Raw genomic sequence first — 57671 nt, 5'->3', positions numbered from 1 at the left:
ATACCTCAAACAAGCTTGAAAGTTTACGCTATATACATCATAACACAAAATGGGCTATTGGACTAGAAAAAATTCCCCCACCCAAGGGATGAGGGAATCTGAAACGATTGAATAATTAGATAGCACCTAACTTGAAGTCTTCTGCAAGTTTAGTTCTCTTAATACGGTTGGCAGGATTATCGCCTTCGTAATCGGTTGCTGCAAGAGACATAACGTAAATTGGATTGTTACGCATTTCAGCTTCAAGTTTGTAGTAAATGATGGTGTAATCTGGATCGAACATAATGTCGATAGTTGCATCATCTAATGTCGATACTGTCGATGAATCTAATGAGGTTAAATCAGCAACTGTCTTGGTTGGTCCCATTGCAGTTAATGCTGCAGCTAAACCTTCCATTTCAACCACTTTGACTTCGCCATTTCTTGGACCAACAGCTTGTTCAATCGCATCGGTATTACCATTGGTTAATCCAGCCCCGATGATTGCGGACGAGATTTGACGGTTAACAATTACTGAACCGGCATCTAGTAAGTTTGTAATCATCGAACCGGTGATGGTTGATGCGGTTAAGTTTGTGATACCATCGATACCGCCAGGGATATAGTTGAGTGCATCCGATAACGCTTCAAGTTCTCCCTTCGTGATATCTTCATGAGTAACATCAACATAGGCATCTGTTGGAATTGATAAACCTGTACCAATAATAACAGTTGAAATTTGTCTATTTACGATGATTGAATCGATTGTGATTAACGCACTGAGCTTAGCACTTGTTAAATCACCAGAATCGATAGACGTTACTTCGGTTACTGAACCTGTCATGCCAAGTTCGTTCATAGCAAGGACAAGTTTTTCAAGTTCTGTTACATAAATATCTTCTGGTGTTTCCTTAGCTGCTGCTGGTACTTCAATTGTAGAAGCTAGGATAGCCTTCGAGATTTGTCGGTTGACGATGAGTGAACCGGTATCTAATAATTGATCCAATGTAGTAGCAGTTATGCTATTAGCAGATAAACTGCTGATGGCATCTACAGATCCACCTAAAACGTTTAGAGCAATGACTAATTTACGAAGTTCTGTTTCATAAATATCCGTTGTTGTTTCTAATGCACCATCTGGAATATCTAAGGATGAACCAATGAGTGTTGTCGAAATTTGACGGTTAACAATGAGCGATTCAGCATCGAGTAAGTCTTCGAGTTTAGCTGCTGTGAAATCTGCTGTTGACATCGAACTGACGGAATCAACTGAACTACCTAGAACGGTTAATGCATCGATGAGGTTACGTAATTCAGTTTCCTTAATATCGGTTGGTGTTTCTAGTGCCGCACTTGGAATGTCTAAGGTTGAACCAATCAATGCTGTTGAGATTTGTCTGTTAACAATGAGCGATCCAGCATCAAGCAATTGGCCAAGTTTAGTAGCGGTAATATCACCAGTTGATAAACTGCTAACTGCATCTACAGACCCGCCTAAAACAGTAAGTGCTGCAACCAATGCACGTAACTCAGTTTCTTTAATGTCATCTTCACCATCTTTTGCTGTCGCTGGAACTGCAATTGATGAACCTAAGATGGCTTTCGAAATTTGACGGTTAACGATAATTGAACCTGCATCGAGGAGTGCTTCTAGTTTCGTAGCGTTGAAGTCTGTTGTATCAAGTGAATTGACTGAGTCTACAGAACCACCTAGAGCATCCAATGCTTCTACTAATGCATAAAGCTCGGTTTCTTTAATTTCAGTTGGGCTAGCTTTAGCTGCTTCAGGAATTTCAATTGTAGTACCTAAAATAGCTGTAGAAATTTGCATTCTGACAATTTCAGAATCGGTTTCTAGCAAGTCAAATAATAAGGTTGATGTAATCGAGTTTGCATCGACTGTACCCGAACCAATGACTTTAACAGCTCTTAATAATTTAATAAGTTCACCATCAACTGTTTCGGTACCTTCCCAATAATTTGGTTTGCTGCTGTTATCCAATGAAACATCGAATCCTGCTGAACTATTTAAAATGAATGTGAACATCTTATCCAACGAATTGACTAAGATACGGGAGGAAACCATGATGTTGTTTACATCTGTAACATCCTGTTCAGTTGCTAAAGCAGTATTGAACGCAGTGTAATCAAATGTCGTCAATGAGATGCCTTTCGCGTCCAAATCTTGAATGGCTTGTAATAACGGTTTGAGGTCACCATCTGGGTAGTTTACATCGGTATTTTGATACCAAACATACTCTACATCACCAGGTAACTTCGGTTCAATATAATCTTTGAGATCGCCAGTTTCAATCATTGGTTTGAGGGTTTCAACAGCTGTATGTTCAATGACTTTGGATGCAAGCAAGACATCTAAATCTGCACTGATGATCGCGTCAAAGCTGAAATCAGCACCGGTTAAAGATCCACCCGGAATCAATACTTTAAGGGCTAACAATAGGCTTTCTAGTTCGCCTTGTATGGTTTCTGTAGAATACCATACCAAGCCTGTAGGAATATAGATTTGACCTTCTAGATCCCCACCTGTATCAATCATCGATTGGAACACATTTCTAAATGTATTCGCTAAGACTTTTGATTTCGCAATCGTCTTCACTTGTTCTACTGTGAATGATAATAAAGCGTCTGGGTCACTGCCTGCACTTTGAAGAATAATGGCTGCTTTCAACAACGAATTGATTTCTGTTTCGGTCCATTCTTCATAGGTTTCAGGTAACGCAATTTCGAAATCGCTTAAACCTTCTTGGCTAGAAAGAACCTTTTCAAACACAGTATTTAAATTATAACGAATGACTAAGGAGTCTGCGATATAACCCGCAAGATTATCCGCCATTTCTTCAGTTAGTAAGGATAAATCACCAGAAATAATGTTGGATGCGAGAATTTCACGTGCCCCTTTAAGTAACGCAGTGAGTTCAATTTGTCCAGATTCTGCAGCCCAATTGATCGAAGGTGGAATTACAAGTGTAACCCCTAAGTTAAGCATCGATAATAATTGAGTAATGACATCATTCATCTTCGAAGTAATTAAGTTAGATGAACTGACGCGATTGACAATACTTTCGATATTTTCATCCGAAAGTGCAGTCGCGTAATCTGGATTTTCATCGTCCATTATCGTTAAGACGCCAGAACTTACGACTACTTTAGCTAATAATATCAAGTTTGTAAGTTCAGTTGCGTTAAAGTTTGATGAAATATCAGCTTGCGTAAGTAAACCTTGGAACTCAGCTGGTAAACTCTCAGAAATTAAATTATAAATGAGTTGAGAAGCAATATTGGTATTACTTGAGATGACCGTAAACCCAAAGATGGCATCAAACAAGTCTGCAATCGCTTGGTCAGGAATGGCTGCCATGACTTCAGGGTCTGTTAAGGTATCAAAATCATCCATCGAATCAAAACCCATATCTTGGATGGCGATATAGACATTTGCGATATTCGCAAAGTCCGCTTTGAGGTCATCAGTATTCGGATAGGTCACATCGTCAGAGGTAATTCCCAAATCGGTATATACTTGTTGAACCGCTTCGGATTGAATGAGATAGTTTAATCCAATTGGCAAACCAAACTCGAGGATATCCAATTCACCTAATGAGGTAAAAATGTCGGTAACTGTTTCCCCATCAAATTGGAAATAGTTTAATTGGTCGAGTGGTACTGCTTGATCCTGTACAAGTGTTAAAGCGTTGACAAAAACATCGCCTAAGATGCCCAAGTCGGCCATATAGTCAATCGCTTTTAAATCTTCTAATGTAAGTAAATCTTCATATCCTGTTAACATTTCAGTGAAATCACCAGAATTGATTAGGTATTCTAAACCAATCGGGATAACCACTTCAAGGATGTCGAGTTCTGTGACTAAATCAAACACTTCCCCCGCAACTTCTGGGGTTAGTTTGTAAATGAAGTCATCTCCAAAATTCGTGGACCCATCATTGGCTTCAACCAATAAATTTACAATGGTGAGTGCCTTTTCAATTTCGGATCTAAGTTTGACTTGTGTGTCTAAGTCTTCTGATTTAACACGAATGCTTAAAATGGAGTCAAACACATAGGTATCAAGTTCAATACCATCAATTTTTACATATCCGGCAATTTGACCCATGTATGTGTTTCGATATTCACCCAAGATCGTACGCGCCATGTCTAAATATTCATTATTAGTCGCAGTAGGTTGTTGAACTTCAACTAAAACCAGTTCATCATTGATGACCATTAGTTGATATGAAGGGGGTTCTTGATCGAGTGAATCGACGAGGTCTAGTCCACTACTTAAGGATACCAACGCTGCAAATGGTAAAGCAATTAATAGGACTGAGAAAGCCCCACGTAAGCCACCAACGCCCGCACCGAGTAATCTCGACACGAATGTTTTTTTACGTTTTTTGCCATCTTTACCACGTTTAGGTTTGATGATTAACCAAATAATCCAACCCACAAATTTGAAAATAGTTAAATTCAAAATGAATAATACGATGAATAAAACTAAACTGATTGCGAGTTGTGCTACACCTAATACAAGTGCCATCGCATCAGAACCTTCGACCAGTACATTGGCTAGGTTAGGTTGAAAGGACACAATATAATTAACCATCGTTTCCTTTACGGTTGTAAATGTAACACCTTCAAGCGTTACATATTGAGCTGCCATGCTGATATCTAAATCCATCATTAATGAAGCTGCGATTGGAATTAGAAAAAAACCAGCAACCAATATACCCACAGTCCAAATGAAAAAGAACGTTGATTTATAAAACCCTTGGATGAACCCCCAAAACATTGCGAGTCCGATAATACCTAAAGCTCCATAATTGAGATACTGTAACATCTCTGCCGCAGTAAAAGCCATAATATCACCCCATATCTTTAAACTTTATTACATTCTATCACCTTTTAAAAGAAAGATTTAGATTAATGACTTTGAAAATCAAACTTTTTTATGATATGGCTAATTATTGACCTCTATCGAGCCTAAAAGTGCAAAAAATCCCTCTAAAAGGGACTTTTGGTTTCAAACTTATTCTCATACTTGTTACGTTTTTAATGATTTAGTCCTATTCGAGTTCCACTACAAAGGATTCATACGGTCTTAAGTGAAGGTGTTTTAAGTCGTAATGTTGTTCATTATAATTCGACAATAAGACCTTTCTAACATGATAATCCAGTTTCACATCGACGCTACAATCGAAGAAATTTGTAATGACTAATACATGCTTATCTTGTTTACGAATATAACCATAAACGGTCGTATCTTTTCTTAAAACTTGTTCATAGGTTCCGTAGACAAAGGTATCCATATAATCAGGGTGTTTTCTAAGTGCTAGTACCTTCTTGTAATAATTCAATAAGGATTGTGGATCTTTTTGTTCGTCTTCAACGTTTATTGATACATAGTTTGGATTGACTTGGAACCAAGGTTTTACAGTGGAAAACCCGCCACATGGGGCATTTTTCCATTGAACCGGGGTTCTCGCATTATCTCTAGAACGATGTGCCGTAAATCCGATAAAACGGTCTTTATCCTGTCCTTCTGAAATCGCGATTTGATAACTGTTCTTGACCGATACATCATTAAAGTCATCAATGGTTTTGAATGGGTAGTTTGTCATCCCAATTTCTTCACCTTGATAAATAAATGGGGTTCCCCACATGAAATAGAGGGCTGTCGCGAGCATGGATCCAGATAAGACACGTTTGTTTACATTACCATATTGGCTCATCACACGGGGTTGGTCGTGGTTTAACCAGTAGAGTGGGTTCCAAGCTTTACCATAAAGATTGGTTTGCCACTTTTCGAACATATCTTTCATATGGGCTAAGTTGGTAATCACAGGATCCTCTGGATTCTTCAAGTCCCAAACGTTGTTGCACCAGTTGTGGTCAAAATTAAACACCATGTTGAGTTCATTTGAATTTAAACCAGCATATTCGATTGCTTCGGTTGGTAGTGCACCACCGCCAACTTCACCAACTGTCATGACATCGTATTTTGATAAGACTTCTTGATTGAATTCTTTTAAATAATCATGTAACCTGGGTAAATTAGAGAACTTACGCCAGTCCGGTTTATATTTTGAAGTCGATTCCATCGTGGAATCTTCAAATTCAGTACTTCTTGCGATGTGTGCGACTGCATCCACACGGAACCCATCAATTCCTAAATCCAACCAAAATTTTGCCATGTCAAACATCCCTTTACGAACGTTTGGGTTAGCCCAGTTGAGATCAGGCATCTTCTTTGAGAATATCTTCATGTAGTATTCGCCAGTAAGTTCGTCTTTTTGCCAACAAGACCCGCCAAAGAACGATGCCCAGTTGGTCGGTTCGACTTCTTTGCCATCCACGATTTTCCCTTTTTGCCAAATATAGTAATCACGGTAAGGGTTATCTTTTGATTTTCTTGATTCTATAAACCATGGGTGCTCATCTGAAGTTTGGTTCATAACAAGGTCCGCAATAATACGAATCCCTCTTAGTTTAGCTTCATGAATCAGTTTTTTCGCATCTTCTAAAGTACCATAATCTTCAGAAATATCATAAAAATCTGAGACGTCATACCCATTATCATCCATTGGGGATTTATAAAATGGGCAAATCCAAAGGAGATTTACACCTAAATCCTTAAGATAATCGAGTTTTTCGATGATGCCAGGGATATCCCCAATACCATCGTCGTTTGAATCTTTAAAGCTTCTTAAATAAATTTGATAGCCAATGGCTTCTTTCCACCATTTTTTCTCGTAAAATGACATGTCATCACTCCTCATTATCATAGGTATCATAACATAATAACCCTTCTTTATTAACCAAAAAGAGGTTGTAATGCGTTACATCTAACTAATCCATGAAAGCGTTTCAAAATCCGGTATAATAGAACTATCTGATAAAGTGAGGTTACTTATGAATAAACACGCCCTTTTACATAAAAGTAAATCTGAGATGGCTTATGCTTATGACTCTGACACATTACATATTTGGTTGAGAACTGCGAAAGACGATTTCAATTCCATTAAATTGGTCTATGGTGATCCATTCCGTTATGAACCAATCGATGAAGCCCAAACTAAATGGGTATGGAAACACGAAAATGCAAACGATTTAATGATGGACAAACGCTTCTCTGATAGCGAATACGACTACTATTTTTCGGCGATTAAACCTGAACATAAACGCATCAAATACGCCTTTATTTTGGATGATGCCTATTTATATGGTGTTAGAGAAATCTATGATTTGACCCATGATATTGACCAAAAGAAACGCTATAACTTATTCAACTATTTCAATTTTCCGTATTTAAATGAAGCCGATATTATCCGTATCCCTAAATGGGTTAAAGATACGATTTGGTATGAGATTTTCCCTGAACGTTTTAAACGTAGCGGAAATGCGAATAACAAGCCAACCCATCCTTGGGGTATTCCGGCTGAAAAAGTCACCAATCATATGTTTTTTGGTGGTAATTTAGAAGGGATTATCGAATCCTTGGATTATTTGGTTGATCTAGGGATTACAGGTATTTATTTCACTCCAATATTTAAAGCTCCGAGTTCGCATAAATACGATACGACAGATTATAAAATGATTGACCCTGCCTTTGGTACGAATGCCGATTTTAAACGTTTGGTCGATGAATCTCATAAACGTGGGATTAAAGTGGTGTTAGACGCTGTATTTAATCACTGTGGTTATGACCACCCTTTCTTCCAAGATGTCATCAAGCATGGCAAAAACTCAAAATACTACAACAGTTTCTTTATCAAATCAGAGCCGATGCTCAACTTTGATCTAACCTCTGATGGAAAACCCGTTTACCACCGAGGTTTAATATCAAATTACCACACATTCGCATTTACACCCTATATGCCTAAATGGAATACCGAAGACCCATTAGCACGCGCTCATTTACTCGATGTCGCGCGCTACTGGATTGAAGAATATGATATTGATGGTTGGCGATTAGATGTTTCGAATGAGGTTTCTCATGATTTTTGGAGAGCGTTCAAACAAACAGTCAAACAAGCAAAACCCGATGCATTCATCTTTGGCGAAAACTGGGACTACTCCTTCCCTTGGTTAGGTGGGGATCAAATCGATACGGTCATGAACTATGAACTTATTTATTTGATTTGGCAATTCTTTGGATTTGATGTGAATATCCCTAGAATTACTGCTGGAGAACTTGTAAGAATGACCAATAAGTTATTGGTTTCCTACCCACAACAAATCACAGAAAACATGTTTAATTTAGTCGATTCACACGATACGGCTCGAATTTTACATCGCTGTAAAGAAAACACCCGACTTGCATTCTTGACTTATCTTTTCATGTTCTCATTCCCTGGTACACCTACGATTTATTATGGAGGTGAAATCGGGATGACTGGCGACCACGACCCTGACAACCGTCGCTGTATGATATGGGATGAAAATCACCAAAACCATAAATTTAAAGCCCAAATTAAGCAATTGATTCGTTGGCGTAAGTCAATGGATGCATTTGGTTCTAGTGACTTTAGATGGATTCACCACGACGATTCAAAAAATGTAATTGTCTATGAGAAACGTGGATCAAAGAATCTTATGTTTATGATCAATAACGCCCCAGAAACCAATACGATACATCTACCGCAAGCGGTTTACGGTTATGATATCGAAAGTCAAAAACGAGTCCAAAACAACATTTTTACATTGATTCCTTATAGTTATCTGATTATTCAACTAGACTAACTGAAAACGCGTACCGAGCTGGTATGCGTTTTTTTTGCGCAATTCTAAGTTAAAAAGATGGTTGTTCAAAGTTCTGAACTACCATCTTTTTGTAATAGTATAAGGTTTATTTTTTGTTTTTACTTTGACTTTCAACGAGAGCTTGTTTATGTGTGAGCACTTTTTCTTCTAAACTCTTCTTATGGCGGAGTTTGGAATCTTCGAGTTTGACCGTTAGATTGCGTTTCGCGTTATGTAGACGCAATTTTTCTTTTTGTTTTAAAGCACGCTCATTAAACAAAAGCTGATCATCCGCTCTTTTCTTATTGGTAGAAAGCTGTTTTCGTATCGCGTCCAGTTCACTCTTATAACGTAAATCCAGCGCTTTAAGTGCATCTTTTTTACTGTCTTGATACATTTTTTCAAGCGTTTTTAGTTTTTCTTTTAAAGTTACTTTTGCTTCCACTTTGGCTTGATCAATGAGTTTTTGAGTGGCTTCTTTGTAGGCTTCAAGTGCTTTTACTTCTAAAGTGATTGCCTGTTCATAAATCATACCGATTTGACTGGCTTTATGAGCTAAATCAATCAGTTGATCGTTTAACGCCTCTAAATTCAGTTCGATAGCACTTGAGTCTTCCATGTCCTTCAATGCGTCGAGGCTTCTTTGGTTTAAGTTATCAAGATCTGCTTTGAACGTTTCGTCTAAAACTGCAGTCTCAATCGATGATGCCATCGCACCCAAATCCATTTCGATTGGTGCATCGTCAATCGGAAAGTTAGGATTAATCGTCTCATAAAGCGTAGTTTCTTCTACGACATTCTCATTTAAGATAACATCATGTTCGCTGCGTTCTAATTCTGTGAGCTGTTCGAGATACCGAATAATTTCAGATTCTGTATCGGCTGTAAATTCGGAATCGCTATGCAAATAGCTGGATAAATTCTTTGGAGTTACATCGTCTAGATTCACTGGATTCTCTAAGTATTCCGTAGGTTCATTCGCCAAATGCATCGTAAATAATAACAATAATTGTTGTTCAATCTCCATACGGTATCTTGATTTGAATGTGGTTTCTGTTGGATTCGTCGTTGAATCTAATTCAAAGTGGTTGTTCTTGTCTAAGAATAGCCAAAGTAAATACCCATTTCGATAATCAGGGTTTTTTAGGATAATTTGGGTTTTCATGATGGGTGGCGTTACCAAGCGATAACGCTTCATGATTTGAACAAACTGTGTATTCAATAAAGCACTGACATGTTTGTCGAGTTCCTCTGCGCGTTCAATGATACCTAAGTTATACTTTAATGTTTCTTCATCGAACGTATCACATTCTTCTACAATTTGAAGCTTAACGGTATATTTCGTCTCCCCAAATAGAAATTTTGAGGTCGCATTGAATTCACCTTGTGAAACCGAATCCAAATGATTCCTCATCGCTTGAATGCGGTGTTCAACGAAACGCTTTAAGCGTTGGATTAAGGAAGCAATCAATCTATTTTCATAAATCCCATATTCAATTTCAGATAAATTCGAGAGTAGTTTTTGAGGCAACACTTCATCCTGATCATTGATTTCTTGAATGTATTGCGTATTCGCTAGTAAATGTTTAATCGAATCGACATCGACCCGTTTGGTTTTTTCAATCGGGATGATATCGGCATCATATCTTAAGGTGGATTTAAGATTCTTTGTAATTCGGATTAAACTCGGAATGTAGTTTTCAATAACTTTAATCCATAAGTCATCAAACTTGACGGTTTTGGTTAAGCGTTTTAATGAAAATTCAGTTTCACCGTCAGCCATCGAGGCCAATACATGGTGCGGAAACTCGGTATCATCGACCGCCTCGTCAATGTGAGACCTTGTAATTTCATTAAATAACTCAATATCGTATTTTCTTTTCATCATGATCCATTAGTACTGACGCATGTAGGTCTGAATCATCGCGACGCTTTCAGGGAATGTTTCTTTACCAAAGAGCGTGTAAATATAGTCGATGAGTTCAACGAGTTCATTCTTTAAGAATGGCAAGTTGAGGGATTCAAACTTACGGATGATTTTACGGCTTACAATATAATCTAAACCATCGATTTCATTCATCCCGCAGGCGACATAAACTGGGATAAATGCATGAATCTGTTTGATGATACGGTTACCAAAAGCAATATTGAACTTACTAACGATGTAGTCATCCAATTGTTTCAACTTAGAAACTGTATCGTTCGAAATTGGTTTTTGAATAAACGCCTCTTGAATGAGTTTATGGAAATCTTCAAACGTACAGTGTACACCTTCTGTCAATGGTGCGTTCACAACAACGGCTTTATGGTTCATTTCAATGGATGCGACACGGTCATAAACCTTATCGGTTATGGTATAGGTCGAGTCATCCTTGTTCGCGGTTCCGATAAACCAGACATTTTGAGGAATGATGAGTTTACCCTCAATTAGATTTTTTGGGTCGTCTGGGTACTGAACTGGAACAATGTTGATGCGCCATTCATTTGGATTTGGCATTTCGAGTAAGGATAAGAAATCAGCGAAATAATATTCTACTCTCGCTAAGTTCATTTCATCTAGTACGATGAAATTTAAATCATTTCGATACGTCGCTTCATACACAGCAGCTAAAAAGTCGGTTTCATTGAACTTCTTCGTAAATTCGTTAAAATAGCCCATCATTTCAGAACGGTCACGCCAAGAGGGTTGGACTGAAATGATTTTGGATTCCTGTTTAAAGAATTTCCCCATTGCGTACGGTAATGAGGTTTTACCAGTCCCAGAAATACCTTCAAGAATCATGGTTTTTGAAGAGGCCATCCCTGCGAAAAAGATCGAGATGGTTTTCTTGGTATAGTAGAGTTTTAAGTTGGATGCTGAGAAGTTGATGAAGCGTTCCACGAGAGCGCTTAAAGATAAAACATTTTCTAACTCGAGATTACTCTTGACTTGAAGTGGTTTATATTGATACGATTGATCAATCTTTGTCAGTCTTGGAAAACGATTCGATACATCTAAAACCCGTTTAGAAGATCCATTCATCGGTTGTGATGTCTCTTTCGTTGTGGCTTCATTTGAGAGCGCTACTATCGCGTTTTTCTCATCTAAAATAGCTGAGATATTTTGTTCTAAAACGCTCATTTCAAAGAGGAGTTCTTCTTTAGACTTGTCAATTTTTGTGAATCGAACGTATTTACGAATGAGTTGATAAAAGAGAATAAATACACCTACATACAACAACGTCATGACAATCAATGAGAAAATGGCTAATCCCCAATCAATCGGTGTAAATTGCATAGTAGCTGTGCGAAAATCTTGATAAAGTTTAACTAAAACATCCCAGAATGTGTATTTGAAAAGACGAAAAATCTCAGTGAAAAAGGAACCGAGTCGTCTCGTCCATTCTAAGACAAAATCGATGAACCATTGTGCATATCTTTCCATAATAACCCTTTCTTTCCTTTACCGCTTAAGACAAACGATTTAAGCTGATGATGTTTAATAAATCATCCGCATCGATTTTCTTTCCATAGAAAGAGCCTTGAACGTATGTAATATTGTAGTATTTCAATATTTCTAAGTGTTGTTTAGTTGTCACATTCGTGACGACACTCTTAAATTCTTGGAGGAATTGCTTGATCCAACCCTGCGATTCTAAACGTTCGATCAATGAAATATCGTATTTTAAAATGGTCGGTTTAATCAATTGATAATGCTGTTTAAAGACGAGTTCATTGGCGTCAACTTGAATAATTAAGCCCATACCCATTTTTTTAAGTAAGTGTAGGTTTTGATCAAACTCATTTTGATATAAGCTCGGTCTTGGATTGGTTAAATCCAAAATCAATTTCGAGGGATGAATTTGATATTTTAAACAGAGGGTTTCCATAAAATGAGCAAATCCATTGCTCTCAAGCTGTTGGAGACCGATTGGGATTACAGTGTAGTAGGATTCATTGTGCATGGCACTGTAGACATTTAGACTCTGCTCAATGGCTTTTTCAATAAGCCATTTACCAAACCAAACCATATCTTTAGAACTTTCTAGCAGTAATATGAGTTCGGTAATGCTTAAACCTTTACGTGATGTATCGTTATAATGAATGGATACAGAGGACCCATAAATTTTTTCATCGATGAATCCATAAAAGGGTTCAAACGTGAATTCAAAGCGCTTGTTTTTAATCGCATCCTTCATTTCCTTATAGCGTACGGTATTCATCGAACGTAAATCAATCGATGGGTCAAACTTTGTTAGGGTGTTTCCACCTTGCCGTTTACAATAATAAAGCATGTCTTCTAATTGGCTAAAGAGTTGACTGAACTTTTCATTTTCATTCGTTTTTAAGGTGTAAACTAACGTCGACGCTCTGACAACTTTGAGTTGATTATCCAAATAAGCCCGTTTAGAGGAAGCTTTGTGAATGCGTTCTAAGGCTGCGATGTTCGGTACATCCTCCAAGACAGGAATATAGATTAGAAATGTTTCTCGTTCTTTGGTTTGACACAATTTACCACCTTTCGGTAAATTCATTCGGATGTGTTTCCCGACACTTTGAAGATAGGCTTGAATGTGTTTTTCTGTCAAATGCTCATAGAGTTGATCGAAATCATCTAAACTGAGCAATCCTAGCAAATGACATTTGTCAGGGTGCATTTTAAGTCGATGTTCTGTGTATTCGATGAATTCATCTAATTTGACCACATCATTCAAAACATCGAATTTTTGAATGGCATGTTCTTTCTTGAGCTTTCGAATCCCTAAATATAGAACTATAACAAATGTTGTGGGCACGATTACGAATAATAATGAGAGAAACAGTGTGTTTGTTGCGTTACTGAATAGTTGCATAGGGTCCTGCTTTCTATAGTAATTTCTATAAACCGGGTGGGTCCCACCCGGTATGCATAGAAACTAGATGATATTTCTTTGATAGATGGATTTCTTCTTCGATTTTGATTGCTTAACCAAGAAGAATACGACCGTTACCATCCACATCATTACAGTAAGGACGAGTAAAATCGTTAATAAGTAATCGGTTTGTGCTTCTTTCGCAACCGATAGATAATAGTAATTGATATTACCATTTTCGGCAGTTACGCGAATGATCAACGTATTTTCACCAGATGGTACATTGGATATGGAGGTGGATAGTTGATGCGAGGCATTGCCATTGGTGTACCCAAGGAGTTCTACTTTCGCATTCGGGTCAAATGTTTCAGCACTCATGTTTAAACTATCTGTTTTCGGATTTAACTTAATTTGATAATGGTACGTATTTTGATCAAATGCGATACCATAACCACCAATCGATAGTGACTTCAATTGTGCGTTTGCTGATGGTATTGCATTCTTAACTAGTCGTACACGATACATCAAGGATTCACTACCATCCGCTGATTTCACGAAAATGCGAATTTCGGTTTCATCGGTTACGATTTGATAGTTACCAAAGCCCATGACTTGAGCCCCTGCTTGGTCTTGCGCATACCCAGTAACACGTGCGGATGCGAAGGATTTATCCACTTGGAGTAAATAATCGGTTACACCTGGTGTAAAGGTTAAGCTTTCCAAAATAACCGCATTCGTATCATCGTAAATAGTCGATGTGGACAGTTTTACGAGTAGTGAGGAAAGTAAGGCATTACTTTGAACATAATTCACAACGATGGTATAGGTTTGAATAGTACCATTTTGGGCGATGACATGGACATGGAATATATTTTTCCCCTCTGTTAGAATCTTCGTACCCAAATCACCTGATAAGGATGCAGCTGGGTCATTCGCGATAGCACCAAAGCTTAATGTTGATTTTGATGCGGTTGGGATGGTAAGTTCATAAGCATATTGGGTCGGACTAAAACCTTGAATGGTCTTTAAGTCAACCGATAAATCACTGAGTAAATTATCGGCGTTTGCTGTTTGTTTTCGCACTGTAATCGTGTAATGATTGCTTTCAGTACTGCCATCTTGAGAGACTAAATAGAATTCAAAGATAAGTTCAGTTTGACTACCAAATACTTTTGTACCTGTACCATAAATGGTAGCTGAAAGTGTTTGGATATTAAGTGTTATTGAGGTGACATTGTGGGGTACTTCAATCGTGTAATTTTGAATTAAGTAATCAAAATCAACAAGTGCACCACTTGTTCCTAAGTATTGAATACCTAAGTTAGAAACCAGTTCAAGTTTGCTTATCGTGACATCTTTATTCAATTCAACAGAACGGTAGATACTAATTGTATAAGTCCCTACAGAACCATCTTCAGCCATGACCAATACTTGGATGACTGTGTGGTATTCGCCATTAACAAGTGCGTTTAATATCCGATTACCATCGCCACTAATAATGGCGTTTTTGTGATTTGCGATTGCTTCAATATAAATCATATTGAGTGAGGTACCACTCGGAATTTGGATTACGTATTCTCGAGTCGTTGGGTTAAATCCTGGTGAGAATGCAATCGTATCTCCTGTTTTAGCCGTTTTAACGACTAAGTTGGATAATGTCGTATCGCTACTAGCCTGACTACGGTCTACGGTGATTTGATACTGTGTTCCGATGTTGCCATTTTCTGCAACCGCGTATACAACGAACACATTAGACCCCGTTGATAATGACTTCAGCCCTGTCCCTTGAAGTTTTGCATAAGGATGTGTAGATGCCAGAATTTCAATGGTTTGTTGGTTATAAGGTACTGTAAGTTGATAATTGGTTGTATTGGCATTAAAGGCAGGTGTGATGCTAAAGTTCTTAACACTTAAGTCTAACAAAGCGTTAAGTGAAGATAATGCATCTACAACAACCGTATAGGTTTTAACGATGCCTTCCTCAGATTCAACGTAAATATAATATGTGTTCTTACCATGTAACAAATCAAATGTTCCGATATTACCGGAAACCTTGGCTTTAGTGCTCGAGGCAGATGCAGCGAAGGCGATCGTTGTGTTGGTTTCATGATTCAGTTGTAGTTGATAAGAAAGCGTGTCTGCTCTAAAGCCTTCTAATGGCTTATTATTGATGAGTAAACTCAATAGATCGTTATTACTATCCGGTGCCATTTTTTCAATGGTTACAGTATAGGTTTCAGAGATTTTTCCACTCTTTGAGGTGACAAAGAAACTAAGAATCGTAGGTTTTGTGTAATCAGCATCCAATGCATAAATACCTGTGCCACTGACTACACCACCATTGGCGTTATTTGCGACAAAATTGATGGTCTTTAATCCAAATGGCACCGTAATCGTGTAGTTTAGTGTGGTATTCGAGAAGGTATTTAAGCTTTCGGTATTGGTACCTAAGTAGGTTATGGTATCATTCCCAATCACGAATAAATTCGTAATGGTGACATCATCTTCTGGTAACACATTACGCGTGACTACTAATTCATAGGTTAAGGTTGTCCCATCTTCAGCTTTGACTGAAACTGTAAAACGTTCAGTGGACACGCCAGTTTGTGTTTTTAAAGTATATATGCCTGTGCCAGTTACCACTGATTTTAGACTATCTGCTTCCGCCAAAATCTCAATTTCACCGACACTTGGTAAGGCTGTTAAATCGAGCGCATAATAAAGACCAGTCTTATTGAATACAGGTGCGTAATCCAATATGGTATTGGTTAATACATCTTTAACTATTAGGGATTTCAAATACGCATTGTTATCCGCATGTTCACGGGTAATTTCAACAACATAGTATGTACCTTCTAAACCACTTTCTGCAGTTACGTAAAGGGTGAAGGCATTTAAACCCACATTCAAGTTAAATGTGCCGTTACCTGTGACAGTTGCTTCTAGACTTTCTGCAATCCCATTCATTTTAATCGATGTTTTTTCATAAGGTACTACCAGTGTCAGTTTATCATTGATAAATTCACCGATACGATTGACTGAATCGATTTGAATTTCTTTCATTAAGGCATTGTCATCTTGAACATTCATGGTAATAATGTAGTTTTTAGTTTGACCATTTTCTGCCATAACGCTGATGACAAATGGGCCTTGTTTAATACCGAATGTACCAAATCCAGCGACTACAGCGCCTTCAGGAATATCTCCACCAATGGTAATTGAGGAAAGGCTACTGGTGGTTAAGGTATGAATCAGTTTATTGACATCTAAATCGGTTTTGACGCCCTCTATGATGACATATAAGCTCTCTAAAGTATTTTCGATACGTGGTAAACTGCGTTCGACTTCAACTTGATATCTTAAACCCAAGTTGCCATTTTCAGCACGTACTTGGAATTCGATCGTTTGGATTTGTCCAGGGGTGAAATAGATCATCCTCAAGTTGTTTTGATCAACAAGAGTCGCACCAATAGGTAAACCAACGATTAATTGAACAGCGTTTGTACCATACGGCAATGTGATCTTGTTTTGAAGCGCTTTGAGTGGATCAAAATCAGATAGATAGTTAAAGCCGTTGCCGATTAAACTCACGGATTGAATTTCGGTATCCGATTGGAGTGGCTTCGCTTCTTTATCAACATAAATCGTATACGAGTTGATGTCGCCATTTTCGGCTGTTATTGAAACCACAAATTCCATTTGAATGACACCTTTAACGATTTGTAAAGTCTTCACACCCACACCTGTAACAGAATACAGTGGATTACTTGGTGAAGCTTCAATGACAATCGCTGTTAAATTGGATTCCGGGCTTAAAACGACGTGATAGGATTTGGTCAAGGGGGTGAATAGACCTTCTACAAATGGTAAAGTTTCATTGCCATCGGTGACTTTAATTTGTGTAAACGCATGGTTGGAATCCGGGTTCGCACGGTTGATGATAAGGGTATATTCTAATCCCTTTAGACCCATTTGTGAGGTTGCGTATACTTTAAATGTGTTCACACCAACGACGAGTGTCTTTTGTCCATTACCCGTAATGACTGCTTTTACGCTTTCAGGGATCGCGACAATATCTAAGGTTGTCTTCGAAAAAGGTACATTGACAATAAGCATTTCATTGGTGAAGTCTGCGAGTTTGTCAATCCCGTCCACTCGAATTTCGGATACTGTGTTGTTTTCATCTAAAACATCTATCTGTACAATATAGTTCTTCTTTTCACCATTTTCGGCAGTTACTGTAATAACAAATGGGCTATCATTGACACTATATTCACCAAACCCAATGACACTTGCAGTGGCCGGAATTTGTCCATCTAGTTTGATTAGGTTCGCATTTGAACCAACTGTTACACGTTGAGTCAGTTTGGATGGGTCTAAGGTCATAAGTACACCATCAATTTCGATGGTTAGTGCTTCTAAAGTATTATTTGATGATCCCACTTCTCGTGTTACATCCATTTCATAACGTAAGCCAAGATCACCATTTTCAGCACGTACTTGGAATGTAATCGTAATGGTTTGACCAGGTGTAATGTTGTAGTTCTTAAAGTTGTTGTTGTCGACTAAAGTTGCTTTATCTGCGATGGTTAATGCTAATTGGACCACATCCACGTTAAATGGAACTGTGATCGCTGTTTGTTTAGCTACATTCGTGTTAAACGTTAATAAATAGTTCACTGACTTCCCAAGGATTTGTGCATCCTTAATTTGATAGTCACTACTTAAAATCGGATTGGCTTCACGAATGATGTTTATGGTGTATGTATTCACTTGACCATCTTCAGATTGAACACTGACTGTTAGCGTTTGATTGACAACACCACTGATTACTTGTAGTACTTTTTCACCTACACCTGTTGGGATGTAGTTTGGATTGTTTGGGGTTGCGACAACAGTCACTTTGGTTAATGTATTCGATTTAGGTAGTGTAATGGTATACTGCTTCGTTGTTGAAACGAATGCACCTTCATCAAATGGAAGTGTGTTCAAACCATCTGTAACATAAAGATCATCGATTTTATTATTACTATCCATTGGGTTTCGCGTAATTGTTATGGTAAAAACAGTACCTTTTACACCGGATTCGGATGTAGCGTAAACTTTTAACGTGTTGAATCCGACAGATAAGTTAAAGGTCCCATTACCTGTAATGACTGCATAAGTACCACTCAAGGCTGAGATTTGAATTTGATTTATCGCGTAAGCGACTGAACCTAAATCCAACGATTGGTTATTAAAATCGGATAAACGATCGATCCCATCGATATGGATTTCTTCTATTGTATTATCAGTGTCTTTAACCGAAACGATGATTGTATAAGTACGAATGCTGCCTGATTCGGATTCTACAAAGACTTTTAATACATTATCGATACCTGGTATTAAAGTTTGAATACCAGTATTACCTGTAACACGTTGACCCAAGTGATTGACTTCAAATTGAAGATCAATCTCTGGATTAGACCGGTCAATGGATAACGTATACGAATTGGTTAATGGATTAAACCCTGTCAGAATCGATTGACCGTTATGAATTAGGTTTAAGGATTTAAGTGTATCATCTGTACTGGCTGTTAAACGAACAAAGCGAATTTCGTATTCGACAGTTGAACCTGTTACGCCATCTTGAGCAATCACTTTAAATTTAAAGCTATTGATCCCATTGACTAGAGTTCTAATACCCTGTTGTCCACTGACTGTGGCTTTATCACTAGTAGGTTTGACTGTAATTTCGATGTTTTTCTTTGAGAATAATACAGGGTCTAGTTCGAGAATATTACCCGTAAAACTGCTATAAGGGATGGATACACCATCGATTTCGACAGAGTCTAACGAAGCATCAGTTGAAACCGTCGTATTTTTCAACACATTGATTGTGTACTGTGTGGTGGATTGGTCTTCTGCTGTGACAGTAATCACATATTGAACACTGAATCCTGAAGTAGTAGGTAAGGTTTTAATGCCCACATCTCCAGAAATTTTCTTCATGTTTCCAGGTACGGCATTTACTGTTGCGAGAATTTGAATTTGAGTTCTCGTGTCTGAGGTTGGCAAAGTGATGGTGTAAGTGGTTAAATAAGGATCAAACACAACCCCATCAAATGCAAGTCCTTGAACCGATAAACCATCCAGTTTTGAGTCTGTATTTGGATTAGTGCGGTTGACTTTAATGTTTAATACAGTGGATTTAGTGCCAACTTCTGAAACCGCATAAATGCTATAAGTATTGGTACCAAAGTTAAGATTTTTAGACCCAATACCATATAAAGATGCGAAACTATCTTCTAAAACAGCGTCAATTAAGATCGTCGTTTTATCAAAAGGAAATGCACTATTTAAGGTATAGGTATTGGTTAAAGAATCGTAGGTCGAAATATCGACTAATGGAACACCGTCGATGGTCACGTCATGGAAATCATTATTGTCATTTCCACGTGTGATTTCAATACGATAGTATTTGACTGTAATGCCATCTTCTGCGGTAACAACAATGGTAAAGCTATTGACACCTAGATTCAGGGTACCCCCATTGTTTGGAGATATCGAAACTAAAGCATTCACATTGGATTTTGCGTAGGTGATGTCGACAAATGAAATTGGATTATCGACTCTTACTTTATAGATGTTATTCGCAATGGGTGTAGCCTCATTAATCAATATCGTTGAACCGGTCTTGACCAATAAATCAACCAATCCTGCGTCTGTGCTTGGTGCTTGTTGGATGATTTCGAATACATAGATATCACCACTGTTCCCGTATTCACTGAACGCTTGAATTTCAAATACGTTTTTACCTTGTTCAAGGGTTAATTTATATGGAAATGTCATTTCATAGCCATTGATTTTAATGGAGGCTGTGGATGGCTTGGTTATGTTAAAGGTAATGTCTTTGATGATAAATGGGACTGTCCCTAAATCATAGGTTAAAGTCGTCGCATTAAATGTAAATGCATTTCCACGATTCGCAGTAATCCCTGTGATTTGGTGGGTATCATCTGCACGAATGATCGTTACTGTATAATCGGTAAAGTCCGTTTTGGCCTCATTGTAAACACGGATACGATAAAGTGTTTGATTTGAAGGTGTTAAATTTAGAGGCGTAGACAAATCCGGTGAAATTTCATAGGTGGATTTATTACTCTTAAGTGTCGGTGTAATGCTGACATTAGTAACACTACGGTCCACACGAAGGGTGTAACCGAAAATAGACTCATTGAATCCAAGTAACATATTCGCACCTGACCCAACTTTCACTTCTAGGTTAGAAAGTGTTTTAGTTACATCAGCGGGTGTACGATTGATTCGGATGATATAAGGTTTCGGATTTAAAGTTCCATCTTGAGCACGAACGTTTATGACAAGCTCGTTGATGTTATCTGATAAGGTCCAAACCCCTTGAGCGTAATTTGATGATACGGTATAGGACGCATTTGGGTCATTTAGAATAATGTTCACTAAATAAGATTTATCGCTATATGGAGCGGTTGAAAGCTGTAAAACTTGGTTTATATCAAAACTGCTGACTAAGTAGGTTTGACCTGCAATGGTAATTTGGCTTAACGCATAATCGTTATTCGCACGTTTAACATTGACTGTATAAGTCTTTCTGACACCCGCTTCGGATTCAACTACGATTTGGATGGGTGTGATTTGACCAGAGGTTAGTGGATGATAACCATTACCACTGATGATCGATGCACCATTATCAGGGTTGACACTAGCTGACACGGTTACACCTGAGATAATATCATCAACGCGAAGATCGTAATTAGTTTGTGAAGCGATAAAGTTCGGTGTGAGTCCATGATTCGAAGCCCCGCTCGATGAAATCGTGAGTGAGGTTAAGTTATTGTCCGTTCGCGCTGCATTGCGAGTGATTTCAACGGTATATTCAACACCCTTAGTACCCGCTTCAGAGGTAGCGAAAATGACAATTTTGTTATAGCCTGTATTGATTAAGCGATTCCCTGAATTGTCCGCTCCTGTAGTAACCACAGAGTATGATAAATTCGGAGTTGTCACTTGAATATTCACAATGGAAATAGCAAAATGAACAGATAAGGTATAAGTTGTTGTTTCAGGAGCAAATGATAAAGCCAACGGTTGTCCGTTCGCATCACGAATAATGATATTACTGATGGTATTGTCTGTGTTAGCAGCAATCACATCGACTTTATACTCGTAATACATACCAGATTCTGCAGTTACTCGAACTGTAATGGTTTGTTTGACCCCTCTAACTAAGTTGATATTTGGATTATCAGATCCATTATAAGTAATGGTTGCGAGAGTGGATTTCGCTACAGCATCTACTGTAATACTTGTGGTTGTCCCTGGTAGCACGATAGTTCCATATCCACCACTGATTGGCGGTTGTCCTGGGATGAACCCATCCACGGTTTGCCCGTTGATTGCGAACTCATCAAGACTACGTTCTGTAGAAGCCGCTGCTCTAGTGATTGTAAATGTATATTCCGCGATAGAACCATCTTCAGCGGTTACACGCACAACCAATTGTGCCATTTCAGCAGTAAATAAGGTATAGTTGTGCACGGCGTTAATGGTGTTTTGACCACCATTGTTGATAGTAATCCCACTGATTCTGGTGATGAGCGCTTTTTCGGAAGCGGTCAATACCAATTGGATTTGTTTGATTGAGAATGGAAGCGATGCTGAATAGGTTTGAGTTATTGAATTAAAGGTTAAACCACCCAAATCCGCATAATTATCACCAACGTCATAAAGTTTTAAATCGATGATGTCTTTTTCACTCGATTTTTTGATGATGTTAAAGGTGTATTCAGTATAACTAACCCCGTTAGCAGCAATCACTTTAATAGTGTAGGTATGTGTGCCCGCTAATATACCATCAATCGACACTAATGGATCGATTAAAGTACCATCTTTATATACTTCAAAGGTGGTTCCTGTTTCTTTACCGATGACATCTAGTAACAGTTCTTTAGATAGTGCATCCTTAAGCGTATAGGTATACACAGATCCTACTTTGGCAATTTCATAGGTTGTTTGGCCTTCTTTTACAGTTAAAGTTTTGATTTCAGTGTTACTAGATAGGGGCCTTTCGACCAACAACTGATATATTTGAATGGTGTCATCTTGGGCAGTCACACGAATGGAAAATGTGATTTGTTGGCCCTTAGAAACGGTAAATGAAGTCGAGTTTACAGCTTGTCCAATGGTGTTATAGGAGGTCCCACCATTGGTACTATACTCGATTTTTTTTACAGTAGTTTCTTCGGGTTTGATGTTGAGTTGAAAGGATGTCTGGGTTTCCAATAATGTCTTAGAGAAACTCGTTTCACCGTCTAAATAGACGTTTTCACCGTTGACATTCAACCATGTTAAATCGGTATTAGAAGACGGTACTTGACGTCTTACTGTTACGGTATAGATCTTCGTAACGAGTGATTCTGAGGTCACTGAAAAAGTAACTATTGTATCCCCAACAGCGATGTTTGAAAGACTCAAACTGCTACGAACTATGTTATTTATTTTGAGACTGGCTTTTGAGTCTGAGAGTGTAGCTGATAGCGTAGTTGAAGTTATTGCATAAGGTAAATCTAGTACATAACTGGTTGTACCTTGTGCAAATACTGGCGATAATGACCCACTGCTTGTAGTAAGTGATGCTAGATTATTATTTGTAGAAGGTGGTAACACAGCTACTTGAATAATGTAATCTTTAGTTAAGTCATCATCTGTTACACTGACAGTAATAATGTCGTTGTGCTCAAAAGGACCAACTACTGTACTTCCGACCATCGAAACACCATTTTTCTTAATATCTACAACTGCAGTTGAGCTCGCTTTTGTAGTTAGAAGGGTTAAATCATCCAAACTATCTTGATAACTTAATGTCGGATTATATGTAATCGTTGATGTAGAAAAACCGGAGATATACTCGGTGTTTCCAATACCTTTTAAACTGATACCAGTTAGATCAGCTGATTTCTCAGTGATTGGTTCCCCTGTTACGAAACCACTAAAACTCATCGTGGTTTTAGGGTATTCGTACTTACTAATGATATCGTAAGCTGTATGGTTGGAATCAGCCTCATCCATGACAAAACTAAAATCAATGACATCCGAAGTTGTTAGTGAGTTTAAATTTGTATTGGTAATTCTAAAAGTCACTTTCAAAATCTTGGTTCCTGAGGTTGAAATTGTCTCTGATAAACCATATCCAGGTACATCAGGGAATGTCGGGCTCACCGGGGAGTAAATAGCCCCAACGAAACCCACTTTATGTCCACTTGCATTATCTGATTGGGCAGTAAAGAACGGATCTTTCCATAAGTTGACATCATGGTTTTCTTCGAAATCTGCATCATAATATTGATCTTTAGCAGATTCAATTTTGTTATAAAGGAACTTATTGTTTGTCCATACGACATTTCCTGCGAAAGCACTCATCTTTCGAGGTTCACCTATAGCAGTTGCGACAATATCAAATGATATATAAGTATTAACTACAGCAGACTTGAGTTCTGCTAAGGTTAGTCGTGATTTTCCAGTTGTAGATTCTACCATCGAAAAAGATATAGTGGATGGATTTGATGCTTGTACTTCTTGGGAGGGCTTTATCAAAAGTAAAGCCCCTAAAAGTATCATTATTCCAAGAATAAATGTTTTTTTCATAAAAATCTCCTATGTAATACTCTAACTATGCTCAGAAAAAATTGATTCTTTTCCTTGAACATGTCCAGCTAGTAAGTTTAAGTCCACAATATTGATGGTGCTGTTGTCATCAATCAGGGCTGCAAGTAGTGTGAGGTTAGAAATTGGATTTCGCATTGTAACATGACCATCCAACTGGTTAAAGTCGACGATATTGACTTTGCCATCTCCATTTAAATCGCCTCTAAGAATCACATGAACCTCATCTTTATAGGTACCTGGGTTCGCTTTGTCACGAATGACGATACGAAGTCCGGTATAGACTATGCTTGAATCGGCTACTGGATTGTTATTTAAATCGATAAATTCTAGGTTCGTATTCTCGAAATGCGTCTTAATTTCTGCAATCGTTAAGCCTTGATACGCACCAATTAAGTAAATAGGCTGTTCAGATTCTTCATTCTTACGATCTACGATAGGTATCAAATTGGTGATTTCCGCATAATTTAGCGATAAGAAACTATCTTCTTTAAGTTTAATGTAACCATCAAATTCATAACGGGCGACTAAAACGATGTGTCCTAAAATGGAACCATCTGCAATCTCCGTGATCGGTGTATCTAGGTCAACGGCTCTTCTACGACCTACTTTTTCCATTTTCACATCTGCTAAGAACCAGCCCACAAATTGATAATCCTCTTTGTATGCGCCTTGCAGTTCAATATGGTCTTCAATGGTGTATTGAGAAGGGTTTGTTGTATAACCGCCATCGAGTTCATAGGTGATGTTATACACAATTGGTATCCATTCGGCGTAAAGTTGTAAGCCTTCTTCTTCAACTGTGAAGGTTTCACCATCACTAAATTCAATGTATGTTTGATCTTCTGAGGTCTTCCAACCTGTAAATTCATAACCACGTCGTTCGGAGGTAATCTTAGGTAAAGTTACCGTACTACCATACGCATACACAATCGGTTCGATGGTTTCGGTTAATACACCATGGAAATTGATTTGATAGTCGTTCGCAACATACAAGGCTCTCACTTCAACATCATTCTTGATTGAGGAGATGTCGTGATCCCAATTCATGAAGCGGTAGCCTTCACGTGTTGGAGTGACGACTTTTCCAGCTGCACTCTTACCATATTCAATCGTAACCTTAGCGAGGAAGCTGCCGTCAAAGTCAACGAACGTGACCATAAACGTGCGTAATTGTCTAGAAAAAATCGGTTTGACAATCAGATTACTTCGAACTTGGGTCGTATCGGTATCCCAGCCTTGGAAGCTGTATTCATAAAGTTCATCCTTCGGTCTGGTTGGAATCTTGGTCGGGTCTATCGCATCTGCACCATAATTAATAATTTGTGTTTCAATGACATTGCCATTGAAATCTAAGAAAATAACTTGGAATGTTTTGAGTATTTCTTTATACACAGCCACGAAATCCATATCTTCAGTCAGTTGTAGAGGCACCACTGGTGTCCACCCTTCAAATACATAAGTCATGTATTCGTTACCAATCTTAATTGGTGCAGTGGGTGGTGTTATGGTAGCGCCATAAACGTCTTTCATTTGTTTTAAAATTGTCGTTTGATCATCTGCGTAGAATGTATATGTGTATTGTCTAAGGACTGAAGTATAAACAGTTTGAACAACAATGTCTTGTGTAACAAAGTTAAACGGACGGTTATAACCTGAGAAAATATAGTAATACATTTGGTCTTCTGGCTTTAGAGGAATGTTATCGGGTTCAGTAGCCCCAGTACCATATTCGACCTCTTGTGTTTTTAAGACTTGACCTAAATCATCGATAAAGGTAACCGTATAAGTTTGTAAGAATCGGTTATAGACAGATTCAATGGTCACATTTTGATAGATTGTGTTCGGTATATTCGACCAAGTTCTAAATTGATAATAGTATTGAGCCGTTTCCGACTTCGTAGGAATACCCAATGGTACAACCGGTTTAGCACCGTATTTCACCCATTGTGTATTAAATGTTTTACCATCACCATCTAAGAAAATGACTTCAAACTCTCGTAATTTTTCTTCAAAATATGGGGTGAAATCGATGTCTTTAGTGAGTAGTTCAGGCACGTCTGGTGACCAACCAACAAATAGATACTCATACTTTTCAGTCATTGGTTTCGTAGGATTACCAGGAACTGTAATTTGAGACCCATAAGGGGCTTTGACTGTTTTAATTGGTAAGCCTTGAGCGTCTAAGAAACGGTATGTATATTCGCGAATGACTGCCTCGTAAACGAGCTTCACTTCGATGTTTTGAGTGATATTGGTGTATGGTCTTGACCATGTAATTTTGTAATCATAAGCATCGGTGGAAGGTTTATTCGGAATGTCACTTGGTGGTGTAGCTGAAGCCCCATAAGGGACTAAAACTTCTTTCATCAAGCGACCTTCTTCATCGACAAATCTTACGGTATATAAACGGACATCGGATTCGAATAACGCATAGACCGTGAGATTTTCAGTGATATTATCGTAGGCACGGTCCCACCCTGTAAAGCGGTAAGTCTTATCGGTTGTGTTCGATTTAGTTGGAATACCATTCGGTGTGATTGCGTCTTCACCATATAAAACGATTTGAACGTCAAACACAAGGTTGTTGCCATCTAGGAATACGACTTGATAGGATTTATTCTTTTCAATAAATTCTGCATTAATATCGATATTCTTCGTGACGTAATCAAACGGATTCGACCAACTGTCAAATACATAGAAATGGGTAAGGGTATCGGCTTTAACTGGGATACCTGGGTCTAAGGCTGATCGTCCGTATTCGACTGTTTGTGTTTGGAATAATACACCGGTTTCACTGTAGAAATTCACTACATAGTAACGTGGAAGTGTTTCATAAATACCTTCAATGATTTCATTTTTCTTGATTTCATTAAATGACTGATTCCATCCAACAATCGTATAGATGGTATTCGCATCAACAATCTCGTAATTAAGACTCTTGATTGGGTCAATCGCAGCTTTTCCATACTCGATGGTTTGCTCATTAATTATCGTGCCATGACGGTCTATAAAGACAACTTGATAGTATCGATCGACCGCGTCAAATTCTGCGATGATCTCTGTGTTACTGGTAATATTTTGACCTGTGTGATTAAATCCTTTAAAGACATAATAAGTATCTGAAGTTGGCGTTTTGGTTGCGACTTTAGGCAGTATTGCCGAGCTACCATAAGCAATGATTTGAGTTTCGATTAATTGATCATCACCATCGTAGAAACGCACTTCATAGTGTCTTAGATTTTCTTCAAAAATCGGTTTAATAACTAAGTTTGACTTCACGACTTCAAACGCGTGGTCCCACCCCATGAACGCATAATCGTACTGGTCTGTGGATGCTTTTGTGATGTCTTTTGGAGCGTATGCACTTTGTCCATATTCAATCGTCGATGTTTGGATTAAGGTACCATCTTCATACTCAAAGCGAACTTCATAGTAACGGTCAAACTCATCATAAAGGGCTTCAATCGTTAAATCGGATTCGACTTCATTAAAATTCTTGTTCCATGTACTGAAAATATAAACTTTATTAGGTGTACTTGGACGCAATGGGTGTTCTGGTTCCACTGCATTTTCACCACGAATCACAATTTGAGTGGATAAAACTTGACCATCATAATTCACAAATGTAACCGTAAAGTAATTGGTGGTTGTTTCAAATACAGCTGTAATGATGCGGTCTGAGGTAATATTGAGTGGACTTTGATCCCATTCAATAAAGGTATAAGTGTATTGGTCAGTATTCGTTTTTGATGGTTCTGGTAATATTGCATTTTTGCCGTGTTCAACCATCTGATAGGTTGTTTCATCCCCATTAACTATCTTAACTTCATACGTCTTAATTCGAGACCCATAGTTTGCATGGACTTCTAAATCCGATTCAACAAAATCAAAGGCTTTATTCCAGTTGATAAAGTAGTTTTCATAACCTACTAAGTGATGTGGTTTAACTGGGGCTTCTGGTGCTGTAGCTGCGTAACCGTATTCGACTTGTTCTGATTTCAAGACGATGTCGGTTTCATAACCATAGAATGTGACGATGTAATAACGGTCGACTTCAACATAAGTAGATTCGATGTATCGGTCGGCACGGACATTAGTAAGGCTACCTAACCAGCCATCAAATTTATAAGCAATATCTAAAATGGCTGCTTTTCTTGGAATACCGGTTGGTACTTTTGCATTTTGTCCATATAGGACTTCTTGTGCTTCAAATACTTCATTATTACCATCCATAAAATACACCGTATATGGACGCAATTCTGTCGTAAACTCGGCGTATGCGATGAGATTTGATTGGACCTGTGTTAAATCTACACTCCAACCACTGAATATAAAGATATTTTCTAGTGTCATTGCCTTCGATGGTTCTTTTGAAGGTTGACTGGCTTCTGTCAAATACTCCACTGTAACGGTATCTAAGATACTGCCATCCCCATCGATATACGTGATTGTATAGTAGCGGTCTACGCGTGTGAATGTCGCACGAATATCGGTATCTTTGACAATATGATCAAATGCTTGATCCCAACCTAAGAACTTATACGCATCCATTTCAGTGTAGGCTTTTTGTGGGGTAATCGCTGGTGCTTGTGCTGCTTCTAAGAATTTAATATATTGCGTTTCGAGAACGTCATCATTACCGTCTAAGAATCTGACGACATAATAGCGATCTAAGGCATTGAAAATAGGCGATACAGTCATCGCTTTTTTGACTGAACTGATGTCTTGACTCCATCCACTAAACTCATAGATGTAACGATCATCCATTTCTTTTTCTGGTATATGTGCAGTTTTAGCATCTTTACCATATTCAACCAGCACTTGTTCTAAGATATTTGAATTCACATCCAGGAATGTCACTTGATAGTAACGATCAACGGTTTTAAAAATCGGATAAACTTCTGCATTTTCAAATACTTCCTTAGTGAAATCATAGTCCCACTTTTCAAATTCATAAGCAGATTGGCCTTCAAATTGCTTTTCAGGAATGGTGGATAGTGGGGTTGCTAAGGTACCATATTCGATAAGAATATCGGCCATGAATTGGTCGTTTCCATCAAAATAAGTAAGTTTAAAGTAGCGATTCTTTTCTTCATAAGTCGCTTCAATCTTAAGTGAGGTTGTGATACGAGTTGAGAAGTCAAATTGCCATTGTTTGAAGAAGAACACCTTGTCATAACTTGGGTTTTTGGTTGGAATCTCAAGAGGTTCAGTAACATAATCACCATGAGATATTTGTACCTCTTCAATGACATTTCCATTACCATCGATGAATTCTACTTTATGGATGGCTACTTTGTATTGAGCTTCTAAAGTAATTGAATCGTTGTGTGAATATACTTGGATCGATTCGCCATTTGCTTGTGTATATTGGATTCTAGTTGCTTCATTATTTAAATAATACCAACCCACCAACTCGAAACCGAATTTAAATGGTACAGGTAATTGATAATACTCATTCGGTATTACATAGACTTTCGATACCGTATTTTGTTCTGTTGCACCTTTATAATCTAGTGTGATTTCAAAAAGTTCAGTTTGAGTGGATGCCATGGATAAGGATTTGGTGTGGGCGCTTGAAGCTCTTGAGAAAAGTGTTAATTGTGGATAGTTTTGCATAGCCTCGATATTATAGGCAGCACTCCATAAATTGGTACCTTCGATAAAATTCATTTGGAACTCATCGGTCCCTAAGGCATTTACACCCGTCATAAAGGACTTATCTAAGCCCTTAACAGTATCGCTATTAAATGCAGTGCCAACAGCGATACTTGGTTTAATATAGCCTTTTGGTGCGCTATATGCATTTAAAATACGGGTGTCATAATAACTAAACTCGATGACCCCTGAATTAAACATACCTGCAAGCGCACCGACTGTATTTTTACCATAAATGATGCCTGTATTGTACGTGTTTTGGATTATACCGTCGACACCACCAGCAATCCCACCGACGTATTGGTTTCCGATAACTTTACCGCGGTTATAGGCGTTTTTAATGAGTTCAAATGTTTGACCAACCAATCCGCCTGTATAATTTCTACCTGTGACATTGGCTTGGTTATATACAGTTTCGATGATTCCACGGTTCATCCCTGCAATCGCACCCGTGTAATCTAGACCCGATACAGTACCAGATACTGAGAAACTGTGGAGGTGACCATATTCACCGACATGACCAAAGAGCCCTTGATAATTCTTATTTTGCTCTATATTTAGTTTAAAGTTAACACCACTACCATCAAGCGTACCGTTAAATGGCGCAGTCTCTGTTCCGATTGCGAATAAGAAATATTGTTCTTCTGCATCGACGAAGTTGAATTCAGAAACAGTAGGAGATACTTTGAAGTAAACGCCACGGTAGTCATTGCCGCTATTTACAGTTTCAGATAACGCAATGACATCGGATTCACTATTCAAAATGTATGGATTATCGTTCGTACCTTCACCATAAATGAAAGTCTTACCACGAACAGATAACATGGAGTCGTTGCGAACATCGACGGATGAGTTTGTTGTAAAGGCCTTAATTTGTGGGTAATAGCTCCACATATCGTGTGATGCAGTCATCGCGAATAAGGCTGGGTTACTAAAGTTCATTTGACGTACAGACATACCGATTGCGTTCATACCAGCCATTTGACCACGATATAAACCTTTTAGAGTAGTCGTATTGTCGATATTGCTGATTGCTTTGGTTGGTTTGATACCTATGGTTGAACTACTATTTTCTAAAATATTAAGGTCATAATAAGCACGGACAGTTGTGCCTGTAGTGCGTTGACCGATAATGGCGCCAACTTCAGACAGTCCAAAAACACTACCTGCGTTGTATAAGTCAGATAGCATACCCGAAGACATGAGGCCGACCAATCCTCCCGCTAGATTACCAAGAGATTGAATCGCACCTGTATTGTAAGAGTTGATGATGCTGGCTTGTAAAGTGGTACTTTGGTTAAGCCCTGCAATCCCCCCAACAATACCCACTTTTGCGATAATTGAACCCATATTATAACTTTCAGAAATGGCGTTGTAGTTAACGCCTGCAATTCCACCGATTTGCGTGTTCCCAGTGACTTTTTCGGTATTATAGCTGGTTTGAATGATTTTAGTGTTCATCCCCGCAATACCACCAACACTGGTATCTCCATCAATGATGCCTTTGTTATAACTTAGGGCGATGGTCCCTTCATTTTCACCAGCAATCCCGCCTACGAAAGACCCTCTTAAAGTGATATTGCCTTTGTTGACGGATTGTCTTATAGTTCCACTATTGACCGCAACAATCCCACCGGTTGATGTACCTGTGGTACTGGTAATATTGACTAAGTTTGTTACGAACTCAATCGAACCCATATTACGAGAAGCGAGACCGCCTAAGTAACTTCTGCCGTGGATTGTGCCTTGAATTGTTAGATTCTTGATCAATGCTTTTGTACCTAGAGTATGGAACATCCCCATGTAATCTTGATTTGGATTATTAAACATGATGGTGAATAAAGCTTTATTGCCATCAAAAGTACCATTAAAATAGCTTTGGTCTGTCCCAATTGGGTCATACATCAATTCTGCATCAGATAAGTCAATGGTTTGTATACCTTCTGCTACCTTGAAGTATTTATTTGTGAAATCAATGTCTTTCTTGACATAATCACCAATGGTCTTCATATCGTATCCATCATAGATTAAATACGGGTCTAAAAGTGTTCCAGCTCCTGTAAACACATTTCTAGTAATCGATTTTAAGGAATCACTGCTGTATTTGGGTTCTGCATTTTTAAATACATAGAGTTCCGGATAATAAGAGATGAAATCACTACCGAGTTTTAATGACCATTCGATGGATAAATTCATTTGATCTTCATTTGTCCCAATCGCATAAAGTGAGGTCATTTCTTCGGTTGTTAAGGCTTTGATGTCCCCAGATTGATCACCTGAATAGATGGCCTGACTTGGTTTTGTATAAGGGCTTGATACTTTGGTGTATTCGATGAGCGAAGTATCATAGTATACCGAATCGATACTACCTAAGTTTAATGCACTGATACCACCTAAATCGTTAATACCCATAATTTTAGATGCTTGATAGCCGTCTTGAACCGTACCATGGTTGAGGGCTACTACACCACCGACAAAGTTTTCTTGACTCGTTAAATCTCCACGGTTATAGAAATGGATTAAACTGCCTCGGTTAACAGCAACCACCCCACCTAAATAACGGTTAGAAGCTTGTAAATGGCCATAATTAAATACAAACATCATACGCGCATCCGTTTCATTTTTAGAAACCACACCTGCAGTGTAGGATGCACCTTGAATATTCGTCATATTGTAAGCGAGTTCAATTGTATTTTGGTTGATAGCGGTAATCCCCGCGGTATAGGTTTGTCCCTTTATTTCGCCCTTGTTTGTAACAAGTTCAAGCGTTCCACTATTAACCGATGCGATACCAGAAACGTAGTTTAAACCTTCAATACGCGCTTCATTATGGACGTTTTCCACAGCACCTTTATTGAAAGCGACAACACCGGAAACATAATCGGTACCTTTTACTGAGCCTTTGACACTTAGGTTACTTATGCTACCTGTGGATTCTACGACACCGAATAATGCAGCGTAATGGGTATAATCAATTGCTAAATTAAAAGTAGCATGATTACCATCAAAGTGCCCTTTAAATGGCGCATTCAACGACCCAATGGGTTTGAATTCCAATGTCGATGGACTCAAATCCAATGTTTTATTGGCTTCAAATACTTTGAAATGAATATCGGTGGTATCGACTTGTTGTAATACTAAGTTCGATAACGCAACCATATCGGCACTCGAGTAAATTAAGAAAGGCTGATTGAGTGTCCCTTCACCCACAAATACAGGTACAGATACAGCGTCTATCGAATCATTCAAGACGTGTTCTGTCGTATTATAGAGGAATGCTTTGAGTTGAGGATAATAACCAAATAAACCATCATTTGGTTTTAAAACAAAGATATCTGCGTTAAATTTGATACCTTGTAACTGATCTCCTGTCATTTCAGAGGTATACACACCCTTAATGACTTCTGTATCGGCTTTATTAGAAATTGCTTTAAGCGCTTTTGGTGTTTGAATGGTTTGTAAAATGGTGGTGAGGTTATAGTAACTATTGAAAACAGTTGCATAACCGTCTGCAACCCCGATAATCATACCCGAGTTTGACCCTAAAACAGCCCCTGCGTTATATGTATCGGAAACCATGCCTTGTGCATAACCGACGATTCCACCAGCGTAAGATCCAGCGACTTTAATGGTACCTGTGTTGAAGACTTTTTCAACGGTGGTGTTTCGTACAGTATACCCTGTAATACCACCGGCATAATGGTACACACTTACTGAAACATCCCCAGTATTGAAAGCATTTTTGATAATACCTTCGTTATAACCGACGATCCCTCCAGCATGGTAGTCCTTCGCAGTAATCGTAGCTTTATTATAGACGTTTTCAATTAATCCACGGTTTCTGCCTGCAATACCGCCCGCAAAACGGGTCGCGTACACACTGCCGTAGACCGATAAATTTCGAATAACCGCTTTGTTACCAACAAAACCAAACAAACCCTGATAATAAATGGATTGGTTTAAACTCAAGATAAATTGGGTATGGTTCCCATCAAAGTTGCCTTGGAAATAATAGTTTTCATTCCCAATCGGTAGATAGTTTAGACCAGTTACTGTTAAATCGATTGTTTCAATGTCATCTGCAACTCTAAAGTATTTACCTTCTAAAGTCATTCTCGCCACACTTAAATCAGAGATGGCTTTCATATCTAGATTGGTACGAATGATGTATGGATTATGGAGTGACCCATCCCCCTCTGTAAAACGATTTACGCGTACAGAGTTGGTCGAATTCTCGATGACTTTTGATAGTTTGTGTTTATTAAAATAGGCTAATTGAGGATAATAGGCATCAAATCCACTGGCTTTTAATACCACCCAGTTGGTTGGATTTGAAAAAGAAATACCTGTTTCCCCGAATACCCCACTGCTCAATAGGTTCATTAAGACACCTTTAATGTTCGTTTGATCGTCCACATTTGAGATGGCTTTAACCGGTTTTAAGGTTTCTAGAACATCTAAAACTTCAATAGCTGAACTATTGTAATATAAATAATCTAAACCCGTTAAACTAGACGTATAACCTAGGATACCGCCAGTGTTCGTAACACCAAAAACGCTACTTGAAACATAGCCATCTTTAACGAAACCTTCTGAGTATCCGATTAAACCACCGGTATAAGTAACCCCTTCTACAAGACCATTTTGATAAACAGATTCCAATGTACCTTGATGATAGCCTAAAATACCACCTGTATAGAGCGAACCTTTAATGGTTGCTGTAGAGTACACATTACGGATTGTGCCTTTGTTATACCCGGCAATACTGCCTACATATTCCGTTCCAGTAATGCTGCCTGAGACGGATAGCTGTGAAATGGTTGCGGATGCGCCTACGACGCCAAATAAACCTTGGTAATTATTACCAGCTAAACTCAATCTAAAATTGACACCACTACCATCAAATACACCATTAAACGGTGTAATCGGTGTACCAATCGGTTGATAATTTAAACCGGTTTGAGTGAGGTTCATTTCACTCAAATTGTTTCTAACTACGAAATAGACATTTTCAAAATCGTTACCCATTTGAACCAGGTTCGATAATCGGACCATATCGCGTTCATTTAATAGGATATAAGGTGTTGTTTCGGTACCCATTCCAGCAAAAATATATGTACTTACAGAACTCAATGAATCTGCTTTTATAGCAGAATTCGCTTCACTAAATAATTTGAGTTGTGGATAATGGACTTTGACTCCGTCATCTGCTGTTAATACCCATTTCGATTCATCGAGTTTTAATAAGGTACTATTCGATTCTGAACTGATTATTGAAAGTCCTGTTAGTTGGTTCTTTTCAACACCTTTTACAGTCAATTGTTCAAGTTTATTCCCAATTGAACGAATCGGTTTAATGACATTTGCTTGGAGATCAGCTTCAATGATAGATAAATCATAGTAACTGTTGATTTCTACTGTTGTTCCACCCACACGACCAATGATACCACCAATATAGCCCGCATTTAGACCTCGAACCATACTCGCGCTATAGGCGTTATCCAGTGTCCCATTGACTAAATTACCTAAAATACCACCCACATGATTGCCACTACCAATCACGTTATTACGGTTATAAACATAGGAAATTGCGGAATTTGTTTCAGCGTAACCTGTGATACCACCTAAGAAATGATTACCTGTAATTGCACCAAAATTGAATGCCGATTCCAGTGTGGACTTCGTCATACTACCAGAAATACCTGCTACTTTATCAGTACCTTTGACATTCCCCATATTATAAAGTTCTTTTAAGTTTGAATATCTGGCATCACCAACAATACCTGCAGTAAAGGTTGTACCTTCAATGGTGGCTTTGTTATAAACTTTTTCGATTCTACCATATTGGATATAACCAATCGCACCCGCGGTATAACTTAAGCCTTTAACCGATCCGGTGACAGTAAAATTGGTAATACTTGCGTCATTACCAACATAACCAAATAATGCTGTATAATTCACTGAAGTGGCTAAATTTAAATGAATGATCGCGTTATTACCATCGAAATGACCTCTGAACGGACGCGTACTATTCGGTCCAATCGGGTTGAATCCCAATCCAGTTTGAGTTAAATCAAGACGTGTAATACCATCTTCCACTTTAAAATAAATACCAGTCAGTGTATCTTCTTTCGTAATATCCGATAATATTTTCATATCGATTTCACTGGTAATTATGTATGGATTCACTTTGGTACCATTACCTATGGCAAAGCGAATCGTACGTGCCGATTGGCTCGATTTCATCTTAATCGCCGATTGTGAATTGGATTGGAAGCCTTTAATTTGGAGATAGTAAGTGTACATACCGCTCGCATTGGATTCACTCCAATACGTCGAGTCAAAATCCAATTGGTACGTACCAGACCCAATGATACTCAATCCCTGCATTTGGATTTTCTCTAAACCCTTAACATCGCTTAAATTAGCCATATTTCCTATGGCTTGAATAGGTTTGTTTAAATTTGAATTTTCAAAATATTCTATCTTAGTTTGATCGTAATAAGCACTTTGAATCGTACCTTCATTATAGCCAGCGACACCACCGATATGGGTTGACCCGATTACGGTTGTGCCTGCATATACCTGAGATATATCTCCGCGGTTCGTACCGACGATACCCCCAATATTTGAAAGTGTCGCGTTCACATCCCCAGTAAAGTAACCAATTTCTAAGGTGCCTTCATTGGTCCCGATTAAACCGCCTGTATGATTCTTACCACGAATACCTGAGGTTGCATAAACTTCTGAAACGATACCTTTATTCAAACCCACAATTGAGCCTATATGATCACTACCAATCAGCTGTCCGGAGACAGAAAGTCTTTGAATGACTGCCTCACTTGAAGTCACTCCAAATAAACCTTGGTAAGATTGTTGACTGTTGATATTTAATACAAAATTCGCGTAATTACCATCAAAATGGCCTCTAAATGGTGTTGTTAATGACCCGATTGGACTGAAATTTTCAGTTAAATCGATATCTGTAACGTTCTTATTTACCAAGTAGTAAACCCCAAATGCGTCATAAGAACCCGAGATTGATAAGGATAATGCGCGCATTTCAGCGGCTGATGAGATGATATAAGGGCTACTCGAAGTCCCATCCCCAATGAATGGAATGGTCTTAACGGAGTCTTTCGAGTCTTCCATCACGACACTACTTGAACTGGTTGAAAATACCCTTAGTTGTGGGTAGAAAGCATAGAAACCTTCAATATCTTTGAATGTCCAGTCCGTTCCTGAAAACCCACGACTGGTCATCCCACTACCAATTAAACTGGTCTTTTCTAAACCTTGACCACCAACAACTGTAGACGGTTTTAACGTTCTTGGTTGTCTGTAATTCACCAATACACTCACGTCATAATACAAATGCGTTCTCACGTTCGCTGGCGTCGATGAGGTGTATCGACCTGGGTTATTATACCCAATCACTCCGCCTACTTCCGCGTTCCCACTCACTAACCCTGCACTATAGTTTTGTATCATTACGTTCACGTGACTTACACTCGATGTGGATGCTTGGTACTGTTGTACATACCCGACTATCCCACCTACATATCTCGCGCCGATGATTTCGCCCATGTTATAGGTTCGCTCGATTCGCCCTTCATACATCCTTCCGACGATACCACCTGCGATATCTCCACTCGCTAAGATATCCCCGGTATTGTATGCGTTAATCACTTGTCCATTGGTTAAATACCCAACAATCCCGCCCACATACGATACCCCACTGATATCCGCTTGGTTATACACATTTCTTACAATCCCTGATACCATCGTCCCGACCACGGCCCCGACATACGTTCCACCAATCATTTGTCCTTTTATAGATAAATTCTCGATCGTTCCGATGCCGAAATAACCGAACAATCCAATGTTCGATCCACTTTGATTCACTTCTATATTGAATTCTGCGTTATTTCCATTAAAACTGCCATAGAATGGTCGGCTCGCACTCCCGATTGGTGTAAAATTACCCAAATCAAATTGTCCCACGCCGTCTTCCACTTTGAAATAGAACCCTTCAAATGTGTTTCCACTCGCTACTTTTAACTTTAACGCTTCGATATCTTCTTTTGTTCTAATCCAAAATGGTAAATCTGAGGTCCCTAATCCATCCCCGATTTCCACTTGGACACTCGCTTTTGAGTTCCCTTTGATCGTTCCATTCGAATGGTTTGAAAATACGCTCAGTTGTGGGTAATATCCAAACCCATCTGAGATCGCTTCAAATACGAATCCACTCGATAGCTTCCCGCTCATTCCACTGAAGAATACGCCAGAAGATAGCCCTTCTGCAGATGCTAAACTGCTCGGTTTTACAGCTCTGGTTTGTGCGTAGTTCGCCATCTCTGTGATGTCATAGTAGTTGTTGTTTCTGGCGTTCGCTCCCGTCGAGGATGTGTATCTCGCTGCTGAACTTGCGCCTATTACGCCCCCCACTGCACTGTCTCCACTCACTGTCCCGGAACTGTAGTTATTGTTCACATTATTGACATGACTTACACTCGATGATGCCATTGTATAGGTATACGTATAGCCGATGATTCCACCGACATTAGATACCCCTGTAATCTCTGCGCGGTTATACGTTAACGTCACTGTTCCGTTATATAGCTGTCCGACTATTCCACCAATATTTGAACCTACTGCGGCGATTCTCGCTTCGTTATAAATGTTTCTTACCAATCCACTTTGTTGGTATCCGACCGCACTTCCGACGTTTGTTCTGCCTTTGATGGACCCGTATATCGAGAAGTTTTCTATCGTTCCGTTTTGGATATACCCAAATATACCCACGTTATCGGTCGCTGTTTTATCGATCGCTACTCTAAACCTTACACCATTTCCGTTAAAGTTCCCTAAAAACGGTCTTGTTGTGGTTCCGACTGGTACGAAATCACCTAAATCCAGTTCTGAAATCCCGTCATCCACTTTGAAATAGAATCCGGAATACGTGTTTCCATTTAACACCAGTTGAGATAGGTTATGCATGTCTTCTGCTGTCTTAATCAAGAATGGAATGGCACTCGTTCCGAGTCCATACCCGATATCCACTTTGACCGATTCAATTGATTCGGTTGAGATTCTTGCTTCTTCATGGGTTCTAAATACGCTTAATTGTGGGTAATACGCGTATTTATCCTCTTTTGTATCGTAATACCAATTGGCTTCTGTAAGCCCTTTGGCTATCATTTGATCTTTCGATAGTAAAACACTGCCGTCTAGTCCATATGGATGACCTTGGACTTCCGGTTTTAACGTTCTTGGTTGTCTGTAATTCACCAATACACTCACGTCATAATACAAATGCGTTCTCACGTTCGCTGGCGTCGATGAGGTGTATCGACCTGGGTTATTATACCCAATCACTCCGCCTACTTCCGCGTTCCCACTCACTAACCCTGCACTATAGTTTTGTATCATTACGTTCACGTGACTTACACTCGATGTGGATGCTTGGTACTGTTGTACATACCCGACTATCCCACCTACATATCTCGCGCCGATGATTTCGCCCATGTTATAGGTTCGCTCGATTCGCCCTTCATACATCCTTCCGACGATACCACCTGCGATATCTCCACTCGCTAAGATATCCCCGGTATTGTATGCGTTAATCACTTGTCCATTGGTTAAATACCCAACAATCCCGCCCACATACGATACCCCACTGATATCCGCTTGGTTATACACATTTCTTACAATCCCTGATACCATCGTCCCGACCACGGCCCCGACATACGTTCCACCAATCATTTGTCCTTTTATAGATAAATTCTCGATCGTTCCGATGCCGAAATAACCGAACAATCCAATGTTCGATCCACTTTGATTCACTTCTATATTGAATTCTGCGTTATTTCCATTAAAACTGCCATAGAATGGTCGGCTCGCACTCCCGATTGGTGTAAAATTACCCAAATCAAATTGTCCCACGCCGTCTTCCACTTTGAAATAGAACCCTTCAAATGTGTTTCCACTCGCTACTTTTAACTTTAACGCTTCGATATCTTCTTTTGTTCTAATCCAAAATGGTAAATCTGAGGTCCCTAATCCATCCCCGATTTCCACTTGGACACTCGCTTTTGAGTTCCCTTTGATCGTTCCATTCGAATGGTTTGAAAATACGCTCAGTTGTGGGTAATATCCAAACCCATCTGAGATCGCTTCAAATACGAATCCACTCGATAGCTTCCCGCTCATTCCACTGAAGAATACGCCAGAAGATAGCCCTTCTGCAGATGCTAAACTGCTCGGTTTTACAGCTCTGGTTTGTGCGTAGTTCGCCATCTCTGTGATGTCATAGTAGTTGTTGTTTCTGGCGTTCGCTCCCGTCGAGGATGTGTATCTCGCTGCTGAACTTGCGCCTATTACGCCCCCCACTGCACTGTCTCCACTCACTGTCCCGGAACTGTAGTTATTGTTCACATTATTGACATGACTTACACTCGATGATGCCATTGTATAGGTATACGTATAGCCGATGATTCCACCGACATTAGATACCCCTGTAATCTCTGCGCGGTTATACGTTAACGTCACTGTTCCGTTATATAGCTGTCCGACTATTCCACCAATATTTGAACCTACTGCGGCGATTCTCGCTTCGTTATAAATGTTTCTTACCAATCCACTTTGTTGGTATCCGACCGCACTTCCGACGTTTGTTCTGCCTTTGATGGACCCGTATATCGAGAAGTTTTCTATCGTTCCGTTTTGGATATACCCAAATATACCCACGTTATCGGTCGCTGTTTTATCGATCGCTACTCTAAACCTTACACCATTTCCGTTAAAGTTCCCTAAAAACGGTCTTGTTGTGGTTCCGACTGGTACGAAATCACCTAAATCGAGCTCATCGATACCTGTTGAAACCACGAAATACTTACCACTAAAATTATTTCCACCTAGCGTGAGTGATGAGATGGTTAACATATCTTCACTTGAGGTAATAACATAGGGATCACTGCTGGTTCCTGCTTGAGACAAAAACTCTGAGTTGTATGAAAAAAAATGGGATTCCTCGGTGTGGAAAGATAAAAATCTTCCGGTACGAAGAATCCCGAAAATTGCGTAAAATGAAATTAATACAAAACAGCTATATCTAATAAATCGTCTCGTTTTCATAACCCACCATATATAAATATGAATTGTTCATTTGTTAATTCAATTGTACGATGAAATGATTATGAAATCAATACATTTTTATAACTTTTCTGTTACGCAAATGAAATAATTGAGTTTATAGTTTATTTAATTTGTATACTTACTAACCATATATCATGACAAACGGATAATGGCTATATATCAATATATTAAGGTGTTCAAACAATTTATCAATAATTTAAAACTAACTTGTCTATATTATTTCATTTTTATTCAAATTAATAGACTATAACGTAGGAAATTTGTGTCGTAATATTATTTCTTAAATCAGTAATAGTATATATTATTTTATACGTCCCTTTTTGTGAAATATCGACCAGTGAATCATCCACTTCAATCGAAGCTGTAATATCCATATCGACATTATCATAAGCCGTTACATGTTGAATTAAATCTGGGTAAGTCCCAGACTCTAAAGAAACATAAATATCCACAATACCATAAAAAACAGGCGGTACATCATCAATAACTGTAACTTTTCGTGTTTCTATTGTTTTATTTAATGTATCATCCATGACTTCATAATAAACAGTATATGTTCCAGGGATCTCCCATTTTACTTCTTCATCGGAAACTAGAATGCGGTTCGTGAGATTACCTGACACCTCATCGTAGGCAAGAATTCCAAGGTGTAAATCGGGCTTCGTTTGACTCATATAATACGTGAGATTTTGTATGCCTGTAAACACAGGGGGTTCCGAGTCATATTCGTCTGTAATTATACGTACTTGAACCATTGCATTTTGTGTGAATCCAAGCGAATTTGTGACACGATAAAACAGCATATATTCGCCAATCAGAGTGTAGTTAATGTTTGATTCATCAACTAAAATTTGATTAGATAAATCACCTTCAATCGAATCTAAAGCATTAATATTTTCTAAGTAATCAGGTTTTTGATCACCCAATTTTATTACGAAATCCTTTAAACCTTCAAAATGAATTGTATTTTCAGTTGACCATTTAACTTCAATCTCTGTAGTTATTTTGGTTTCAAACCCATAATCATCCTTAAGACTAAGTAGAACGGGATAAAAGCCAGTTTGATTGTAGTTTACAAACTTATCATCAATGACAATGGAATCCGTCATGTCTTTTCCAAAGTAATCGATACCAAATAGGTTCTCTTTATAAGGTGTTGTCTCATTACCAATCATGTATTCAAAAGCGTTAAGCTGAGTTATTACTGGATGATAGTTTGTGGTTTCATCGTGATAATACTCAACCATTAAGGTTTGGCTTGTCGATAAGCCATAATCATCTGAAACAGAAACTAGTAATGGATATTGACCTGGTAATCTTGGATTGATTTGATTGGAATTTGCTTCGATCCTTTCACTAATTTCATTACCAAACAAGTCATATGCTTTCAAGTAGGATACATAATCTATAGTTTCCTTTGTAATTGGAAAAACCAGTTCGTCCACAAGTGAAAAAAACGGTTTATCACCGCGGATGGTTAGTTGTCGTGGATACGTTAAATTTTTGTAAGTATATAAAAGCGTATAGTTTCCAACTGTATTCCACTTTACAGCACTTTCGTCAATAATATAGGGAATAAGAATTGGCTTTTGATGTCCATTAAGCGATTTTACATTCTCATTTAAATCCGGTTTTTCATTACCTAATTCATAGGTGAGTGGGGTTAATCCCGTGATGTAAATCTCATTAGATTTTTTAACATACTGCAACGATAGGATCACACCTATGGTTAATAGGATCAAACTACATAGGCCAACGATAACATACTTTTTCACAATTTAAGGGTCCTTTAATTTAAATCACTTTAAGAATATCGTAGGGTTTACCCACAATGAATTCAGGGTTCATTGGTGCGATATCTTTCATATCGCGAAATCCCCATAAGCAAGCGATGACGGTTAGATTTGAATTCTTACCTGTTTGTATATCGGTTTCACTATCTCCAATCAAATACGCTTCATGGGCAAAAATACCCATCGCTTCTAATACTTTATCAATCATGCGAGGATCTGGTTTCTTAATACCATCTTCCGTTACACCTAGTGCATAATCAAACGTATTTGGGAACATTTTATCTACAAGTTGTTTGACAACGATGTCTTGCTTATTAGAAATGACAGCTAATCGATAGCCACGTTTTTTTAAGGATTCCAAAACTTGAGGAATACCTTCATAAGGGGCTGTTTGTTCTTCACTGTGTGCTTGGTAATAGGTATCATAATATTGATAGTATTCCTCAAACTTTTCGGGTTCTACTGATTTACCAATCGATAATTCGACCAGTTGTTTTGCACCATTACCTAAGAATCGTCTGATTTCCTCAGCGGTTCTGGGTTTAAAATTGAAATTTAGTAGCATATGATTGATGGCATTCGTCAAATCTGTGAGTGTATCAAGAAGTGTGCCATCTAAATCAAATAGAATCACTTTTTTCATTTTTTACCTCTTTCGATTATTTTTTGATATATCGGCATCATCTCTGGTTCAGAGACGTATTGAGTAATTTCATCAATATTTACCCATTTGACACCATTGGTTTCTTCTACGTTTTGTTTTAAAGGTAATTGATCATCTGCAATCAATATGTAAGAAGCATTCAAATGTAAGTGTGACGATATTGGTTTACCATGCTTATAATGAAACCACACGGGTAAAACTTCTATACTGATCGGGTTTGAATTTAAACACGTGATCGAATCCAATCCAGTTTCTTCTTTCGCTTCTTTTATAGCGACTTTCAAGAAATCTGTATCGCCATCCATGTGCCCACCTGTCCATCCCCAGGAATCATAGAGTTTATGATAAATCAAAAGAGTTTTTGTCATTGATGGATTAAAAATCATAGCAGATGATGAAAAGTGCATGGCTGGATGTCGCATAAATAAAGCTTCCCCATAATGTTTAATAGCGTCAAGAATATAAGCCAAATCTGCGACTTCTAAATCGGACTTTGGCTGATACTCTGTAAATAAATCGACCATAACGTCACTTCCTTAATAGACTATTTTCTATTATACAACAAAGACACCGTTTTCTAAAAACTTTTTTCGTCTAAAAGGGTTGATTTAACTAAATTAGTGTGTTATTATATTCGTGCTGAAAAACGCACCCTTAGCTCAGTTGGTAGAGCAAATGACTCTTAATCATTGGGTCCACGGTTCGAGCCCGTGAGGGTGTACCATTTAAAGATAAAGCCTAACTCATCTGAGTAGGCTTTTTTGTTATTTATTTTACGAGACTTAAGAAAGAGATTCTAAGACCTGGTAATAAGGTTGTTGTTTCGACTTTGGTCAAATCTTGGATAGTTTTATTTTCCCAAATTAAATGGACATATTCTGGTTTATCAATATAGGGGTTACGGTTACCTTGGGCTTCGTAAATGACTTGATTACGCTTAGTTTCGAATGCGTCCACAGGGTCTTCTTTATGCCAGTCCAGTAATACTGAGAGTTTCCCCATTGTAACCCGGTCCATCGTATAGGTTTCACCTACATCGAAACCCTCATCAGCGAGTTGTAAGAAATCATACATGGTTGCCATATAAAATAAAATACGTGCGACATCCCCTTTATGCTCATCACCTGGGTAATAACCATCTTCGGTTGTGGTTTGATTAAGACCCGACCCAGCTGTGAAATAACGATCACTTCTAGAAGCGTTCACAGATTGGACGATTGCTCTTAGATTATGTAAAACAGACGCTTGATTGCGTTGATGATTTTCAACGCGTTCTAATCCTAATCTTGAATTAGGCCAAACATGCTCTCTCGTCCATGAATCCCCACCATCCCAAGTAGAGGTTACGGTAGCTGAGCTATAAATCGTATAGACCAAACTAGGATCATCGATTAAAGCATCAGCTACACCTAAAATTTGTCTTGCTTCACCATACGTAGTTGGGGTGAAGCCTGTATTCAGGATGGTATGTAATGTGTCTTTTAGTGACTCCCCTTGAAGGCTATTGGCTTGGCTATAATAGGAGCCATTTTCAACTAAAGAATAGTAATAGCAGCCTTCAGCATTTTGTTCACTGCCATAGGTTTGACCGATTGGTTTTTCATAGAAAAAGAAATAATAAATCAATGCTGCGATAATAATTAATGTGATGAGGGTGATTTGAAAAACAGGATTCTTTTCAATCTTCCGTACTTTTTTACGAACTTGTTTTTTTAGTTTTGTTGTGGATGTTGTTTTCTTTTTTGCCATAAAAAATTTCCTTATTTTTCTAATAGTATGAGTGGTACCCAGAGTTCATCTGGGTACCCACCAGCGTGATGGGCTTTGAAGGGGCTATTTTCTTTCATATTAAACATAAATGGCCCTTCTGAAATGGCGATATAATCGCCAATAAAATCATCGAGTAGTGGGTGTTTTATCCCTGACCCAAGACGACCTGATGCCAGTAAAGTTTCTTTATTTAACAATGTGAATTTAGAACCGAAATCCGAATTAAACATGGCTTCAAATGCTTTTTGATTCTCTTTTTTGACAAAGAATACCGTGCTTCTTGGTTCTACAGAAGGCATTTTATCGAGTAACTCCAAAATCGGATGGTGATGTAATTCTACCCCTTCAACATTGACCAAACCATGGTCAGCGATTAGGATAATGAGGGTGTCTTTAGTGACTTGTTGATAGAGTCTTTCGATTTGCTGGGTAAGATACTCTAATTGAAGTTTAACTTTTCCATCATGAATACCCGTACTGTGAATAGTATAGTCTGGTTCATTCCAATAGGTATAGGTAAATGACGATTCCTTTTTGGAAATTGAAATAAGCTCATCGACCATGGCTTCAAAAGATGGATACCCATGTTCTTCAAAATCAGGAAATAGTTTTTTGACGAATAGGTTTGGATTTTTTTTAGCAATCTTTTCTAATATATTCTCATACGCTAAATGGGTTTTCGCAAACTCATTTTTTAGAATATGGGTTTCATCATAAAAATCAAGATTTTGAAAAATAACCGTTTGACAATCTTCAAAACGGTTGTATTGGGTCCAACCGATGTGACCATGTTCATAAGGCGTTAGACCAGAAAGTACAGACGTGGTCGCCGCGACCGTTGTGGGTGGAAAAACCGATGTTAAAGCCATTTTTACGTTTTGTCTTAGTAATGTATTTTCACTCAAATTCTTGAGGATGTTCATACCCATTCCATCCAAGAGGATGTACATAATGTGCTTTTTATCCTTTAAGTAGGGCTTTAACACCTCTAAGGGTGTATGAAATGGTTTTACCCCATAATGATTCAATAATGCATTCGAGACGTTTACAATCGATTTTTGATAGTTTGGTAGCATTTACTTTCCTCCCTAAAAAAATAATCCACTCTAGGATGGACTATTTGTTAGCGTTCAGTTTTAAAATTAGATAGTTTTGTTCAAACGCTTCTGGATACGGATATGCAACTTCTCTCATACGTTTGAATAAAACATAGACGAGACGTCTATCTGCATCGATTCTTGTGATGACGCCAATTTCCTTCTCACCAACGACCGATACTTTCTCGCCAATGATTCTAGATTCGTTACCCCATGACATACAATCACCTTCCCTTACTTAAATATTATAACATAGATTGTTTCATTTTGACTTCATAAAACATTTGAAATTATGATACGGAAATGCGTTTTTTATAGAGGCCATACCCAATCGATAGACCCATTAGAATCACACCTGTAAAAACTAAGAAACTTACATATTCAAAATCCGATTGATTCTTAAGAATAGCAACCGGGTCAGAATACGTAAATGGACTGATGTATTTAAGACGTTTTAACCAGTCATTATCGGTGAGTGTGGAAACAATCGAAAGGATGTATAAAGGCAGTGGAATGGCTAAAGAAATCATCGCTTTTACTTCCTTATTTAGGCAGAGTGCTAATACCATACATAGTAACGCAATGTGTAAATACATGACACCATTGAGAAGCGAAAAAATCACATAATCAGACAAACTAAATGTCTCATTAATGGTAAGAAATCCGATATACCCAATCACCACGTTGATGAGTGTAAATAATAGTATCATAATGAAGAGTACAATGAGTTTACTGATAAAGAAATCCTGTTTAGGTATTGCTTGGGTGTAGATGACTTCAGCGAGTCTTTCTTTTTCAAATGTTGAGATGAGATTAAACCCGAGCAGTGCCGCATAAATCGCTCCAAACAACTGTAACATCATCGCACCTTCGGTAGCGTAGTATTCCAACACATCGCTAGGAATACCTCCAAATTGTTCCATGATGGCCATTAGTTCTGGTGGGACTTGGCTGTATATATCATCGACAAGAGGGTATAGGACAATAATCAAATAAATCATCAAACCAACACCGATTGACCACAATAAATTGGCTTTAATCGCCCGTCTAAATTCCATTTTTAGTAAGGTCTTAATCATGATAATCCTCACTTTCATAATAACTTAGGAAAATTTCTTCTAATGAAACATCGCGGATGACAACATCGGTAAATTCATACTGACTCAATGTTTTCAATAAAGGTGTCATACCCCCTTGGTATTTAAAAGTACCACCCTCGGCTGTCTTCTGAAAGTCGATCATATTGGGTACTTCAATTGGGTAGAATGGTGAAAACTCTACAATCTTGTGTTCTTCTTTTTTTAATATATGCATATCATTTTCAAGAATGACTATGCCGTTTTTAATGAGGCCAACGCGGTCACATACCTTTTGAATGTCCGATAGTACGTGACTAGATAAGAAAATAGTGACCCCTTTTGATTTTAGTTCTAAGAGTTCATCTAAGAATTGCTTTTGGATGAGTGGGTCTAATCCTGTTGTCGGTTCATCCAAAACTAAAAGTTCTGGTTCGTGCATTAAAGCTACCAATATGCCAATTTTCTTTTTGTTTCCAAAAGATAATGATGCATACGTTTTATCTAAATCAATATCGAGGATATGACATAGTTTTTCGACATACTTTGGATTAGGTTTTCGGATAGCTCCAAAAAATGAGATCAGTTCACTGACTTTATATTCTGGGAAAAAGGACGCATCCGATGGCATATATCCAATTCGTTTTTGAATATCCGCATCCCCCATTTGACACGGTTTTCCAAAGACATTCGCAACCCCATCGGTCTTTGGTAACAATCCCATCAATATCCGAATAAGGGTGGTCTTACCAGCTCCATTGGGTCCAATAAATCCGTAAATTTCACCTTTTTTAACATAAAGTGTGGCAGATTCTAACCCGCGCTTTGTTCCATAATATTTCTTAAGATTTTGGATTTCAATCACATGCATAAGATCCACTCCTTTAAACTTATCTTATCACAATTCTGAACCTAATAGGTAGACACCAAAAGAAAAAGATACCCTTTTTCAAGGATATCTCTTTAGTAAGCCTTCTATTGTATCGGATTTGTCGAATTTACTTCGAAAAGTGTATCGAAGAAGACTCTAAGTTCTTCTATTTGAGATTCTGTAAGTGCAGCGAAATTTAAGGCTGCTAAGTAATCTAAGTCCGCATCAATGTCATTTAATTTAGCCGTAATATCCGACTCAATTTCACTCAACTGTGTATCGTCCATGTTTGTTATGGCTTTGACTGGATCTAAACCTAAAATATCCGTGAATACGATATCCATTAAACTTTCAAATAGAGCCTTATCTGTATCCATTATATGATCTAAAGAAATCACTACATGAGCCATTAAACCCAAATCGGTTTCGATATTCCAAGTTTCGATTTGATCATAAATACCCGTAACTGCATCTAGTTCAGTAATAAAGGCTTCTTCTATTAAAAGGATTTGCATGAAGAGGTCGATTAGACCTGGTTTGAGTGCGTTATATAAAGCGTCACAATCCTGGTCAATACCGGTTTGTGTACATACCCCTTGCATCGGTAATTTGAGTAATCCGACGAGTTTTGTTACGAAATCCAAATCTAGATCACTTCGGATTAAACCACGGTAATCCATCACATGGTCGATCATGAGTTCAACAAAGTCGAGTACTACTTCAGGGCTCGGTTCTTCTGTTTCAATAAATAAAGCTAAATCTTTGAGCATCTGACCTTGTGTGAAAAGAATATGGTCGATCAACTTAACATCCATTTCTACTGTTAATTCATAGAAATCTATATAGTTAGGGAGTTCAACTAAAAACTCATCTAACAACCCAGAAATAATGATGAAGGTGTCTGTATCAACTTCCTGTTCGAGTTGTGTTTTCGCGATACCAACAGCGAATCCTGCAAAATCAAGGACCATCGGTTCAACATCAATCGCTTCAATGGTATCAATTAATGCTTGTTGATCATCTACGAAACCATCAATGTGGTTTAAAATAAGCATAATCAAATCAACTAGTTTTACAAAATCGATATCGTGTTCAGAATAATACGATTGCTCTGGGTCATAAATAGGTTCACTGACCATACCATCGACGGTTACGATGATATCGTTGACTAATTTTGCATCCACACTGCCTAAGAATTCAAGACCTAATAAAATCGTATTGTAATCTAAAGCAGCCAGCGTATCGGCATGTCCGACTAAAACAGTCACATTGGTATCTGTCATGCTTGCAGCAAGTGTAAATAAGGTTTCGTATACCCGTAAGAAACTGGATTCTTCAGGCAAGGTTTCGATTAAGATATCTACTATTTCATCTTTAAAAACAAGGATTTCTTCAACAGATACATCGCCACTAGCCATTAGAGTTTCAAGGTCTTGTAATAAGGTCATTGGAATGGCATCATAAAGCGTTTCTAGATAAGTCATGACTTCTTCAATCAAAATACGTAATTCTGCAGATTCTGTATCCATCATTTCAAGAACGATTTCCATCATTTCGATTTGTTGTTCAATCTCAATGATTTCATCATTCGCGTATTGATAATCGGATACGAGAATGCCGATCTGATAGAGGACATCTAAACTGGTTCCGGTAACTAACTTGTTAAATAGGGTTGGGTTTTCATAGTATACATTCCAAAGGAGGGTTTGAAATAAGTATACATATTCGTCGGTGAGGACATCACCATATTCGTTTTCATATCCATATTGGTATTGTATATAATTAATGTAATTTTCGATTTGCCAATATAATCTGAATACATCGATATCCGTAATATTCTCATCCAATTGGTCAAATAGTCCTAGATCATAGGATTCTACATAAGGTCTTAGAGATTGCATCAACGTTGTAAAATCATTACTGATCATTAACGCATTAAGGTCTGATTGGAAATCTGCTACAGTAGCATTCAATTCAACACGTCTTACTTCTTGTTCTTCAAGGCTTATTTGTAGAAATTCATTACCTAAAGTCATCATGAAACTGGTAAATAGTTCTGGGGTTAACCCGTAAGTGCCTAACTTATCCAATTCGGTCTTAATAGCGGTTGGTTGTGGGTTTGACATCTTTTCAGGAAGTTCAACCATAAAGGTGAGCATATTGGCCATATCGACGCCATTCATGCCTTCTGCGATAGCCACATCTAAGTATAAATAGATCATCACTGTCAAACGTTCATACGTTTCAAATTCTTCATCGTTTTCAAAATCGGAACGTTCCATATCGGCTTCATAAGAAGGGTTCACAACTTTTAGTAAAGCACCATAAAGGATTTCGCGGTTTTCAGCACTGATTACTGTATAGTTTTTGGGTGCGGAAGCTTGTGATAAGGTTGTGCCTGCTGTCGCTTTAACTGTAATCACATAGGTGCCTGTAGTCAGGTTTAATGTGCTTAAATCAAAACTAGTCGCTGTGGTATTATGAACCGTTGAATTAATGATCACTTGGTAGCCTGTTGCGTTTGTAACCGCTGGCCAACTCAGTAATTGCCCAGTGAGTGTAACGATTGGAGCCGATAATGTAAGTCCACTCGATTCCACTACAAAGGTCACTGCTGTACTTGGTATCGACAAAGTCGTCCCTTTTTTCGCCACCACTGTCACACTGTAAGACCCACTAGGTAAATTTAGTGTAGCTAAATCAAACGTGGTGACACTCACGGTATGTTCTTGATTGTTAATAATCACAATATAACTTTCTGCGTCTTTCACTGCATCCCAAGTCACTGTTGTTCCAGAGATTTGAACATTGCTCGGTTTTTCAAAATTACTGGTTTCACAACCGTATAAACCAATGACGCCTAGGATCAATACAATTAAAACATACAAGCGTTTCATAGAATCCATCCTTTCATAAAACTCACCTTCATTATACCTATAATGAGGAAAGTAAGTATCTTTTAATCTATAAAAAACAATTATTTTAGTAAAAACCACGAATTTTTATGAATAACTACGCCATTTGATGCATTTTTAGAATTCGAACAAGGTCCATATTTCTTAAACCTTTCAAATAGACGATTCTGGTCAAGAGTAATAATCCATTTGATAACGCCAACCCTATCCAGAAATCATTAAGCATAAATGTGATTTTCTCGTATTCGTCAAATAAGAGTAACAATGGTTTAATGAGTGGGTCTATTAAACATACAATCACTGCTGTACTTAAACTGAGTGTCACCATCATCCAAAAGCCTTCTATTAAAAGATAGCATGATAAGTTTTTAGTTGAATACCCTAATAGGGATACCCGCATATAATTACTTTTAAGCTCGTCAAATAGAATGAGCCCTTGATTCAATAAGGACAACAATAGACCGACTAAAATAATTAATATAACAAAGGTTGCGTAGTTCATCGAAGCGATGACTTCACTCGATAAGGCTTTCGCTCCTGCTTGGAAGTCATATATGTAGATTAAACGATGCCCATAGTTATGCATCAAAGTTTGTTGTAAGCTCTTTGGGTCATCGGTTTTAATCAAAATATGGGTTTGTTTTAACCCCTCGTAACCAGAAAACTGATGAACATTGATGAAGGCGGTGTTACCCACAGCTTCATCAAAAAATCCGACAACCTTTAAAGGGACTGATGAATATTTCTTATTCAAGTCCAAATGAATGATATCGTCTTTTTTAATCCCGTAAACGGCTTGATACCGCATTGGAAGCCAGATGGATGGTTCACTGGTGTTTTGAAAATCAACTAATGAATTTGATTCACTAGACATTCCAAAATAGCTTGTGATTTCATTTGGGGCTAACATATAAACCGCAGAGAACGTTTGTCCACTTGGGGTAATCGCTACATTCCTAAAAATGCCTACTTTTGTGCTGTTATCAACACCTTCTAACAGGGCGATTTCTTCTTCTACAGTATCGATGTTGGTAAGTACATTTGAAACCAGTAAATCGGCTTGATATTCTCTTTCTATGTATGAAGCTTTTAACCGAATATAACCTGTTGTTTGAAATAGTAAAATAACTGATACATACGTGGCTAAGGCTAAAGTCATAAAACGGTAAAACGACTTTTTAACATAGGTCATTTTAAATAAGTACGGCAAACTCGAGTCTTTGAATTTTAGAATAAAGTACCCAATCCCATGGGATATGACTTTAAGCAAACTATAGGCTAAGACTATTGATAATAAAAGACTGGTCAGTGTGGTACTCAAGGTTTGATGATCGATGATAAAATAAAGTGCTAAAACAATCACTACAAGTCCACAATGCACTAAAATAGGCCATGATTTATCTGGTTTATAACTTAACCGAGAGACTTCACTTTGTTTCTTCCAAGCGAGGCTATAAGCCAATGTAGTTAGAATAAAAATCGATAATACAACCCCTAAACTCAATAAAATTAGTCTAAACGCAATCTGATAGTATAACCCAGGCATCAATACCATTAAACCGATTTGAATGATACCATAGGTTAATAAATACGAAATCAACGCTGCAGGGATCATCAATATAACCATTTCAATCGCCCAGATTATGAATCCGAAAGCTAATGACCCACCCAGCAATTTGATTATCGATAACGATTGTTCTTTTTCCTTAAAGACCAATACGAATGTCGTTTGAATCAATAAAAATACCGCTAATCCAATAAAGATCAACATCAATTGAAATAGTGATACCGCACGGTTCACAAGCTGTTTGATATAAGGCATCGGAAGGCTTTCTTTAAAGTCCAAATCCTTATATGTTTCAAGACTAGTGAGGACCGATTGGGTTTCTAAAACATCGAAGGTATCAAAATAAACCGTATTATTAAAATTACTAAAAAAAGTATTTGGATAAATCTCTAAAGGGGGGACTAAGGTTTTTAGTAAGGTCGCGACATGGGGATCATGTGCTATGTATGCGAGGTCACCTTGAAAGATGCCATAATCTTGTAGGATAGCCTTGACTGTAAACTCTAAGGTACTACTTCCGACCGTGAGGCTTAAAGTATCACCAACTTCTAAAGAAAGTTTTTTAGCACCAGTATCCGTTAATATGATTTCAGTGTCTGAAACTACATGGTACTCACCATAAAGGATTTCAAAATCGGTAGGGTTGGTTGCTAGAACGGTTAGATAGGTATCTTGATTGGTTAAGGTATCGATTTTAAATACATTGGCATGATTATTAAGGTTTAACTCATCTAAATCTCTAGTTGAAAAATAACGTGTTGAACTATTGGGGCCTGTGGTCATTTCTAAATCAATGTGTTCACTCCTGCTTTGGTAAGCATGGATGTAATAAGCTTCCATAACCCCTTTCATCGATAAAGCAAGACTGATCACGACCATCATAAACGTGAAACCAAACAACAATAAAAAACTTCGTAAAGGGCTCTTTACGAGGTTTTGTTTGGCAAACTTGAACATGAAAGTAAGTTTATCTCTTTTCATCTTTCTCAATTTTCCCATCTAGTAGTCGAATGACTCGGTTCGTATAGGATAATAAGGCTTCATTATGGGTAACCATTACAATGGTAATACCGAGTTTTTGGTTGAGTTCTTTGAATAAACCCATGATATCTAAACTGGTTTGATAATCTAAATTACCGGTTGGTTCATCAGCGAAAATAATTTTCTTCTCACCTAAAATGGCTCTACCAATGGAAGCGCGTTGTTGCATCCCACCGGATAGTTCGGATGGGTATTTATGCATAACATCTTTAAGACCCACAAGATTTAAGGCTTCTTCAATCGTTAAACCCTTATTCTTGATGATGACATTGGCCAATTTCAAGTTATCATAAATGGATAAATTCGGAATTAAGTTGAAAAATTGAAAGACAAATCCAATGAGATCCCGACGTAACATCGCACGATCGCTTTCTAAGTAAGTTGAAAGTGGTTTATTGAACAAAAGGACTTCTCCCGAATCCACCTTTTCTAGTCCAGACATGACGTAAAGAAGCGTCGTTTTACCAGACCCTGAAGGCCCTACGATGCCTACGAATTCCCCTGCTTCAATGGATAGAGATAACTGATTTAATACCGGTTTTTTCAACACATCCGGGTCGTATGTTTTCTTAATGTTTTTAAGTATGATTTGAGCCATCGAATCACCACTTTTCTAGTTACATTATACCATGTTAGAAATAGAAAAATGATTATATTGAAATATTCACAAAAATAAAAAGGCGTTTTATCGCCCTTTCGTTTTGTAATTATCTTTTTTCATAGGTCAACATCACCATACCGTCATAGACTTCTGTACTAACGTGATTCAACAAGATATCGTTTGGATATTCTGAGAATAATCTCTTTCCAGACCCAATCAATATAGGCATTATGGTAATCACATAGCGATCGATTAGGTCTTTCGTAATAAGTGGTTCAATCACACTACGGCCACCAATAATCCAAATGTCTTTACCTGATTTATGGCTTTGTTTAGAGATAAACTCTACAATATCGCCTGAGATGAATTCGACGTGTTCGGTTCTTCCTATATAACTGTTTGAGAAGACGAATACTTCTTTATTCGGATAAGGCCATACGTTTGGAGAAATCACTTCATGAATCTCATGGTAAGTTTTCGCTCCCATAATGAGGGTGTCAACAGAATCCAAAAAAGCCTCAAATCCGTAATCGACCTCACTATTGGTTTGACCACCTAAAAAATCAATAGCGTCGTTTTCTCTTGCGATATAGCCATCTAATGACATCGCGATGTACAGGATGACTTTACGCATTATTTTGTATGTGTTATGGGTAAAAACTTCGAAGCTGGCATCGATTGTAAGTAAATCTTACCAGGACCTGTAACGACTGTGTGAAAAATGCCTTCTCCACCAAAGACCATATCCTTAAGGTTACCAACAGTTTTGATATCCATCGAAACGGTAGATTCCATCGCTGCTAGATAACCAGTATCGATAATCATCTTTTCACCACGATCTAATTCATAGACTTTGACATAACCATCGATTTCGATGAAGGCTGTGCCCTCACCTGAAAGCTTTTGCATAATAAAGCCTTCCCCGCCAAAGAACCCGGCACCCAGTTTACGTTGGAAAAAGATCGAGAGTTCAACAGATGCTTCCGCGCCTAGAAACGCTCTTTTTTGGACGATAAACGGTTTGTCTCGTTCGATTTTTACTGCCATAATGGTCCCTGGCATTGAGGAGGCTAACGCAATCATCCCTCTACCGTTTTTCGCGGTATAAATATTTTGAAATAAGGATTCACCGGAAAGCATTCTGCCAAATACTTTACCTAAACCGCCACCCTTCGTTTCCATATGCATGTTTTCAGTCATCCAAGACATGCCACCACCTTCAGTGACAATCTTTTCGTTTTCTTCTAACTCAACAATTACGACCGGTAATTGTCCACCTTCAATTTTAAATTCCATTGTGGTTCACCTCTTAGTGACATTTTACAGTATTCTTTATTCATAATCTATATTAAATGTCACGGTTAAAGCCATAAAACCAATCTTTTTAATTAAAGAAATAGATTTGAAATTTGTTTTTATTAATTTAGGTATATAATGATGAAAATTCTATAACAATTCTGAATGGTGGGGATGTCGTGTGCATAATAAATATGTAAACTTGAATCCGTTTGACAGCATCATCATCAAAGCCATGAATGCGGGGACATGGTTTTGGAATATTAAAACCAATGAAACCATATATAATGAACGTTGGGCAGAAATCATCGGCTATACATTAGATGAACTTAAGCCTGTTAGTTTAAAGACCTGGAGTGATTTAGTTCATCCAGATGATTTAGAGCGCTCTAATTCAATGCTTAAAAAGCTCTTTACAAAAGAGGAAACCTATTACACCGTCGAAGTGCGTATGAAACATCGTGATGGTCATTGGATTTGGGTATTAGACAGTGGTCAAATCTTTGAGTGGAGTGAGGATGGTAAACCGCTCGTTGCGATTGGTACACACATCGACATCAGCCACACTAAAAAGGCTCAAATGGAACTTGAGAAAAGTGAACGAAATCTATCCCAAATCATCGACCATGCCTTTGATATCATCTACTGTATTGATATCCATAATGTCTTCTGTTTTGTCTCAAAAGCTTGGACAAAACGATTAGGGTATACCAATACTGAAACCGTCGGCAGGTCTTTTAAACCTTTCGTTCATCCCGATGACTTACCTCGATTAGAACAGTTCTTCAGCAAACTAAAAGACAATAAAGAATCTCAAACCATCAGCAATTTCCGATTTAAACACGTTTTAGGCTTTTATAGGTATTATGAGTCGAATGCTTCAGCCATTTATGAAGAGGGCGAAGTCGTCGGCTTTTCAGGGATAACGAGAGATATTACTGCACTCGTTGAAAAACAACGGGAAATTGAGTACTTATCCTACCATGACTTCTTAACTGGTTTTTATAATCGCCACTACCTTGACCACTGTTTAAAAGAGATTGACTCTTTAGATCATTATCCGCTATCGATCATATCGATTGATTTAAATGATTTAAAACAAGTCAATGATACTTATGGCCACCACATGGGAGACTTTTATATCAAGCAGGTCGCTTCTTTAATTATGACCATTTTACCCTCAGAATACTTATTCCGAATGGGTGGGGATGAGTTTTTAATTTTCTTATCGGATACCGATTTAAATCAAACCCTAACCTATCGAAAAACTTTATTTGATACGCTTAAAAAGATGCGCATTGAAACTTTTGTGCCTTCTATTGCCTATGGATTTGAGATTCGAACAACGAAAAACCAAGATATCTATGAAGACATTAAAATCGCTGATCATTACATGTATGAAAATAAAAATAATGTCAAAAATGGAAACTATAAGTAAAAGGGAAAGTCACTGTGACTTTCCCTTATTTTTGATGTCTTTTTTGATAGTGACTATGAACCCAAGAGGCGAGTTCAGAAAGCGTCACTTCTTCATTATAGATGTGTAAATCGATACGGTGAAACTGTTTTAATTGAAACACGGAGCGGTCTCCAAGTATCCTTTTTTCGATTTGGTCTTTCGGATCTCCACGTAACTCCATACGGGCTCTACGAAGCGCTTCTGAGGCTTCAACGAACACAACGTAGACGTCACTTGCGTGATCTGCTAGCGCATTCGCTCCATTTGGGTCGACAATGACGACACCGTTTTCAATCACATCTTGTTTTTGGATTCCGTAATAGCGATTGGCGTATTCGGTTACTTCATAAAACGCATCCATTGCCATTTTATCTTTAAAGGCTTCTTCACTTAAAAAATGGTAATCGATGCCATCGACTTCATTTTGACGCATCGGTCTGGTGGTGGTGGTAATG

Annotated in this window: 23 protein-coding genes and 1 tRNA gene (1 of these 24 only partly in view); 3 read left to right on the top strand and 21 right to left on the bottom strand. The window is 38.1% G+C overall.

Annotated elements, in window-relative coordinates; all coding sequences use genetic code 11:
• Positions 1 to 115: 115 nt before the first annotated feature.
• Together N7603_RS03115 and N7603_RS03110 are read right to left on the bottom strand one after the other, a co-directional pair.
• Positions 116 to 4852, bottom strand: a complete 4737-nt coding sequence (locus tag N7603_RS03115) for a CvpA family protein (RefSeq protein ID WP_262095880.1) — start codon at positions 4850 to 4852, stop codon at positions 116 to 118.
• A 205-nt stretch (positions 4853 to 5057) separates the two neighbouring features.
• The gene (locus N7603_RS03110) at positions 5058 to 6755 is read right to left on the bottom strand and encodes a glycoside hydrolase family 13 protein (protein ID WP_262095879.1); all 1698 of its coding nucleotides are present in this window, start codon (positions 6753 to 6755) and stop codon (positions 5058 to 5060) included.
• Between the two features lie 148 nt (positions 6756 to 6903).
• On the opposite strand from N7603_RS03110, the gene N7603_RS03105 reads away from it, so the two are divergent.
• Entirely contained in the window at positions 6904 to 8733 is a 1830-nt protein-coding gene (locus N7603_RS03105) for a glycoside hydrolase family 13 protein (RefSeq protein ID WP_262095878.1), read from the top strand.
• Positions 8734 to 8839: 106 nt separating this feature from the next.
• Here N7603_RS03105 and N7603_RS03100 read toward each other — a convergent pair whose 3' ends face one another.
• The 8 genes from N7603_RS03100 to N7603_RS03065 all read right to left on the bottom strand — a co-directional run bounded on the left by N7603_RS03100 (position 8840) and on the right by N7603_RS03065 (position 44047).
• Positions 8840 to 10621: a DUF2357 domain-containing protein gene (locus N7603_RS03100; RefSeq protein ID WP_262095877.1), complete on the bottom strand. Its 1782-nt coding sequence runs from the start codon at positions 10619 to 10621 to the stop codon at positions 8840 to 8842.
• Between the two features lie 6 nt (positions 10622 to 10627).
• On the bottom strand, positions 10628 to 12157 hold the full coding sequence (locus N7603_RS03095) for a hypothetical protein (protein WP_262095876.1): 1530 nt from the start codon (positions 12155 to 12157) through the stop codon (positions 10628 to 10630).
• 25 nt (positions 12158 to 12182) lie between these two features.
• Positions 12183 to 13565: an EAL domain-containing protein gene (locus N7603_RS03090; RefSeq protein ID WP_262095875.1), complete on the bottom strand. Its 1383-nt coding sequence runs from the start codon at positions 13563 to 13565 to the stop codon at positions 12183 to 12185.
• A 63-nt stretch (positions 13566 to 13628) separates the two neighbouring features.
• On the bottom strand, positions 13629 to 24227 hold the full coding sequence (locus N7603_RS03085; RefSeq protein WP_262095874.1) for a cadherin-like beta sandwich domain-containing protein: 10599 nt from the start codon (positions 24225 to 24227) through the stop codon (positions 13629 to 13631).
• Positions 24228 to 24248: 21 nt separating this feature from the next.
• Positions 24249 to 40907 (bottom strand): dockerin type I repeat-containing protein, encoded by a 16659-nt coding sequence (locus N7603_RS03080; protein WP_262095873.1) that lies wholly within the window; start codon positions 40905 to 40907, stop codon positions 24249 to 24251.
• Positions 40908 to 41302: 395 nt separating this feature from the next.
• Complete coding sequence (locus N7603_RS09035) at positions 41303 to 42841, bottom strand: immunoglobulin-like domain-containing protein (protein ID WP_262095872.1); 1539 nt, start codon at positions 42839 to 42841, stop codon at positions 41303 to 41305.
• 19 nt (positions 42842 to 42860) lie between these two features.
• Complete coding sequence (locus tag N7603_RS03070) at positions 42861 to 43502, bottom strand: HAD family hydrolase (protein ID WP_262095871.1); 642 nt, start codon at positions 43500 to 43502, stop codon at positions 42861 to 42863.
• Positions 43499 to 44047, bottom strand: a complete 549-nt coding sequence (locus tag N7603_RS03065; protein WP_262095870.1) for an NUDIX hydrolase — start codon at positions 44045 to 44047, stop codon at positions 43499 to 43501. The genes N7603_RS03070 and N7603_RS03065 overlap by 4 nt, the downstream gene beginning before the upstream one ends.
• 124 nt (positions 44048 to 44171) lie before the next feature.
• Between N7603_RS03065 and N7603_RS03060 the strand changes: the two genes are divergently transcribed.
• Positions 44172 to 44247 (top strand) — tRNA-Lys (locus tag N7603_RS03060).
• Between the two features lie 44 nt (positions 44248 to 44291).
• Here the strand turns inward: N7603_RS03060 and N7603_RS03055 are convergent.
• The 10 genes from N7603_RS03055 to N7603_RS03010 form a co-directional block, all read right to left on the bottom strand.
• On the bottom strand, positions 44292 to 45272 hold the full coding sequence (locus N7603_RS03055) for an endonuclease I family protein (RefSeq protein WP_262095869.1): 981 nt from the start codon (positions 45270 to 45272) through the stop codon (positions 44292 to 44294).
• Positions 45273 to 45283: 11 nt separating this feature from the next.
• Positions 45284 to 46369, bottom strand: coding sequence for an alkaline phosphatase family protein (locus N7603_RS03050; RefSeq protein WP_262095868.1), 1086 nt, complete (start codon positions 46367 to 46369; stop codon positions 45284 to 45286).
• 40 nt (positions 46370 to 46409) lie between these two features.
• The gene (locus tag N7603_RS03045) at positions 46410 to 46610 is read right to left on the bottom strand and encodes a hypothetical protein (protein WP_219304933.1); all 201 of its coding nucleotides are present in this window, start codon (positions 46608 to 46610) and stop codon (positions 46410 to 46412) included.
• 70 nt (positions 46611 to 46680) lie between these two features.
• Positions 46681 to 47469 carry an efflux permease Rv1217c-related protein gene (locus tag N7603_RS03040; RefSeq protein WP_262095867.1) on the bottom strand — a complete coding sequence of 263 codons (789 nt, stop codon included), beginning with the start codon at positions 47467 to 47469 and terminating at the stop codon, positions 46681 to 46683.
• The gene (locus N7603_RS03035) at positions 47462 to 48337 is read right to left on the bottom strand and encodes an ABC transporter ATP-binding protein (RefSeq protein WP_262095866.1); all 876 of its coding nucleotides are present in this window, start codon (positions 48335 to 48337) and stop codon (positions 47462 to 47464) included. The genes N7603_RS03040 and N7603_RS03035 overlap by 8 nt, the downstream gene beginning before the upstream one ends.
• A gap of 104 nt (positions 48338 to 48441) precedes the next feature.
• Positions 48442 to 51234: a fibronectin type III domain-containing protein gene (locus tag N7603_RS03030; protein ID WP_262095865.1), complete on the bottom strand. Its 2793-nt coding sequence runs from the start codon at positions 51232 to 51234 to the stop codon at positions 48442 to 48444.
• 115 nt (positions 51235 to 51349) lie between these two features.
• A complete protein-coding gene (locus N7603_RS03025; protein ID WP_262095864.1) occupies positions 51350 to 53800 on the bottom strand; it encodes an ABC transporter permease family protein in 2451 nt (816 codons plus the stop codon).
• Positions 53787 to 54458 (bottom strand): ABC transporter ATP-binding protein, encoded by a 672-nt coding sequence (locus N7603_RS03020; protein ID WP_262095863.1) that lies wholly within the window; start codon positions 54456 to 54458, stop codon positions 53787 to 53789. The genes N7603_RS03025 and N7603_RS03020 overlap by 14 nt, the downstream gene beginning before the upstream one ends.
• Before the next feature lie 109 nt (positions 54459 to 54567).
• Positions 54568 to 55095 carry a dihydrofolate reductase family protein gene (locus N7603_RS03015; protein ID WP_262095862.1) on the bottom strand — a complete coding sequence of 176 codons (528 nt, stop codon included), beginning with the start codon at positions 55093 to 55095 and terminating at the stop codon, positions 54568 to 54570.
• On the bottom strand, positions 55095 to 55757 hold the full coding sequence (locus N7603_RS03010) for a TIGR00266 family protein (RefSeq protein WP_262095861.1): 663 nt from the start codon (positions 55755 to 55757) through the stop codon (positions 55095 to 55097). Before N7603_RS03010 ends, N7603_RS03015 begins: the two co-directional genes overlap by 1 nt.
• 181 nt (positions 55758 to 55938) lie before the next feature.
• Between N7603_RS03010 and N7603_RS03005 the strand changes: the two genes are divergently transcribed.
• Positions 55939 to 57195, top strand: a complete 1257-nt coding sequence (locus N7603_RS03005) for a sensor domain-containing diguanylate cyclase (protein WP_262095859.1) — start codon at positions 55939 to 55941, stop codon at positions 57193 to 57195.
• 25 nt (positions 57196 to 57220) lie between these two features.
• Here N7603_RS03005 and N7603_RS03000 read toward each other — a convergent pair whose 3' ends face one another.
• A protein-coding gene (locus N7603_RS03000) for a guanylate kinase (protein WP_262095858.1) crosses the window boundary here: on the bottom strand, positions 57221 to 57671 show its 3' portion. 83 nt of this gene lie beyond the right edge of the window; the window shows 451 of its 534 coding nt (coding positions 84–534); its start codon lies beyond the right edge, outside the window; it ends in the stop codon at positions 57221 to 57223.

Source organism: Paracholeplasma vituli (assembly GCF_025446935.1).
Lineage (GTDB): Bacteria > Bacillota_I > Bacilli_A > Acholeplasmatales > UBA5453 > Paracholeplasma > Paracholeplasma vituli.
This window is presented reverse-complemented; position numbering and strand designations above follow the sequence as displayed.

Coding starts and splice junctions, on each gene's coding strand:
- N7603_RS03115 (WP_262095880.1), bottom strand. CDS start 4,852: ATGGCTTTTACTGCGGCAGAGATGTTACAGTATCTCAATTATGGAGCT.
- N7603_RS03110 (WP_262095879.1), bottom strand. CDS start 6,755: ATGTCATTTTACGAGAAAAAATGGTGGAAAGAAGCCATTGGCTATCAA.
- N7603_RS03105 (WP_262095878.1), top strand. CDS start 6,904: ATGAATAAACACGCCCTTTTACATAAAAGTAAATCTGAGATGGCTTAT.
- N7603_RS03100 (WP_262095877.1), bottom strand. CDS start 10,621: ATGATGAAAAGAAAATACGATATTGAGTTATTTAATGAAATTACAAGG.
- N7603_RS03095 (WP_262095876.1), bottom strand. CDS start 12,157: ATGGAAAGATATGCACAATGGTTCATCGATTTTGTCTTAGAATGGACG.
- N7603_RS03090 (WP_262095875.1), bottom strand. CDS start 13,565: ATGCAACTATTCAGTAACGCAACAAACACACTGTTTCTCTCATTATTA.
- N7603_RS03085 (WP_262095874.1), bottom strand. CDS start 24,227: ATGAAAAAAACATTTATTCTTGGAATAATGATACTTTTAGGGGCTTTA.
- N7603_RS03070 (WP_262095871.1), bottom strand. CDS start 43,502: ATGAAAAAAGTGATTCTATTTGATTTAGATGGCACACTTCTTGATACA.
- N7603_RS03065 (WP_262095870.1), bottom strand. CDS start 44,047: ATGGTCGATTTATTTACAGAGTATCAGCCAAAGTCCGATTTAGAAGTC.
- N7603_RS03055 (WP_262095869.1), bottom strand. CDS start 45,272: ATGGCAAAAAAGAAAACAACATCCACAACAAAACTAAAAAAACAAGTT.
- N7603_RS03050 (WP_262095868.1), bottom strand. CDS start 46,369: ATGCTACCAAACTATCAAAAATCGATTGTAAACGTCTCGAATGCATTA.
- N7603_RS03045 (WP_219304933.1), bottom strand. CDS start 46,610: ATGTCATGGGGTAACGAATCTAGAATCATTGGCGAGAAAGTATCGGTC.
- N7603_RS03040 (WP_262095867.1), bottom strand. CDS start 47,469: ATGATTAAGACCTTACTAAAAATGGAATTTAGACGGGCGATTAAAGCC.
- N7603_RS03035 (WP_262095866.1), bottom strand. CDS start 48,337: ATGCATGTGATTGAAATCCAAAATCTTAAGAAATATTATGGAACAAAG.
- N7603_RS03030 (WP_262095865.1), bottom strand. CDS start 51,234: ATGAAACGCTTGTATGTTTTAATTGTATTGATCCTAGGCGTCATTGGT.
- N7603_RS03025 (WP_262095864.1), bottom strand. CDS start 53,800: ATGAAAAGAGATAAACTTACTTTCATGTTCAAGTTTGCCAAACAAAAC.
- N7603_RS03020 (WP_262095863.1), bottom strand. CDS start 54,458: ATGGCTCAAATCATACTTAAAAACATTAAGAAAACATACGACCCGGAT.
- N7603_RS03015 (WP_262095862.1), bottom strand. CDS start 55,095: ATGCGTAAAGTCATCCTGTACATCGCGATGTCATTAGATGGCTATATC.
- N7603_RS03010 (WP_262095861.1), bottom strand. CDS start 55,757: ATGGAATTTAAAATTGAAGGTGGACAATTACCGGTCGTAATTGTTGAG.